The sequence below is a fragment of the Variovorax sp. GW823-FHT04F07 genome, from assembly GCF_058795995.1.
The window spans coordinates 665,773-722,598 of the sequence record NZ_JBXAIG010000002.1; the positions used below are offsets into that span (position 1 = coordinate 665,773).

The window sequence follows — 56,826 nt, forward strand, 5'->3', positions numbered from 1 at the left end:
GCATCCAGATCAAGCGCGTGCTCAAGGGCAAGCTGAACCTGGCCATCGCCGACGGCTCGGTGAGCGTCGACGGCCGCCAGATCTACACCGCCGAGGGCCTGCGGGTCGGCGTGTTCACTTCCACCGACAACTTCTGAGGGTTTCGCCATGCGCCGCGTCGTCATCACCGGTCTGGGCATCGTTTCGTGCCTGGGCAACGACAAGGAGACCGTCTCCGCCAACCTGCGCGCCAGCCGCCCCGGCATCCGGTTCCAGCCGGCCTACGCCGACATGGGCCTGCGCAGCCAGGTGGCCGGCTCCATCGACCTTCCCCTCGAAGACCTCATCGACCGCAAGCTCTATCGCTTCGTCGGCCACGCGGCGGCCTACGCCTACCTGGCCATGAAGGACGCCGTTGCCGATGCCGGCCTGACCGACGAGCAGGTGTCGAACCCGCGCACCGGCCTCATCGCCGGCTCGGGCGGCGCCTCCACGCTGAACCAGATGGAAGCGCTCGACCTGCTGCGCGAAAAGGGCGTCAAGCGCGTCGGCCCCTACCGCGTGACGCGCACCATGAGCAGCACCGTGTCGGCCTGCCTGGCCACGCCCTTCAAGATCAAGGGCCTGAACTACTCCATCGCCTCGGCCTGCGCCACCAGCGCGCACTGCATCGGCAACGCCATGGAGCAGATCCAGATGGGCAAGCAGGACATCGTGTTCGCCGGCGGCGGCGAGGAAGAACACTGGACCCAGTCGTTCCTGTTCGACGCCATGGGCGCGCTATCCACCAAGTACAACGACAGCCCCGAGAAGGCCTCGCGTGCCTATGACGCCGAGCGCGACGGCTTCGTCATCGCGGGCGGCGGCGGCATGGTGGTGGTCGAGGCGCTCGACCACGCACTGGCACGCGGCGCCAAGATCTACGCCGAGATCGTCGGCTACGGCGCCACCTCCGACGGCTACGACATGGTCGCGCCCAGCGGCGAAGGCGCCGTGCGCTGCATGCAGATGGCGCTGTCCACCGTCGACACGCCCATCGACTACCTGAACACCCACGGCACCTCGACGCCCGTCGGCGACGTCATGGAAATGAAGGGCGTGCGCGAAGTCTTCGGCGACAAGGCGCCGGCCATCAGCTCCACCAAGAGCCTGTCGGGCCACTCGCTGGGCGCCGCCGGCGTGCACGAGGCGATCTACTGCCTGCTGATGATGGAAGGCCACTTCATGGCCGGCTCGGCCAACATCGAGGCGCTCGACCCCGAAGTGGCCGACATGCCGATCCTCACCGCGACGCGCGAGAACGCCACCGTCGACACCGTGATGAGCAACAGCTTCGGCTTCGGCGGCACCAACGCCACGCTGGTGCTCAAGCGCTGGCAGGGCGCGTAGCCCGGCCACCTGCCGGCCCCGTCGCGCCCGCGACGACGGGCCCGCAGGCGCTTCGCTAGACTGGGTTTTCCGTTCTTCATCCATCCACCGCGCGAGGAGACCCATGGCGATCGACACCCTTTCCACCTGGCACCGGCTCGTCAAGACACGCGACGTGGCGGGGCTCGACGCCCTGCTGGCCGACGACGCCGTCTTCCTCTCGCCCGTGGTGCACCGGCCTCAGGTCGGCAAGGCGATCACGAAGCAGTACCTCGCCGCGGCCTTCCAGGTCTTCTTCAACGAGAGCTTTCGCTACGTGCGCGAACTCCAGGGTCCGACCGACGCCGTGCTCGAGTTCGAACTCGAACTGGACGGCATCGCCATCAACGGCGTGGACATGATGAAGTGGAACGCCGAAGGCCGGATCACCGAGTTCAAGGTGATGCTGCGGCCGCTGAAGGCGGTGAACCTGATCCACCAGAAGATGGCGGCGCAGCTGCAGGCGGCTGCGCAGCAGTAAACGCGCTCAGGGGCAGGCCAGTTCCGTCCTGGCCACGGCGCACAGCCGGGCCTTCTCGGCTGCGGGCAACGTGAGCCCCGGCATCAGCCCGTCCAGCCGCAGCACCGCCGGGTAGAGGCGCGTGTCCTGCGGGTTCTTGCGGTAGGCGCGCAGCACCAGCTGCTGGCCTTCCTTGCCGCAGTGCTGGCGCTGCTGGCGCGCCACTTCCTTGTCGTGCGCCGAACCGTCGCCGTTGAATTCGCCGGCGAAGTGAAAGCACATTTCCGCGTCGTCCACGGCCTTGCGCAGGCGCTGCTCTTCCTTCGAGAACGTCGGCGGTGCGGCGAACGACATCGACACGGCCAGCAGTGCCGCGCCTGCCGCCATGACCCTCTGCAGCTTCATGGTGTGAATCCTTTTCCTGAATGAAAAAAGGGCCGTCCGCAGACGACCCTTCTCGTGGCAATCGCCGAAGCGATCGATCAATGATTACTTCTTGTCGCCGCCCGGCACCTTGCCTTCCACGCCCTTGACGTAGAAGTTCACGCCCGACAGGAACTTGTCGTCGGCGACCGCGTCCTTGGCGATCAGCTCCTTGCCGTCCTGGCCGACGATCGGGCCCTTCCAGATCGAGAAGCTGCCGTCCTTCAGGCCCTTCTTGATTTCCTCGACCTTGGCCTTGGCTTCGGCGGGCACGTCTTCGGCGATCGAGACGATGTCGATCGCGCCTTCCTTCACGCCCCACCAGGTCTGGCCGGTGGCCCACTTGCCGTCCAGCGCGTCCTGCGTGGTCTTGATGTAGTACGGCGCCCAGTTGATGATGGCCGAGCCCAGGTGGGCCTTCGGGCCGTAGGCGGTCATGTCGGAGTCCCAGCCGAAGGCGCGCTTGCCCTTCTCTTGGGCGGTCTTGAGCACGGCCGGCGAGTCGGTGTTCTGGAACAGCACGTCGGCGCCGCCGTTGATGAGGGCGGTGGCGGCTTCGGTTTCCTTGGGCGGGCTGAACCACTCGTTCACCCACACGACCTTGGTCGTGATCTTCGGGTTGACCGACTGCGCGCCCAGCGTGAAGCTGTTGATGTTGCGCAGCACTTCGGGGATCGGCACCGAGCCGACCACGCCCAGCGTGTTGCTCTTGGTCATCGAACCGGCGATCACGCCGGCCATGTACGCGCCTTCGTAGGTGCGGCTGTCGTAGGTGCGCATGTTCTCGGCGGTCTTGTAGCCGGTGGCATGCTCGAACTTCACGTCCTTGCTGTCGTTGGCGACCTTGAGCATGGGCTCCATGTAGCCGAAGGTGGTGCCGAAGATCAGCTTGTTGCCCTGGCCCACGAAGTCGCGGAACACGCGCTCGGCGTCGGCCGACTCGGGCACGCTTTCGACGAAGGTGGTCTTGATCTTGTCGCCGAATTCCTTCTCGAGCGCCTTGCGGGCGTTGTCGTGCGCGAAGGACCAGCCGCCGTCGCCCACGGGACCGACATAGGCGAATGCGATGTTCAGCGGGGCCGCCGGTGCGGGGGCCGGGGCGGCCGCGGGGGCCGGCGCCGGCGATGCTGCGGGGGCGGCCGCCTCTTCCTTCTTGCCGCAGCCGATGAGGGCCGCCGAAGCCACCGCGGTGAGGGCGGCGAGCTTGAGAAGGGAACGCTTGTTCAGATCATTCATTGTCGAAATCCTCGGAAGAAAAGGACGGGTTGGCAAAAAAACGAGAACGCGATTATGAGCCGGGGTAGAACGGTTTCCCCATCGATGCCGGCATGTTGATGCGGATGAAGGCGGGGTTGCGCGAGATCAGCGCCAGCACCACGATCGGCGCGATGTACTGGGCCATGCTGAGGAACTGCGAGGGCACGTCGACGCCGCTGCTTTGCAGGTGGAAACCGAGCATCGAGACGCCGCCGAACAGGTAGGCACCGAGCAGCACGCGGATCGGGCGCCAGGTGGCGAAGGTGGTCAACGCCAGCGCGATCCAGCCGCGGCCGGCGACCATGCCCTCGACCCACAGCGGTGTGTACACGGTCGACAGGTACGCACCCGCCAGGCCGCACAGCGCGCCGCCCGCGATCACCGCCAGGAAGCGGATGCGCCGCACCGGGTAGCCCAGCGCATGCGCCGACTCGGGCGACTCGCCCACCGAGCGCAGCACGAGGCCGGCGCGGGTGCGGTACAAAAACCAGATGAGCCCGATGGTCAGCAGCACGGCCACGTACACCATCGGGTGGTGCCGGAACAGCGCCGGGCCGGCCAGCGGAATGTCGGCCAGCACGGGAATGGCGAAGGGCGTGCTCTCGGGCAGCTTGGCCTGCACGAAGCTGATGCCCGCGAAGGCCGAGAAGCCGACGCCGAACAGGCTCAGCGCCAGCCCCGTCGCGTACTGGTTGGTGTTGAGCCAGATCACCAGCACGCCGAAGAAGGCCGCGAGCAGCGCACCGGCCGCCATGCCGGCCAGAAAGCCGAGCCAGGGGTTGTGCGTGATGACCACCGTCGCGAAGCCCGCGATGGCGGCGCACAGCATCATGCCCTCGGCGCCGAGGTTGACGACGCCGGCCTTCTCATTGATCAACAGGCCCAGCGCCGCGATGGCGAGCACGGTGCCCGCGCTCAGGGTCGAGCCCAAGAGGAGTGCGTAGCTTTCCATGGTTCAGAGCCCTCCTTCGGTGGCACGCGCGGTCGGCGCAACGGGCGCAGTCGGCGCGGTGATCGGCGTGCTGACCTGCAGCGAGCTCGTGGTCAACGTGGCGGCCTTGGCGCCGGCCTTGCGGCGGATGCGGTAGGCGATGAGCGTGTCGCAGGCCAGCAGCGTGAACAGCAGCAGGCCCTGGAACACGCCGGTGAGCGACTTGGGCAGGCCCAGGCGCGACTGCGCGAGCTCGCCGCCGATGTAGAACATGCTCATCAGGATGGCCGAGAAGATCATGCCCACCGGATGCAGCCGCCCGACGAAGGCCACGATGATGGCCGCGAAGCCGTAGCCTGCGGGCACGTACGGCGTGAGCTGGCCGATGGGGCCCGCCACTTCGAGTGCACCGGCCAGGCCGGCCGCGCCGCCCGAGGTGAGCAGCGCGATCCACACCGCGCGGCGTGCCGAGAAGCCGGCATAGCGCGCCGCCGCGGGCGCCAGCCCGCCGACCTGCTGCGCGAAGCCCGCGCGCGTGCGGAACAAAAACACCCACAGCGCGCCCGCGCCGACCAGCGCGATGATCAGCCCGATCGACACGCGCGAACCCTTCATGAGCCGCGGGATCTGCGTCACCGCCTCGAAGGTCTTGGTCTGCGGGAAGTTGTAGCCCTGCGGATCTTTCCAGGGGCCGAAGACCAGGTAGCTCAGCATCAGCGTGGCCACGTAGACCAGCATCAGGCTCACGAGGATTTCGTTGGCGTTGAACTTGTCGCGCAGGAACGCGACGATGCCCGCCCACACCATGCCCCCCGCGATGCCCGCCAGCAGGATGGCCACGACGATCCAGCTGCCGGTGCTCTTGTCGGCCAAGAGCGCCACGCCGCCCGCCGCGATGGCGCCGCAGACAAACTGCCCTTCGGCGCCGATGTTCCAGACGTTGGAGCGAAAGCACACGGCCAGGCCGAGCGCAATGATGAGCAGCGGCGTGGCCTTGACCATCAGCTCGCCGATGGCGTAGCCGCTCTTGATCGGTTCGTAGAAGAACACCTGCAAGCCCTTGACCGGGTCCTTGCCGAGCGCGGCAAACAGCGCCACGCCGATGAGCACGGTGATCAGCAGCGCCAGGATCGGCGAGCCATAGCTCCAGAAGCGCGACAGCTCCGGGCGGGGTTCAAGCTTGAGCATGCGCGCCCTCCTTCTTGTTGTTGTTCTGGTGGGGCTGCGCCTGCGGCCACAGGCCGCTCATCCACTCGCCGATCTGCGGCAGCGTGGCCGCCGCGCGGTCGATCGAGGGCGACAGCCGCCCCTTGGCGATCACGTGCAGCCGGTCGCAGATGTTGAACAGCTCGTCCAGCTCCTCGCTGATCACGAGCACGGCGCAGCCGGCATCGCGCAGCGCCAGGATCTCGGCATGGATGAGCGCCGCCGCGCCCACGTCCACGCCCCAGGTGGGCTGCGAGACGATGAAGAGCTTGGGGTTGGCGTCGATCTCGCGACCGACGATGAATTTCTGCAGGTTGCCGCCCGACAGCGAGCGCGCCGCCGCGCCCGGGCCGCCGGCCTTCACCTTGAAGCGATCGATGATGGAACGCGCCTGCTTGTCGAGCTCGGCGGTGCGAATCCAGCCGCCCTTGCCCACCGCATTGCTGCGCGTGAGCAGCAGGTTGTGCGCCAGGCCCAGCGTGGGCACGGCGCCGCGCCCCAGCCGTTCCTCGGGCACGAAATGCAGGCCCAGCGCACGCCGCGCGCGCGGGCGCAGCCGGCCGGCCGGCTGGTCGAACACGCGCACCATGGCGGGCTCGGCGCGCACGTCCTCGCCCGAGAGCGTGTACAGCAGTTCCTTCTGGCCGTTGCCCGAGACACCGGCGATGCCGACGACCTCGCCCGCGCGCACGTCGAACGAGATGCCGTCCAGGTCGACGCCGAACTGGTCTTCGCGCGCCAGCTTCAGGCCCTGCACGCGCAGCGCCACCGCGCCGGCATGCAGCGGGCGGTGCTGCAGCGGCGGCGGCTCGCTGCCGATCATCAGGCGCGAGAGCGATTCGGTGCTCTCGTTGCGCGGGTTGCACACGCCCGTGACCTTGCCGCCGCGCAGCACGGTGCAGGCGGTGCACAGCTCCTGGATCTCGTGCAGCTTGTGGCTGATGTACAGGATGCTGCAGCCTTCCGAGGCCAGCTTGTTCAGCACGCCGAACAGGCGGATCACGGCCTGCGGCGTGAGCACCGAGGTCGGCTCGTCCAGGATCAGCAGCTTGGGGTTGGTGAGCAGCGCGCGGATGATCTCCACCCGCTGCATCTCGCCCACCGACAGCGTGTGCACGGGGCGCGAGGGGTCGATGTCCAGCCCGTACTCGCTCGCCTTGGCCGTGATGCTGCGGGCCACCTCGGCCAGCGCGAGCGACTTGTCCAGGCCCAGCCAGACGTTCTCGGCCACGGTGAGCGTGTCGAACAGGCTGAAGTGCTGGAACACCATGCTGATGCCCAGCGCCCGCGCCTGCTGCGGGTTGCGCAGGTTCACCGCCTGGCCGTCGAAGGTGACGGTGCCTTCGTCGGGCTTGACCGAGCCGTAGATGATCTTCATCAGGGTCGATTTGCCCGCGCCGTTCTCTCCGAGCACGGCATGGATTTCGCCGGGCTGCACGGCCAGGGAGATGTCGCTGTTGGCCACCACCGCGGGGTACCGCTTGGTGATGTGCGCCAGCTGGAGTCTGGGGGTTGTCATGCCGGGTTTCGTGGGTTTGTCTCGTTCAACATCAACAAGCGGGGACAGCTATAAGTTTAATAGCGTCCCCGCGACCATCGGCGCCCGACGGCGCGTCCTTCAGTGTCCGCCGATGTAGGCGAACTTGAACAGGAAGATCGCCGCGATCACCCACACCATCGCATGCACTTCCCGTGCCCGACCGGTGCACAGCTTGAGCACGGCGTAGGTGATGAAGCCGAAGGCCAGGCCGTTGGCGATCGAGTAGGTGAAGGGCATGGCCAGCGCCGTGACGGCCGCCGGGATCACCTCGGTGGTGTCTTCCCAGTCGAGCTCGACCAGGTCGCGCAGCATCAGGCAGCCCACGAAGAGCAGCGCCGGTGCGGTGGCGTAGGCCGGCACCGAGCCCGCCAGCGGCGAGATCATCAGGCAGGCCAGGAACAGCACCGCCACCACCACGGCCGTGAGGCCGGTGCGGCCACCGGCTTGCACGCCGGCCGCGCTTTCCACGTAGGCCGTGGTGCTCGAGGTGCCCAGCAGCGAGCCCGCGAAGATCGCGCCGCTGTCGGCCAGCAGCGCCTTGTTCATGCGCTCCATCTTGCCGGGCACCAGCAGGCCGGCGCGCTTGGCCACGCCCATCAGCGTGCCGGTGGCGTCGAACATCTCGACCAGGAAGAACACCAGCACCACATTCAGGATGCCGCCCTTGAGCGCGCTCAGGATGTCCAGTTGCATGAAGGTGGGCGCGATGGACGGCGGTGCGTCGAACACGCCGTGGAACTTGTTGCCGCCGAAGAAGAACGACAGCACCGTCACCGTGAGGATGCCGATCAGGATGGCGCCGCGCACCTTGAGCCGGTCGAGCGCCACGATCATTAGGAAGCCGATGGTCGCCAGGATCACGGGGGCCGAGTGCAGGTCGCCCAGCGTGACGAAGGTGGCCGGCGAAGCCGCGACCACGCCCGCGCTCTTGAGCGCGATGAGCGCCAGGAACATGCCGATGCCCACGGTGATCGCCGTTCGCAAGGACTGCGGTATGCCCGCGATGAACAGCTCCCGCAACCCGGTGACCGTCACGATCAGGAACAGACAGCCCGAGATGAACACCGCGCCCAGCGCGGTCTGCCACGTGTAGCCCATGCCGAGCACGACCACGTAGGCGAAGTAGGCGTTCAGGCCCATGCCCGGCGCCATGGCTATCGGGTAGTTGGCGTACAGGCCCATGATCAGCGTGCCGATGGCCGCGATCAGGCAGGTGGCGACGAAGACCGCGCCCTTGGGCATGCCCGCGTCCCCGAGGATCGAAGGGTTCACGAAGATGATGTAGGCCATCGTCAGGAAGGTGGTCAGCCCTGCGATGACTTCGGTGCGCACGGTGGTGTTGTGCTCGGTCAGCTTGAAAAAGCGTTCCAGCAGACCGGCGTTGGCCGGTGCGGTGGCCGCACGCAACGGCGCCGCCTCGGTGGCCCCGGCGGCCCGGGGAGTGGTGGCCTTGGGCACCTCTTCATACCTGTTCATTTCGCTTGTCTCCAGCTGTTGTATGTGGCGGTTCGTTCATCGTTGCCTCGGTCGCGACGCCGGCGCGACGGAGGGCTCAGGGAGGATCGGAAAGCGGCTCAGCCGGCAGGGTTCGGGCAGTGGCGGCAGGCGCGGCATCGAAGCCGGGCCGCAGCGACGCCGCCACGCCCTTGATGCATTCGCGCAGCCAGCGCGCGGAGCTCGACGAATGCGTGCGTTCGTGCCAGAGCTGGTAGTACATGAGGCGCGGCAAGGCAGCCGGGCACTCGAGGATCTTCACGGGCAGCCGTGCGGCAAAACGCTCGCAGTACTGGCGCCCGGTGGTGAGCACCAGCAGGCTCGAGGCCACCATGTCCGGGATGAGGCTGAAGTGCGCGCAGCGCGCCGTGATGTTGCGCTGCCGGCCCAGCTCGTCGAGCATCTGGTCGATGATGCCGCGCCCGCCCGGGTGCATGGGCGTGGGCGCGATGTGCTCGGCCGCCAGCCAGGTTTCCAGGTCCCAGCCGCGGCGCACCGCCGGATGGTCCTGGTTGACCAGCGACACCACCTCGTCGCCAAAGAGGCGCGCCATGTGCAGGTCTTCCGGCGGCTTGAGCCAGTTGCCGATCACCAGGTCGACCTGCCCGAGCGCCAGGTGCCCGTGGTAGTCCGAGTCGGGCGAGAGCGCATGGATCTCGATCTGGCACAGCGGCGCCTCGCGCTTGACCTGCGCCACCAGCATCGGCAGGAACAGCGGGTCCATGTAGTCGCTGGCCGCGATGCGGAACGTGGTGGCCGCCGACTGCGGCTCGAAGCCGCGCGCATCCGAGAACAGCATCTCGGCCGCCCGCAGGATGCTGGCCGCGGGCTCGATCATGCGCAGCCCCGCGTCGGTGGGCACCATGCCCGAGCCCGAGCGCACCAGCAGCGGGTCGCCCGACAGCTCGCGCAGGCGCTTCAGCGCGGCCGAGACGGCCGGCTGGTACATGCCCAGGCGGATGGCGGCGCGCGAGACGCTGCGGTCGGTCAGCACGGTATGAAGCACCCGAATCAGATGAAGGTCGATCTTGTCGAAAAGCGCCTGGTCTCTCATGGCTGTTCACACCTTTCTTGTCTGTGCGAACAGTTATACAGCGCAGCATTTGGAGAACGGAAGGACGCTCGGACCGTGCGAGCACGGCCGGTGCTCATTCGCCAGAGGCTGCCTGCACCGCGGTCAGGGCGCGGAGGATGGATTCGCTCGTGGCCGGCGCCTTCAGCGGCGGATCGACCCGGTGCCCGCCCGCGGCCGACACGGCATCGCGGATGGCGAAGAACACCGAGAACGGCAGCAACAGCGGCGGTTCGCCCACGGCCTTGCTGCGGTGAATCGAGTCTTCGAAGTTCTGGCCCTCGAACAGGCGCACGTTGAACACCGGCGGGCAGTCGTTGGCCGTCGGGATCTTGTAGGTGCTGGGCGCGTGCGTGGTGAGCTTGCCGCTTTGCGGATGCCACACCAGCTCCTCGGTGGTGAGCCAGCCCATGCCCTGGATGAAGGCGCCCTCGACCTGGCCGATGTCCACGGCCGGGTTCAGCGACTTGCCCGCGTCGTGCAGGATGTCGGCGCGCAGCAGCTTCCATTCGCCGGTGAGGGTGTCGACCACCACCTCGCTCACCGCCGCGCCGTAGGCGTAGTAGTAGAACGGGCGGCCCTGCATCTTGTCCTTGTCCCAGCTCAGGCCGGGCGTGGCGTAGAAGCCGTCGGACCACAGCTGCTTGCGGTCGAGGTACGCCTCGCCCACCACGGTGCTGAAGGCCAGCGTGCGGCCGTTCACCTCGACCTGGTCGTTGGCAAAGCGCACGTCGGCGGCGTTGCCGCCATGGCGCTCGGCGGCGCAGGCGGCCAGGCGTTCGCGGATCTGGCGCGCGGCATCCTGCGCGGCCTTGCCGTTCAGGTCGGCACCGGTCGAGGCGGCCGTGGCCGAAGTGTTGGCCACCTTGGTCGTGTCGGTCGCGGTGACGCGCACGCGCTCGAAGCTCACGCCCAGTTCGTGCGCCACCACCTGCGCCACCTTGGTGTTCAGGCCCTGGCCCATCTCGGTGCCGCCGTGGTTCACGAGGATCGAGCCGTCGGTGTACACATGGACCAGCGCGCCGGCCTGGTTGAAGTGCTTCACGTTGAACGAGATGCCGAACTTCAGCGGCGCCAGCGCCAGGCCGCGCTTGAGCACCGGGCTCTTGGCGTTGAAGGCGGCGATCTCTTCGCGGCGCAGGCGGTAGTCGCTGGTTTCCTCCAGCTCGGCCACGAGTTCGTGGACGATGTTGTCGGTCACGGTCTGGCGGTACGGCGTGACGTTGTTCTCGCCCTTGCCGTAGAAGTTGACGCGCCGCACGTCGAGCGGGTCGCGCTTCAATTCGCGCGCCACCGAGTCCATGATGTTCTCGATGGCGATGGCGCCCTGCGGGCCGCCGAAGCCGCGGAACGCGGTGTTGCTCTGCGTGTTGGTCTTGCCCGAGAAGCCGTGCATGCTCACGTTGGGCAGCCAGTAGGCGTTGTCGAAGTGGCACAGCGCGCGCGTCATCACCGGGCCCGACAGGTCGGCCGAATGGCCGGCGCGCGACACCATGGTGATCTCGGCGCCGAGGATGCGACCCTCGTCGTCGTAGCCCACGTCGTACTCGTACCAGAAGCAGTGGCGCCGGCCGGTGATCATGAAGTCGTCGTCGCGGTCCAGGCGCAGCTTCACGGGGCGCTGGAGCTGGCGCGCCGCGATGGCCGCCACGCAGGCGAACAGCGCCGACTGCGACTCCTTGCCGCCGAAGCCGCCGCCCATGCGCCGGCATTCCACGTGCACCTCGTTCGAGGACAGGTGCAGCGCGTGCGCCACCAGGTGCTGCATCTCGCTGGGGTGCTGCGTCGAGCAGTGGATGTGCAGCGTGCCGCCCTCCTTCGGGATGGCGTAGCTGATCTGGCCTTCGAGGTAGAACTGTTCCTGCCCGCCCACGTCGAGCGTGGCGGTGTGGCGGTGCGGCGCCTTCGCGATGGCGGCGCGCACTGCGGCCTCGTCGCCTCCGTTGGCGGCCCCGCCGCTGCGCACGATGTGCATCGGCGGCACCACGTACTGGCCGCGCGCATGCGCGTCCTGCGGCGTGATGACGGGCGGCTGCGCCTCGAGGGTGATCGCGTCCTTGGCCTTGGCGGCGGCGCGGCGCGCGGCATCGCGGGTTTCGGCGATCACGGCGAACACGGGCTGGCCGAGGTAGCGGATCTCGCCGCCGTCGTTCACGGGCAGCAGGATCGGGTCGTCGTGAATGATCGAGCCGCAGTCGTTGGTGCCGGGGATGTCGTCGGCGGTGAGCACCGTGACCACGCCGGGCATGGCGCGGATGGCGTCGAGCGACAGCGCCGTCACGCGGCCGTTGGCGGCCGGCGACAGGCCCAGCGCGCAGTGCAGCGTGCCGGCGAGTTCGGGAATGTCGTCGATGTAGGTGGCCTCGCCGGCCACGTGCAGGTGCGCCGACTCGTGCGGGCGGCTGATGCCCACGCGCATGCCGCGCCCGTGCGCCAGCGCTTCGGCGCCCACGTCGATGCGGGCGGCGGTGTTCTTCAGGTAGTCGGCAAAGGCCTCGGCGGGCTGCAGCAGGCGGGCGTCGATGGGTTTGTTCATGGTCAGAGTCCTTCCGCCGCAACCTTGGCAACGACATGGGGCATCACGCTCCAGACGCTGGTTTCTTCGATGGACAGCGCGTCCTGCGTGCGGGTTTCGAGCCACAGGCGCTGGATCAGGTTCTGCGCCACCTGCAGGCGGTAGTCGGCCGAGGCCCGCATGTCGGAGAGCGGCTTGAAGTCTTGCACCAGCGCCAGCTTGGCGGTGGCCACGCTGGCCTGCGTCCAGGGCTTGCCCACGAGCGCAGCTTCGGCGTTGGCGGCACGCTTGACGGTGGCGGCCATGCCGCCGAAGGCCAGGCGCACAGCTTTCACCGTGTCGCTGCCGGCTTCCAGTTCGATGGCGAAACCCGCGCACAGCGCGGAGATGTCGCAGTCGAAGCGCTTGCTGATCTTGTAGGCGCGCACCTGACGACGCATGGCGGCCAGCGGCACGGCCAGGCCCTGCACGAACTCGCCGGGCTGCAGCTCGTTCTTCATGTAGTCGAGATAGAACGCGGGCAGCGGCATGCGGCGCACGACGTCGCCGCGGCGCAGCTCGATCTCGGCATCCAGCGACATCAGCACCGGCGGCGAATCGCCGATGGGCGAGCCGTTGGCGACGTTGCCGCCCATGGTGCCGGCGTGGCGGATCGGCGGCGAGGCAAAGCGCAGCCACACGTCGGCCAGGCTGGGCACGCGCTCGACCAGCGCGCCGAAGGCGGCTTCGAGCGAGGCGCCGGCGCCGATGTAGAGCTCGTCGGCGCGCTCTTCCACGGTCTTCATCTCGGCCACGTCGCCGACATAGATGATGTCGCCGAGGTCGCGGAACTGCTTGTTGACCCACAGGCCGACGTCGGTCGAGCCGGCCAGCAGCTGGGCGCGCGGCTTCTGCACGCGCAGCGCGGCGAGCTGGGCCAGGGTCTTGGGGGCGTGGAAGTGGTCGATGCGGGCGCCGAGCGGGGCCGCGTAGTCCAGGCCGTCGTTCTTCAGCGCGGTGAGCGCGGCCACCACGGGCGCGGTGTCCAGGCGCACGGCCGGCAGATCGAACATGCGCTGGCCGGCGTCGAGGATGGGGCGGTAGCCGGTGCAGCGGCACAGGTTGCCCGACAGGTCGTCGGCCAGCTGCTGGCGCGTGGGCTGCGTGCCCTCGGCCTGGTGGTGTTCGTAGGTGGCCCACAGCGACATCACGAAGCCCGGCGTGCAGAAACCGCACTGCGAGCCGTGGCAGTCGACCATGGCCTGCTGCACGGGGTGCAGCGGGTGAACGGCGTGCTTGGCGGGGGCGTCGGCCTTGGGCTTGCACTGCGATGCGCACTGTCCCTTGAGGTCTTCGACCGTGAACAGCGCCTTGCCGTGCAGCGTGGGCAGAAACTGGATGCAGGCGTTGACGGTCTGCAGCTGCAGGCCGTCGATTGCGCCGGGTGCGTGGGCGTCGGTGGCCAGCTCGCCGATGACGACGGTGCAGGCGCCGCAGTCGCCTTCGTTGCAACCTTCCTTGGTGCCGGTGCAGCGCGCGTCCTCGCGCAGCCAGTCGAGCACCGAGCGGGTCGGATGGACCCCGCTGACGTCGACGATCTTTCCGCGATGGAAGAAGCGGATCGGTTGAATCGGATTGCTGCTGCTCTCGGTGCTCATGCTTTTTCAGGCTCGTGGGCGGCCCGTCGTGGGCCAGTCATGGACGTTAGCGGCTTGCGTGGGGTCTTGCATACGGGCACGCCCATAACGCGTATGTGAGGGTCGGTATGCCACGTCCGGGGAAACCCTTGGATTGACGTTGCAATTCCCGGGCCACGCCGGAAACCGAGGGTTTTCAGCCGTTTTTCAGCCGTGTGCGATGGCGGTCCAGGCGGTGGCCAGCAGCGTCACGCCGGCCACGAAAAGCAGCCCGGCGACCAGCCATTGCAAGGTGCGCGGTTGCAGCTTGTTGGGCAGGCGGTGGTGCAGCCGCGTCGCGGCGTAGACGACGGGCATGGCGCAGCCGGCCAGCAGCGCCGAGTGCCACGAGAAGTGGCCCGTGGGCACCACGATGACGAGCCGCACGAGCGAGTTGAAGGCGAACATCAGCAGCAGCGCGCGGCGCACGAGTTCGCGGTCCAGCGGCTGGCGGTACATGTGAAAGACGATGGGCGGGCCCGAGGCCGAGAACAGCCCGCCCAGCACGCCCGAGAGCCCGCCGATGAGGGCGAAGCTGGTGCGGCCCGACACGGCCGGCAGCGGCTTGCCCTGCAGCAACAGCAGCACGGCGCAGATCAGGATCGACACGCCCAGCAGGCCCCGCAGCCACGACACGGCGCTGCCGCTGAGCCACACGAGCAGCATGAGCCCGACGATGACGCCGACAGTGCTGCCGTTGAGCGCGGGCTTCATGAGCTGCCAGGGCACGGGGCCGGGGCGCGCGCGGAAGTAGGTCCAGGCGTTGATGAGGCTCAGCACGGTCGCGGCATTGGCCGCGTCGTTCACGCTGGCGATGTCGAACACCGACACGAGGCCCAGCAGGATGAGGCTGAACGCAAAGCCCGTGAGGTTCTGCGCGTAGGTGGCCAGGCCCACGCAGGCCATGAAGATCAGGACCGGGACGGCCCCGGAAAGAATCGCTTGCACCGGGGGTTTCGTCAGCGCGCGCCGAAGCTTGCGGGACGGTGAAGGGAGACGGGGGAAAGGGGATGCGGGACGGACATTCGGACGGGGATCGGGGGATGGGGGCGCGAGGCGGGAACGCTTGAGAATAACGCGTGTGTCCGGGGGCGTGCCCAGGCCACCGGGTACTTCCCTCCGCGAATGTCCCCCGGGCTTCGCCCTCCTCCTTGATTTCGCTGCGGGAAGCACCCAGTGCCCTGGGCACGAGGGGCGCTGCGGGTGTTCGCTGATCGCTGTCAGCCGCGCTCCGAGAACAACGCCACGATCACCTGCCGGAGCCACCGGTTGCCCGGGTCGGCCTCGAAGCGCTTGCTCCAGTGCAGCGACACGGTGAAGTCGCGCAGCGGAAACGGCGGCTCGACGATGGCGTAGCCGCCCTCGGCCGCGAAGCCGCGCGCGATGTTGCGCGGCATCACCACCGCCAGGTCGGTGGCGCGCACGATGGCCGGCAGCACCATGAAGTGCTCGGTCGTCAGGCGCAGCCGGTCTTCGAGGTTCAGCAGTTGCAGGATGCGCAGCGTGTCGGCGTGGGTGCGCACGGCCACGTAGTCGAGCTCGTGCAGCGCGGCGAGCAGCGCCTGGCCGCTGCGTCGGCGCTTCACGAAGGGGTGGTCGTGGCGCAGCAGCACGATGTAGCGGTCTTTCAGCAGCTGGGTGCGCTGGGTGTCCTCCACGTGCGGCAGGAAGCCGAAGGCGAAGTCGACCCTGCCGCTGTCCAGCGCGGTGGCGATCTCGCCCGGCGCGAGCGGCATGGTCTCCACGCGCACGCCGGGCGCCAGCTCGCGCAGCCGCGCCATCAGCGCAGGCAAAAAGCGCCCCTCGCCGATGTCGCTCATGTGGATGCGAAAGAGCTTGCGCGAGGCGGCCGGGTCGAAGCGCTCGGGCTCGCTCAGTGCCTGCTGCAGCATGGCCAGCGCCGACTGCACGGGCACCGCCAGCCGCTCGGCGCGCGGCGTGGGCGCCACGCCGCCGAGGCTGCGCGTGAACAGCGCGTCGCCCAGCAGCAGGCGCAGCCGCGTGAGGCCGTGGCTGGCCGCCGGCTGCGTGAGGCCCAGCGCCTCGGCGGCGCGGCTCACGTTGCGGGTGCGGTAGACGGCGTCGAACAACCGGAGCAGGTTGAGGTCGACCGAATCAATATGCACCCCATTCATATTCGATAGCTGGCTCATTGCATTGAAGTATGACGCAGGCCCGCCCACACTCCCGCGTTCTCCCCACGACAAGAAGCACGAGACACGATGGAAGTTTCATTCAGCAAGGAAGTGGAAATGCTGCGCCTGGGCGCGGGCGACACCTTCCACGGCGAGGGCATCCTCGCGATCACCAAGGGCCTGCTGCAATCGGGCGTGGCCTACGTCGGCGGCTACCAGGGCGCGCCGGTGTCGCACCTGCTGGACGTGATGGTGCAGGGCAAGGCCTACATGGACGAGCTGGGCGTGCACGTCGAGGCCTGCTCCAACGAGGCCTCGGCGGCGGCGATGCTCGGCGCCTCCATCCACTACCCGCTGCGCGGCGCCGTGACCTGGAAGTCGATCGTCGGCACCAACGTGGCGGCCGATGCGCTGTCCAACCTGTCGTCGCCGGGCGTGACCGGCGGCGTGCTGATCGTGGTGGGCGAAGACTACGGCGAAGGCGCCAGCGTGATCCAGGAGCGCACGCACGCCTACGCGCTCAAGTCGAGCATGTGCCTGCTCGATCCGCGGCCCGACCTGGGCGTGATGGTGCGCATGGTCGAGCAGGGCTTCCAGCTGTCGGAGGCCTCGAACATGCCCTGTCTGATGGAGCTGCGCATCCGCACCTGCCACGTGCGCGGCAGCTTCGACTGCAAGGACAACATCGCGCCCGCCGTGTCCACGCGCGCGCTGATGGACGAGCCCGCCGGCTTCGACTACATGCGCCTGGCGCACCCGCCCGTCACCTTCCGCCACGAAAAACTCAAGGGCGACGAGCGCATGCCGGCGGCGCGCCGCCACATCGTGGCGAACGGCCTCAACGAACTGATGCCCGGCCGGCGCCACCCCGACCTGGGCATCGTGGTGCAGGGCGGCCTGTACAACGCACTGATCCGCAGCCTGCAGCAGCAGGGCCTGGCCGATGCCTTCGGCGACACCGACATCCCGATCCTGGTGCTCAACGTGACGTATCCGCTGGTGCCCGAGCAGGTGGCCGACTTCTGCGTGGGCAAGCGCGCGGTGCTGGTGGTGGAAGAAGGCCAACCCGAGTACATCGAGCAGGACATCGCCACGCTGCTGCGCCGGCGCGACATCCAGACGCCGCTGCACGGCAAGGACCTGCTGCCGCAGGCCGGCGAGTACGGCGTGGAGGTGCTGTCGGGCGGCCTCGCGGCCTTTGCCGAACGCTACCTCGGCGCGAGCGAGGCCGCCACTTCGGCGCAGGCCTGGCTGGCCGGCAACCGCGAACGCCGCGAGGCGGTGGCGCGCCGGCTCGATACGCCGCTGCCCAACCGCCCGCCGAGCTTCTGCGTCGGCTGCCCCGAGCGGCCGGTGTTCTCGGCCCTCAAACTCGCGCAACAGGAGACCGGGCCGGTGCACATCGCGGCCGACATCGGCTGCCATGCCTTCGGCACCTTCGAGCCCTTCTCGATGGGCCACTCGATCCTCGGCTACGGCATGAGCCTGGCCAGCCGCGCGGGCGTGGCGCCGATGATGAACCGACGCACGCTGTCGATCATGGGCGACGGCGGCTTCTGGCACAACGGCCTGCTCACGGGCGTGCAGAGCGCGCTGTTCAACGACGACGACGCGGTGCTGCTGATCTTCAAGAACGGCTACACCTCGGCCACCGGCACGCAGGACATCATCTCCACGCCCGACGACGAGATCAAGGAACGCGCCGTCGACAAGCAGCAGAGCCTGGTCGACAAGAACCAGACCATCGAGGCCACGCTGAAAGGCCTGGGCGTGCAATGGATGCGCACCGTGACCACCTACGACGTGGAGCGCATGCGCAAGACGCTCACCGAGGCGCTCACGAGCGACTTCAACGGCCTGAAGGTCGTGATCGCCGAGGGCGAGTGCCAGCTCGAGCGGCAGCGCCGCATCAAGCCGTGGATCGCCGGCCTGCTCAAAAAGGGCCAGCGCGTGGTGCGCATGAAGTACGGCGTCGACGAGGACGTGTGCAACGGCGACCACGCCTGCATCCGCCTGTCGGGCTGCCCCACGCTCACGCTCAAGGACAACCCCGATCCGCTGAAGGTCGACCCGGTGGCCGTCGTCATCGACGGCTGCGTGGGCTGCGGCCTGTGCGGCGCCAACGCGCATGCGGCCACGCTGTGCCCGAGCTTCTACCGCGCCGAGGTGGTGCAGAACCCGAAATGGCACGAACGCCTGCTGCACGGCCTGCGCAGCGCGATCGTCGGCGCCCTGCGCCCGGCATGAGAAGAAAGAACCGAGACATGGAACAGAACCGTCCCACCACCCTGCTCGTGTGCGCCCTCGGCGGCGAAGGCGGCGGCGTGCTCACCGAATGGCTGGTCGACGCCGCACGGCACGCGGGCTACGCGGCGCAGAGCACGTCGATCCCCGGCGTGGCGCAGCGCACCGGCGCCACCACCTACTACCTCGAAGTGTTCCCGGTGCCGATGGCGCAGCTGGGCGGCCGGCGCCCGGTGTTCAGCCTGGGCCCGGTGCCGGGCGCGCTCGACGCGATCGTCTCGTCGGAGCTGCTGGAGACCACGCGCCAGATCGGCAACGGCATGAGCGCGCCGCTGCGCACGCTGGTCATCAGCTCGTCGGCGCGCGTGCTCACCACGGCCGAGCGCATGGTGCCCGGCGACGGCCGCGCCGACGCGCAGCGCCTGCTGGACGTGGTCAAGGCCTTCAGCCGCGAGCACCACGTGCTCGACATGGGCGCCATGGCGCGCGAGGCCGGCACGGTGGTCAGCGCCGTGATGCTGGGCGCGATCGCGGGCAGCGGCCTGTTCCCGTTTCCGCGCGAGGCCTACGAACGTGCGGTGCGCGGCGGCGACGAGGCCGCACCCGACAAGCTCGGCAAGATGGCCGCCGCCAGCCTGCGCGGCTTTGCCGCCGCCTTCGAGGCCGTGCGCGCACCGCGCGCCCAGGCCGCCTTCGTGCAGGGCGTGCTGGCCGGCGACGACACGCGCGACGCGCCCCCGCCGCCGCAGGCCCTGCCCGACGACGTGGCGCGCCGCTTTCCGCCGGCCGTGCACGACATGCTCACGCTGGGCCACGCGCGGGTGCGCGACTACCAGGACAACGCCTACGCCGCGCTGTACGCCGAGCGCCTCGCGCGGGTGCTCGAGGCCGAGCGCGCCGCCGATCCGTCGGGTGCGCAGGGCTTCGCGGTCACGCGCGAAATGGCGCGCTGGCTGGCGCTGTGGATGGCCTTCGACGACATCGTGCGCGTGGCCGCGCTGAAGGGCCGCGCCAGCCGCGCGCAGCGCGTGCGGCAGGAAGTGCGCGCCGGTGACGACGACCTCGTGAAGGTCTACGACCACTTCAAGCCCGGCGCGCCCGAGTTCGCGGCGCTGCTGCCGCCGTCGCTCGCACGCCGCGTGACCGCCTGGGACCGTGGCCGCCAGTCGCGCGGACTTGCGCCCTGGGCGCTGCCGCTGCAGGTGGGCAGCCATTCGGTGCTCGGCATGGCCTCGCTGCGCGTGCTGGCCTCGCTCACCTGGCTGCGCCGGCGCGGCAGTCGCTTTGCCGAAGAGCAGGCGCTGATCGAGCGCTGGCTCGCCGCCGTCGAGACCGGCACGCGCGCGCACTGGGCGCTGGGCCGCGAGCTGGCGCTGTGCGGCCGGCTCATCAAGGGCTACGGCAGCACCAACGAACGCGGCAAGCACAACCTGCTGCACGTGATCGACGAGCTCGCGGGCCGCGCCACGCTGCAGCCCGCCGCGCGCGCCGAGGCGATCGCCGCGGCGCGCGAGGCCGCGCTCGCCGACGAAGGCGGCAAGGCGCTGGACGCCGCGCTCACGCGCCACGGCGCCGCGCCGCGCCCGGTGCAGGCGCAACCCATCCGCTGGATGAAGCGGCCCAAGACAACGACCACGATCTGAGGAGACAAAGAACCATGACCCCATCCACCCTCGTTTCATCGCGCCGCCTGCTGCTGGCGCTCGCCCTGGCCAGCACCGCCTTGTGCGCGCCCGCCGTGCATGCCGACACCTGGCCGTCCAAGCCCATCAAGGTGATCGTCAACTTCCCGGCCGGCGGCGCGGCCGACCAGCTCGCGCGCGCCGTCTCGCAACCGCTGCAGGAAGCGCTGAAGCAGCCCGTGGTGATCGAGAACCGCGGCGGCGCCAACGGCAACGTCGGCGGCGAGGCCGTGGCGCGCGCGGCAGCCGACGGCTACACGCTGCTCATGAGCTCGGGCGGCATGGTGTCGGTGAACCCGCACCTGTATGCGCGCATGAGCTTCGACCCCGCCAAGGACCTGGTGCCCGTGGCCGCGGCCGCGCGCGTGCTGGTGTTCCTGGTCACGCGGCCTTCCCTGCCGCCGACCGACGTGAAGTCGTTCATGGCCTACCTCAAGGCCAACCCCGGCAAGCTGTCGTACGGCTCGCCGGGCAACGGCAGTTCGCCGCACCTGGCGGGCGAGATGTTCAAGAGCCAGGCCGGCCTGTTCGCGCTGCACGTGCCCTACCGCGGTGCGGCGCCCGCCTTGCAGGACCTGCTGGCCGGCCAGATCGACTACGCCTTCGACCCCGGCATTGCCCTGAACCAGGTGCGCGCCGGCAAGCTCAAGCTGCTGGCCGTGGGCAGCCCGCACCGCTCGTCGCAGTTCCCCGACGTGCCCACGCTCGACGAGGCCGGCCTGCGCGGCTTCGACGCCGACACGGTGTTCGGCTTCTACGCCCCGGCCGGCACGCCGCCCGAGGTGGTGGCGCAGCTCAACACGCAGGTCAACCGCGCGCTCGCGCTGCCGGCGGTGAAGGAGCGCATCGCGGCCATTGGCGGCGAGCCGGCGCCGGGCACGCCGGCCGATTTTCAGCGTCGCGCGGCAGCCGATTCGCAACGCTTCGGCGCGCTCATCCGCGAGCGCGGCATCAAGGCCGACTGAGCAGCCGGGACAATCGACGGATGAGCAGCACTCCATCTCCCCACGACGCTTCCGGCAAGGAAGTCGTCTACACCGCACGCGTCGAGTTCGGCGACTGCGACCCGGCCGGCATCGTCTGGTTTCCCAATTTCTTCCGCTGGATCGACGCGGCCTCGCGCCATTTCTTCGCCGAGTGCGGCGTGCCGCGCTGGGAAGACACCGCCCGCACGCTCGGCGTGATCGGCACGCCGCTGGTCGACACGCACACGCGCTTCGTCAAGGCAGCCAGCTACGGCGACACGCTGCACATCGCGGTGCGCATCACCGAATGGCGCGACAAGAGCTTCGTGCAGACCTACCGCGTGACGCGTGGCGACGACCTGATCCTCGAATGCGAAGAGGTGCGGATCTTTGCGGCGAAGCGCGAAGGCGGTGGCATCCGCGCGGTGCCGATTCCGCCGACGATCCGCGCGCTCTGCACGGGCTGAGCCCCACCGCCTGCCCGCTCAGGCCGCGTCGCGACGCAGCTGCGCGAGCAGGCCTTCCACACCGAGGTCGATCAGGTCGAAGGCCTCGATGAAGGCCTGGTGGCCGCCGTACCACGGGTCGGGCACGTCACCGCCGATGGCTTCGGCGAACTCCGAGAGCAGGCGCACCTTGCGCGCCGCCTCGGCGGGCGCGCGCCGGCGCAGCGCGGCGCAGTGCTGCTGGGTCATGCCGATGAGCCAGTCGAAGCGCTCGAAGTCGGCCGCATGCACCTGGCGTGCGCGGTGCGCGGGCATCGCGATGCCGCGCCGCAGCGCCTCGGCCACCGAGCGCGGATCGGGCGGATTGCCGCGCTCCTCGTCGGAGATGGCGGCGCTGTCGACCTCCACCGCGAAGCCTGCGCGCTGCGCCTTGTGGAGCAGCAATGCGTGCGCGGTCGGCGAACGGCAGATGTTGCCGGTGCACACGAACAAGATGGCGGGGGTGCTTGGTTTCATGCGCGTCGACTATAGGCACAGGGACAGGCATTCGGCATAGGCCACCCTACCCCTGGCATCCCCCGGTCGGGGGATGCCACGAGGGAGCGAGGGCGAATCGCACCCCCTCTGTCCAATGGACAGCTCCCATATCTTCGGTATCGCCTGACACAACTCCTTGCGCTTCACTACGGCCCATGGTCAGTGCAAAGGAGGTCACGATGCCCCGACCCAGTCTTCACAGCGCGAGCATCACGCTGAAACTTCCCTTCGACATGAGCGCCGCGCAAGAGGTCGAGGCCCTGCGCGCCGCGGGCATTCCGGTGGACGACCTGGGCAATGCGCTGTCGGGCTTTCTGTTCGTGCGCTTCAGCAACGGCTGGCGCAGCGACTCGAACATCTTCCGCTGGTTTCCGGCCCCTATCGAACGCAGCGCGAACGAGGCCCGGCTCCACGCCACGCAGCCCCGACGCAGCCTGTTGCTTCATGCCAAGGGTTGACGCTGCCAATGATGCGGTGCAACAATCCGGAAATCATCATTTCGGAGCCCCGTGCGTGGACAGTGCCAGTTGGATCAGTGACAAGACGCGTGCCTCGGCAGGCGTGACACCCCCGGCCCTCTAGCGCAGGCAGCTCCCGCGCTTGCGGCCGCCGTGTCCGCAGCGCGAACCCCTTGCCCCTCGGGCAAGCGGCTCCCCCTACCGATTCCCGTTGTTCTTCGTCGCTGACTTTGTCAGTCAGCTTGCGTGCGTCCGTGCGCGAGGCCCTTCAGCGTGAAGGAGCCTTGTCATGCGCCAGTTTCAGATTCGTCCGTTGCATCCGCAGGTGCGACCGTTGCACGGTCGTCCGTCGGCGCACGCCGGTGCACCTGCGCGCGTGAACCCGGCCCCGCACGTCGACGACGAGCAGGCCCTGGACCGCGCCGCCGCGCTGTGGACCACGCGCCGCATCCGCAGCTTCTTCCTGCTGCTCGACCCGCCCGGCCACGGCACCACGCGCCGCTGAAGCCCGCCCCTGCCACCCCCACAGAACAGGAGGCCCTCATGGACCCGGACCCTTGCTTGCGCCGCTGTGCGCCGCCTTCACTGCCCGATCGATCCCCCACTCACCTCGCAGCCTGCCGCGCTGCGGAGGAGCGCCGCCGGCTGACTGCTGAGTAATTAAGCAAGTCGTCACGGGCGTTTCCTTCCTTCGCGGCGCGCCGCACCCGAAGGAGAAACGCCCATGACCCGCGAACGCCTGCGGCGTGTCGTGCGGACGGCCACGGCCGCCCGTTCCAACGCCCGCCCCTTTGCCTCCCGCCGCCCTGCGCCAAGCCGCGCCTGGCTGGCCACCCTCTGCGGCCTGGCCGCCACGCAGACCCACGCCGCCGGCGGACACCACTCGGTGGACGACGCCGCCATCCTCGATCCGGGCCAGTGCCAGATCGAGACCTGGGGCGGCCAGCGCCTCGTGCACCTCGGCCCGGCCTGCCGTGTCGGCCCGGTCGAGCTCGGCCTGAACCTCGAGCGTGAGCGCAGCGCCGAAGGCCGCACGCTGCGCGCCGGCCCGCAGATCAAGTGGGCCTTCGCGCTCACCGACACGCTGAGCGCCGGCGTGCTGGCCTCTGCCTCGTGGCAACGCAGCAACGTCGGTAACGCCTCGCTGCGTCTCACCGACGGCAGCGTGGTGATCCCCGTCACCTGGCAGTTCGACGACGCCTGGCGCGCCCACCTGAACCTGGGGCGCGACTTCCATCGTGCGCAGCCGAGCACCAGCCACTCGGGCGCGGCGCTCGAATGGGTCGCCCTGCCGGCGCTGTCGCTCGTGGCCGAGCGCTTCCGCGAAGGCGGGCGCAGCGCCTGGCGCGCCGGCCTGCGCTGGACGGCCACGCCGGCCCTGAACGTCGATCTCAGCCATGCCCGCGACCTGCGCCACGACGGCCCGCGCGGCTGGACGCTGGGCCTCACCTGGGCGTTCGCTCGCTGAGCGCCCTCACACAGGAGAAGAACAATGAAGAACGTCCTGAAGTCCTTTTTCGAAAGCTTCCTGCGCAGCCGCCACATGCGGCACCACTTCGAGCGCTGGCAGACGCTGCTGAGCGCCAAGCCCAGCAGCCTCGGCTCGGCCGCGATACCGCCCGAGATCGCCAAGGCGCTGGCCGCCGCCTCGCACACCGACGCGGGCGAGGTGCTGGTGCGCCTGAACAGCTCGTCGCAAGGCCTGACCGAAGCCCACGCGCTGGCGCTGCGCAAGCGGCTGGGCAGCAACGAGGTGCGCCACGAGCAGCCGCTGCCGTGGTGGAACCACCTGTGGCAGTGCTACCGCAACCCCTTCAACCTGCTGCTGACCGTGCTCGCGCTGGTCTCGTACGTCACCGAGGACACGAAGGCCACGGTGGTGATCGGCAGCATGGTGCTGCTGTCGACCGTGCTGCGCTTCCTGCAGGAGTCGCGCTCCAACAAGGCCGCCGACCGGCTCAAGGCGATGGTCAGCAACACCTCGACGGTGCTGCGCCCCGCGCCCGGAGAGAAGGCCGGCCGCGCCGGTGACGAGGGCTTCGACCTCGCGCACGCGGGCACGCAACGCATCGAAGTGCCGATGCGCGACCTCGTGCCCGGCGATGTGATCGCGTTGTCGGCCGGCGACATGATCCCGGCCGACGCGCGCTTGCTCTCGGCGAAAGACCTGTTCATCAGCCAGTCGGCGCTCACCGGCGAATCGATGCCGGTGGAGAAGTTCGCAGCCACCGCCGCCGACCACCAGGCCGGCGTGCTCGAGCGCGACAACCTGCTGTTCATGGGCACCAACGTGATCAGCGGCACCGCCACCGCGGTGATCGTGCACACGGGCGAGCGCACCTTCTTCGGCGCGCTGGCCCAGCGCGTGAGCGCGACCGACCGCGGCACCACCGCCTTCCAGGCCGGCATCAACCGCGTGAGCTGGCTGCTGATCCGCTTCATGCTAGTGATGGCGCCGCTGGTGCTGGTGATCAACGGCGTGACCAAGGGCGACTGGTGGGAGGCCGCGCTGTTCGCGCTGTCGATCGCGGTCGGCCTCACGCCCGAGATGCTGCCGATGATCGTCACTGCCACTCTGGCCAAGGGTGCGGTCGTGATGTCGCGCCGCAAGGTGATCGTGAAGCGCCTCGAAGCCATCCACAACTTCGGCGCGATGGACGTGCTGTGCACCGACAAGACCGGCACGCTGACGCAGGACCGCATCGTGCTCGAACGCCACACCAACGCCTGGGGCGAAGACTCCGACCACGTGCTGCAGCAGGCCTACCTCAACAGCTTTCACCAGACCGGGCTGAAGAACCTGCTCGACAAGGCCGTGCTCAGCCACGCCGAAGTGCAGCTCGACGCGCAGCTGCAGACCGGCTGGCGCAAGGTCGACGAAGTGCCCTTCGACTTCTCGCGCCGCCGCATGTCGGTGGTGGTGGCGCACGGCGAGGACGAGCACCTGCTGATCTGCAAGGGTGCGCTCGAAGAGATCCTGTCGGTGTGCACCTCGGTCGAACGCGGTGCCGAAGTGCTCGCGCTCGACGCCGACGTGATGGCGCGCATCCACCGCGTGGCCTCGGAACTCAATGCCCAGGGCCTGCGCGTGGTGGCCGTGGCCAGCCGCACGCTGCATGCCGACGCGCGCAAGCCAGCCTACAGCGTGGCCGACGAGGCGGGACTCACGCTGCTGGGCTACGTGGCCTTTCTCGATCCGCCGAAGGAATCGACCGCGCCCGCGCTGCAGGCGCTGGCCGCGCACGGCGTGGCGGTGAAGGTGCTGACGGGCGACAACGAGCTGGTCACGCGCAAGGTCTGCGGCGACGTCGGCATCGACGCCGGACGCATGGTGCTGGGCCACGAGGTCGAGCGCATGAACGAGGCCGAGCTGCGGCAGGTGGTCGAAATGCGCCAGGTGTTCGCCAAGCTCACGCCCGCGCACAAGGAACGCATCGTGCAGGCGCTGCATGCCAACGGCCACGTGGTCGGCTTCATGGGCGACGGCATCAACGACGCGCCCGCGCTGCGCGCTGCCGACATCGGCATCTCGGTGGACGGCGCGGTGGACGTGGCCAAGGAATCGGCCGACATCATCCTGCTCGAGAAGAGTCTGATGGTGCTGGAGCAAGGCGTGGTCGAAGGCCGCCGCACCTTCGCCAACATGCTCAAGTACATCAAGATCACGGCCAGCTCGAACTTCGGCAACGTGTTCTCGGTGCTGGTGGCCAGTGCCTTCCTGCCCTTTTTGCCAATGCTGCCGCTGCACCTGCTGGTGCAGAACCTGCTGTACGACGTGTCGCAGATCGCGATCCCGTTCGACAACGTGGACGAAGAGTTTTTGAAGACGCCGCAGCGCTGGAACCCGGCCGACCTGGGCCGCTTCATGGTGTTCTTCGGGCCGCTGAGCTCGGTGTTCGACATCCTGACCTACACCGTGATGTGGTTCGTGTTCGCGGCCAATTCGGTGGAGCACCAGACGCTGTTCCAGTCGGGCTGGTTCATCGAGGGCCTGCTGTCGCAGACGCTGATCGTGCACCTGATCCGCACCCGCAAGATTCCGTTCCTGCAAAGCCGCGCGGCCTGGCCGCTGCTGGCCATGGGCGCGGCGATTGCGGCCGTGGGCATCTGGCTGCCGATGGGGCCGCTGGCGCACTACTTCAAGCTGCAGGCGCTGCCGCTCGCGTACTTCCCCTGGCTGGTGCTGATGCTCGTCGGCTACGCGACGCTGACGCAGGCCGTGAAGGGCTGGTACGCGCGCAAGTACGGCTGGCAATGAGACACACACCACCCGGCGGACGCAGGGTCGCGGCTGTCACACAAGGCCGCTACCCTGCTTCGCACACAGAGGATCAGGAGGATCACTCATGGAAGCCATTCGCCACATCAACCTGCCTTCGCTGCTGGACACCCTGGTCAGCGTGGGCGCGGCCTTTCTGCTGGGCTCGCTGATCGGCTTCGAGCGCCAGGTGCGCCAGCGCACCGCGGGGCTGCGCACCAACACGCTGGTGGCCGTGGGCGCGGCCGTGTTCGTCGACATGGCGGCCCGCCTGGGCGGCCCCGACGGCGCGGTGCGCGTGGTCGCCTACGTGGTCTCGGGCATCGGCTTTCTCGGTGCTGGCGCGATCATGAAGGAAGGCGCCAACATCACCGGCCTGAACACGGCCGCCACGCTGTGGGGGTCGGCCGCGGTGGGCGCCTGCGCGGGCGCCGACCTGCTGGGCGAAGCATTGATCGCCGCGCTCTTCGTGCTGGCGAGCAACACGCTGCTGCGGCCGGTGGTGAACCGCATCAACCGCCGCCCGGTGCACGAGGAATCGAGCGAGGCGACCTACACGGTGCGCGTGATCTGCTCACGCGCGGCGCGGCCCGAGGTGATGGACCAGCTGCTGGTGCAGCTGGAGGCCGCGAACTACCCGGTGCGCGACATCGACCAGCACGCCTTCGGGCAGGCCGACACGGAGATTGCAGCGACGCTTTACGCCACCGCGGTCGAGCCCGAGGAGCTCGACCAGGTGATCGCGGAGCTGGAAACGCTGGAAGGCGTCCAGCAGGCGTTCTGGAACGCCTCCGCCGAAGACTAGTTAAACGCCGAGGATCGAAACGGCCTTGGTGTTCAGGTACGCCTCGATTGCCTCAGGGCCACCTTCCGAACCGTAGCCCGAATCCTTCACGCCGCCGAACGGCATTTCCGGCGAGGGCGTGGCGGGCTGGTTGATCCACAGCATGCCCAGCTCGAGCTTCTGGCTCAGCAGGTGCGCGCTCTTGATCGACTTGGTGAAGGCGTAGCCGGCCAGGCCGAACGGCAGGCGGTTGGCTTCGGTGATGGCTTCTTCGAGCGTGTCGAAGCCGCGGATGGCGGCGATGGGGCCGAAGGGTTCGTTGTTGAACACGTCGGCGTCCAGCGGCACGTCGGTGATGACGGTGGGCGCGAAGAAGTTGCCGGTGTCGCCGACACGTTCGCCGCCGGTCGCGACCGTGGCGCCCTTCTTGCGCGCGTCTTCCAGCACGTGGGCCATGGCCGTGAGGCGGCGGGCGTTGGCCAGCGGGCCGAGGTTGGTGCCTTCGACCAGGCCGTCGCCGAGCTTGAGGCCTTCGGCGTGCTTGACCAGCAGGCTCGCGAACTCATGGCGCAGGCTGTTGTGCACCAGGAAGCGGGTCGGCGAGATGCAGACCTGGCCCGCGTTGCGGAACTTGGCGGCACCGGCGGCCTTGACGGCCAGCGCCACGTCAGCGTCTTCGGCCACGATCACCGGGGCGTGGCCGCCCAGTTCCATCGTGACGCGCTTCATGTGCGAACCGGCCAGCGCGGCCAGCTGCTTGCCGACCGGGGTCGAGCCAGTGAAAGTGACCTTGCGGATGATCGGGTGCGCGATGAGGTAGCTCGAGATCTCGCCCGGGTTGCCGAACACCAGGCCCACCACGCCGCCCGGAATGCCGGCGTCGACAAAAGCCTTCAGCAGCGCGGCCGGCGAGGCCGGGGTCTCTTCGGGCGCCTTCACTAGGAAGGAGCAGCCGGTGGCGAGCGCGGCGCCGAGCTTGCGCACGATCTGGTTGACGGGGAAGTTCCACGGCGTGAAGGCCGCGACGGGGCCGACCGGCTCCTTGATGACCAGCTGCTGCGCGGCCAGGTTGCGCGAGGGCACGATGCGGCCGTACACGCGGCGGCCTTCGTCGGCGAACCATTCGATGATGTCGGCGGCGGCCATCATTTCGACCTTGGCTTCGCCCAGCGGCTTGCCTTGTTCCTGCGTCAGCAGCTTGGCGATGTCCAGGGCGCGTTCGCGGATCAGGCCGGCGGCGCGGCGCATCACGGCGGCGCGCTCGTTGGCGGGCGTGTCGCGCCAGGCTTCGAAGCCACGCTGGGCGGCGGCCAGGGCACGGTCGAGGTCGACGATGCTGGCGTGCGCCACCTTGCCGATGGCCTTGCCGGTGGCGGGGTTCAGCACGTCGAGCGTCTTGCCGTCGGCGGCGTCGACCCATTGGCCGTCGATCAGCAGGCGGGTGTCGGTGTAGGTGGCGGTCATGGCGAACTCTTTCCTTCGAGGACTGGATGGTGAAAACGAAACGGGAAATCGGGCGCGCGGCGCGGCACCCCGTGGGGGTGCGCATGCGACAACGGCGGCCAAGCGCCGCCGGGGCCGTAGATTAACCTGAGTTCACAAAGCTTGCCGGCGGCCCCCGCCAGGGGCCGGGGCGCGCCTACAGCACGAGGATCGCGCGGAAGTCGTTGACGTTGGTGTTCGTGGGGCCGGTCACGAACAGGTCGCCGATGGCGTCGAAATAGCCGTAGGCGTCGTTGCGGTCGAGATGATCGGACAGCTTCTTGCCCTGCGCCGTGGCGCGCGCCAGGGTATCGGGCGTGACGAAGGCGCCGGCGTTGTCTTCCACGCCGTCGATGCCGTCGGTGTCGGCGGCCAGCGCCCAGACCTGCGGCTGGCCCATGAGCGCGCCGGCCAGGCCCAGGCAGAACTCGCCGGCCCGCCCGCCGCGGCCCTTGGCCTGGCCGGGCTGGCGCGGACGGATGGTGACGGTGGTTTCGCCGCCCGACAGGATGACGCAGGGCCGGACGAAGGGCTCGCCGCGCAGGGCCACGGCGCGGGCGAGCGCCGCATGCACCTTGCCCACTTCGCGCGATTCGCCTTCCATTTCGTCGCTCAGCACGTGCACGCCGATGCCGGCGGCACGCGCGGCCGCGGCAGCGGCTTCGAGCGACTGCTGCGGCGTGGCGATGAGGTGGGTGCTGTGGCCGGCGAACACGGCGTCGTCGGGCTTGGGGGTTTCGAGCGCGCCGCTTTCGAGCTGCGCGCGCACGGGCGCCGGCACCTCGATGCCGTAGCGGTCGAGGATGGCCAGCGCGTCGGCGCAGGTGGTGGCGTCGGGCACGGTGGGGCCGCTGGCGATCACGGCCGGATCGTCACCGGGCACGTCGCTGATGGTGAGCGTGACCACGCGCGCCGGCGCGCAGGCCGCCGCGAGCCGGCCGCCCTTGATGCGCGACAGGTGCTTGCGCACGCAGTTCATCTCGCCGATGTGGGCGCCGCTGTCGAGCAGCTGCTTGTTGATGCGCTGCTTGTCGGCCAGCGTGAGGCCCTCGGCCGGCAGCACCAGCAGCGACGAGCCACCGCCGGAGATGAGGCACAGCACCAGGTCGTCGGCCGTGAGGCCTTGGGTGAGCGCCAGGATGCGCTCGGCCGCCTGCTGGCCGGCCGCGTCGGGCACGGGGTGCGCGGCCTCGACGAGCTCGATGCGCTGCGGCACGCCTGCGGGGCGCGGCGGAATGTGGTCATAGCGCGTGACGACCAGGCCTGACAGCGACGCGTCGGCCGGCCACAGCGCTTCGAGCGCCTGCACCATCGAGCCGCCGGCCTTGCCGGCGCCGAGCACCACGGTACGGCCCTTGGGCGGTTTCGGCAGATGCGCGCCCAGCGTGGACAGCGGCAGTGCGCGGTCCACCGCCACGCGGTACAGGTGTTCGAGGAAGGCGCGCGGGGCTTCGCGCGGATCGGGAGCTGTTGCTGAGGGCGAGGTCGATGCGGTCATGGCTTGCGTGTTGTCTCCATTCGGCGATTGTGCGACGACCGGTGGCCCGCCCTCGCAGGCCACGGTCTTCTAGTTCGTCTTGGCGCCGGCCTGGAACCAGCGGCTGATGAGCGCCCGCTCTTCGTCAGTGATGTTCGTCGCGTTGTTCATCGGCATGATCTTGGTCACCACGACCTGCTGGTAGATCGCCTGGGCGTGCGCCGTGACCTGGTCGGGCGTGTCGACGCGCACGTTCTTCATCTGCACGGCCGCGCCGTGGCACATGAAGCAGCGCTGCTCCAGCACCTTCTGCACGTCCTGGTAGGCCACGGCGGGCGCGGCCTGGGCGGCGGTGGCCGCCACGGGCGCGGCCGGCTCGGGCTTCATCCACACGATGGTCAGGCCCAACACCGCGATGCCGACCATGGCGTAGGGCAGCGGGTTGCCCGCGTTGCCCAGCTTGAAGCGGTGACGCACCACGAAGAACTGCCGGATGGCCGCGCCGCCGAGCATGATCAGCAGCAGCACGATCCAGTTGTACTTGTGCGTGTAGGTGAAGCTGTAGTGGTTGCTCAGCATCGCGAACAGCACCGGCAGCGTGAAGTAGGTGTTGTGCACGCTGCGCTGCTTGCCGCGCTGGCCGTGCACGGGGTCGACCGGCCGGCCCTCGCGCAGCGCCTTCACGTTCTTGCGCTGGCCCGGGATGATCCAGAAGAACACGTTGCCGCTCATGGTGGTGGCCATCATGGCGCCCACCAGCAGGAAGGCCGCGCGGCCCGCGAACCACTGGCAGGCCAGCCAGGTCGCGAAGACGATGAAGACCGCGATCAGCACGCCGACGATGGTGTCGCCGTTCTTGCGGCGTCCGAAGATCTGGCAGATGCCGTCGTAGACCATCCAGAACACGACGAAGAAGGCCAGCGCCACGGCAATGGCGGCGCCAGGCTGCCAGTCCATCTTGCTCTTGTCGATGAGGTACGTGCTTGCGTTCCACAGGTACGACATGGTGAACAGCGCAAAGCCTGTGAGCCAGGTCGAATAGCTCTCCCAGTACGACCAGTGCAGGTGGTCGGGCAGCTTCTTGGGCGCCAGCGCGTACTTCTGGCTGTTGTAGAAGCCGCCGCCGTGCACGGCCCATTGCTCGCCGCCCACGCCCTTGTCGAGCGACTCCTGGTCCTGCGGCTTCTCGAGGCTGTTGTCCAGCATCACGAAGTAGAAGGAGGCGCCGATCCAGGCGATGGCGGTGATGACGTGGACCCAGCGCAGCAGCAGGTTGGCCCAGTCGAGGTAGTAGCTTTCCATATAGCGCTCTCTCAACCCTGTTGGCGCGTGGGGGCGCCAAGGAGGGGTTTCAGCCTGCTCACCACCGCGGGCGCTGTAAGCAGAGAAAGTGCCGCGAACGCAGGTCCGTGGAAATGGACCTCGCTCCGCTGCGGCTTGTTGTGGACCGAAAGTGTATACAGTTTTGGCACGAGGCGGGATGCTATTTGCGGCGTCGCCGCCAAGGGAAAACCCTGTTCAGCCCAGCGATTGCAACAACTGTGCCGCCACGGCGACCGCGATCACCTCGGGTTCCTTGCCCGTGATGCCGGGCACGCCGATCGGGCAGGTGACGCGCGCCAGCTCGTCGGCCGTGAAGCCGCGCGCCTCCAGCCGGTGGCGGAAGGTGGCCCACTTGGTCTTGCTGCCGATGAGGCCGATGTAGGGCAGGTCGTTGCGCGCGCGCAGGCGCTTCAGGCAGGCGATGACGATGTCCAGGTCTTCGGCATGGCTGAAGCTCATGATCAGCACGCGGCTGCCGGGCGCGAGCGCGGCCACCGCGTCCTGCACGGGTTCGGAGTGCTCGGTGTCGATCTGCGCGGGCAATGCGTCGGGGAACACGCCGTCGCGGCTGTCGATCCAGCGCACCGAGAACGGCAGCACGGCCAGCAGGCGCGCCAGCGCGGCGCCCACGTGGCCGCCGCCGAACAGCGCCACGGGTTCGAGTTGCGCGACCAGTTCTTTTTGCAACGCGGGCGCGTCGGCCGCACCGATGCGCCGGTAGGTCAGGAACATCACGCCGCCGCAGCACTGGCCCAGGCTCGGGCCCAGCGGGTAGCGCTGCACGCCGTCGAGGCTGCGCGTGCCGGCCAGGATCTCGCGCGCTTCCTGCGTGGCCTGGAACTCCAGCTGCCCGCCGCCGATGGTGGCCGTGAGGCCGTCGGCCCAGACGGCCATCCAGGTGCCGGCCTCGCGCGGGGCCGAGCCCTGCGTCGATTCGACGCGCACCAGCACGGCGTCTTCATCTCGAAGACGCGCCAGCAATTGATCGACCGCACCGTTCATGCCCGAAACCTTCGGTTGCCGAGGCGGCAACAACTCACGGTATAACCCCGGCGATGATGACGAACCGCCAGCTTACGCCGCGCCGCCTCGCCTGGGCCGCCACTGTTCTTTCCGCCTTGTGGCTCGCCGGCTGCGGCTCGACGGGCTCGGTGCCCGGCCAGCTGAGCGGCGCCAGCAGCGCACAGGGCAGCGGCCCCGCGCCGCATGCCTCCAACGCGACCACCGCGCGCGAGTACCGCCGCGACGCGGCACGCCACATCTACAACGCCAACGCCTCGCGCATCTACAAGGGCCAGATGCCGCCACTGCTGTACGCGGTCGGCACCCTGCAGGTGAACCTGGACACCGGCGGCAAGGTGATCTCGATGCACTGGCTGCGCGCGCCCAAGCACGCGCCCGAGGTGATCGCCGAGATCGAGCGCGCCGTACTGCAGGCCGCACCCTTCCCGCCCGCCCAGCGCCTGGGCGCAGTCACGTGGACCGACACCTGGCTGTGGGACAAGAGCGGGCGCTTCCAGCTCGACACCCTGACCGAAGGGCAGCAACAAGGCGACTGACCTCAGGAGCCGCGGTACGTGGAGTAGCTCCACGGGCTGACCAGAAGCGGCACGTGGTAGTGCTGATCGGTGTGCGCCACGCCGAAGTCCAGCGCCACCTTGTTCAGGAAGTTCGGCTCCGGCAGCGTCACGCCGCGGGCCTTGAAGTAACCCGCCACGTCGAACACCAAGCGGTAGGTGCCGACCTTGATCGAGTTGTTGTCGTAGAGCGGGCCGTCGCTGCGGCCGTCCGAATTCAGCGTGAAGCGCTTCACCAGCGTCGCGGCGTCGCCGTCGGTGGTGTACAGCGCCACCTCCATGCCGGCCGCGGGGCCGCCGTGCATCGTGTCCAGTACGTGAGTGCTCAAGCCCATGGGGCCTCCTTCAAAGGGTGTCGGATCGGTGAGATCAGAGTGCGGGAAATTCCGGTGGACAAAAGTGTATACAGTTACCGGCTTTGGGTCTATCATGAAAAACATGGAGTCCTCCACCACCCGTTCGATCGTCGATGCCCTCACGAAGGCCATCGTCGAGCACCGCCTTCAGCCCGGCACCAAGCTCGCCGAGCAGAAGCTGGCCGATCACTTCGGCGTGTCGCGCACTTTGGTGCGCCAGGCGCTGTTCCAGCTCTCGCAGAACAAGCTGATCCGGCTCGAGCCGGCGCGCGGCGCCTTCGTGGCCGCGCCCGCCGTCGACGAGGCCAAGCAGGTGTTCGCCGTGCGCCGCATGCTCGAGGCCGAGATGACCCGCGCCTTCGTGCGCAGCGTCACGCCCGCCAAGATCAAGGCGCTCAAGGAGCACGTGGCGCTCGAGAAATCGGCCGTCGGCGGCGAAGACGTGTCGGGCCGCACCGAGCTCTTGGGCGACTTCCACGTGCGCATGGCCGAGCTCATGGGCAACCAAGTGCTGGCGCAAATATTGGGCGAGCTGATCTCGCGCTGCGCCCTCATCACGCTCATGTACCAGAGCACCAGCGCCGCCGAGCACTCCAACGACGAGCACGCCGACATCGTGAAGGCGCTGGCCGCGCGCGACGAAGAACTCGCCGTGCGCCTCATGACCGAGCACCTGGAACACGTCGAGGCCAACCTCACCTTCGACCGCAAGGTCCCGACCAACGACATTTCCCTCGCGCTGTCCTGATCCACACCATGACCGTCTACGACACCACCCTGCCCTACCCGCGCGACCTGATCGGCTACGGCCGCAACCCGCCCCACGCCCGCTGGCCCGGCGGCGCGCGCGTGGCGGTGCAGTTCGTCCTCAACTACGAAGAAGGCGGCGAGAACGCCACGCTGCACGGCGACGCGGGCTCCGAGCAGTTCCTTTCCGAGATGTTCAACCCGGCGAGCTTCCCCGACCGGCACATCAGCATGGAAGGCATCTACGAGTACGGCTCGCGCGCCGGCGTGTGGCGCATCCTGCGCGAGTTCGAAAAGCGCGGCCTGCCACTCACCGTGTTCGGCGTGGGCATGGCGCTGCAGCGCTACCCCGAGCTCACGGCCGCCTTCAAGGAACTCGGCCACGAGATCGCCTGCCACGGCTGGCGCTGGATCCATTACCAGAACCTCGATGAAGCCACCGAGCGCGAGCACATGCGCCTGGGCATGGAAGCGATCGAAAAGCTCACCGGCGAGCGCGCGCTCGGCTGGTACACCGGCCGCGACAGCCCGCGCACGCGCCGCCTCGTGGCCGACTACGGCGGCTTCGAATACGACAGCGACTACTACGGCGACGACCTGCCCTTCTGGATGAAGGTGCAAAAGACCGACGGCAGCGTCGTGCCCCAGCTCATCGTGCCCTACACGCTGGACTGCAACGACATGCGCTTTGCGCTGCCGCAGGGCTACTCGCACGCCGACCCGTTCTTCCAGTACATGAAGGACACCTTCGACGCGCTGTACGCCGAAGGCGACCCGAACGGCGACGACAGCCCCAAGATGATGAGCATCGGCATGCACTGCCGCCTGCTCGGCCGCCCCGGCCGCATCACGGCGCTGCAGCGCTTCCTCGATCACATCGCCACGCACGACAAGGTCTGGGTCTGCCGCCGCGTCGACATCGCACGCCACTGGAAGCAGGCACACCCCTTCGAAGCCGGAGCCGCATCATGAGCACCCCTCTCCTCACCCTTGCCCAACTCAACGCCGCCGCGCCGGCCGCCGCCGTCGCCATGCTCGACGGCGTGTACGAGCACTCGCCCTGGATCGCGCAGCGCGCGCTGGTGCAGCGCCCCTTCCGCTCGCTCGCGCACCTCAAGCACGCGCTGGTGCAGGCGCTGGCCGCGTCGTCGGCCGACGAGCAGATCGGCCTGATCCGCGCCCACCCCGAGCTCGCCGGCAAGGCCATGGTCAGCAAGACGCTCACCGCCGAGTCGACCAACGAGCAGAACAAGGCCGGCCTGACCGACTGCACGCCCGAAGAGTTCGCGCAGATCCAGAAGCTCAACGCCGACTACAACGCCAAGTTCGGCTTCCCGTTCATCCTCGCGGTGCGCGGCCCGCGCGGCACGGGCCTGGCCAAGCGCGAGATCATCGAGACCTTCGCGCGCCGGCTGCACAACCACCCGAGCTTCGAGCTCGGCGAGGCGCTGCGCAACATCCACCGCATCGCCGAGATCCGCCTGAACGACAAGTTCGGCGCCGACATCACGCTCGGCAACGACGTGTGGGACTGGCAGGAGCAGCTGTCGGTGCACACCGACCCCGGCTATGCCGAGAAGGGCCAGCTGACCGTCACCTACCTGACCGACGCGCACCGCGCCTGCGCCGCGAACATCTCCGGCTGGATGCGCGACTGCGGCTTCGACTCCGTGCACATCGATGCCGTGGGCAACGTGGTCGGCCGCTACGAAGGCGCCACGCCCGACGCCAAGACCCTGCTCACCGGCTCGCACTACGACACCGTGCGCAACGGCGGCAAGTACGACGGCCGCCTGGGCATCTTCGTGCCCATGGCCTGCGTGCGTGAACTCAAGCGCCAGAACCGCCGCCTGCCCTTCGCCTTCGAGGTCGTCGGCTTTGCCGAAGAAGAAGGCCAGCGCTACAAGGCCACCTTCCTCGGCTCGGGCGCGCTCATCGGCCACTTCGACCCGCGCTGGCTCGACCAGAAGGATGCCGACGGCATCACCATGCGCGAGGCCATGCAGCACGCCGGCCTGAAGGAAGAAGACATTCCGAAGATCCAGCGCGACCCCGCGCGCTACCTCGGCTTCGTCGAGGTGCACATCGAGCAGGGCCCCGTGCTCACCGAGCTCGACCTGCCGCTGGGCATCGTCACCTCCATCAACGGCAGCGTGCGCTACGTGGGCGAAGTCATCGGCATGGCCAGCCACGCCGGCACCACGCCCATGGACCGCCGCCGCGACGCCGCCGCCGCCGTGGCCGAACTCATCCTCTACACCGAACAACGCGCAGCGAAAGACGGCGACTCGGTCGGCACCGTCGGCATGCTCGAAGTGCCCAGCGGCTCGATCAACGTCGTGCCCGGCCGCTGCAAGTTCAGCCTCGACCTGCGCGCGCCCAACAACGCGCAGCGCGACGCGCTGGCCAGCGACGTGGTCGCCGCGCTGAAGGACATCTGCGAACGCCGTGGCGTGCGCTACGAGCTCGAGGAAACCATGCGCGCCGCCGCCGCACCGAGCGAACCCGCCTGGCAGCAGCGCTGGGAACAGGCCGTCGACGCGCTGGGCATTCCCCTTTTCCGCATGCCCAGCGGCGCCGGCCACGACGCCATGAAGCTGCACGAGGTGATGCCGCAGGCCATGCTCTTCGTGCGCGGCATCAACTCGGGCATCAGCCACAACCCGCTCGAGTCGAGCACCAACGACGACATTCAATTGGCCGTGCAGGCCTTCCAGTTGCTGCTGGACAACCTCGCCGCCGAACAAGCCCACTGACCGACCCCACAAGAACAACCACCATGACCGACTACGCCAAACTCGACGCCTGGATCGACGCCCACTTCGACGAGGAAGTGCAATTCCTGCAGCAACTGGTGCAGGTGCCCACCGACACGCCGCCCGGCAACAACGCGCCGCACGCCGAGCGCACCGCCGAGCTGCTGAAAGACTTCGGCCTCGACGCCGAGAAGCACGCCGTGCCCGCGCAGGACGTGAAGGACTACGGCCTCGAATCGATCACCAACCTGATCGTGCGCCGCAAGTACGGCAACGGCGGGCGCACCGTGGCGCTCAACGCCCACGGCGACGTGGTGCCGCCCGGCGAAGGCTGGACGCACGACCCCTACGGCGGCGAGATCGTCGACGGCAGCCTGTACGGCCGCGCCGCCGCCGTCAGCAAGAGCGACTTCGCCAGCTTCACCTTCGCGCTGCGCGCACTCGAGGCCGTGGCCAAGCCCACCCAGGGCAGCATCGAGCTGCACTTCACCTACGACGAAGAGTTCGGCGGCATCCTCGGCCCGGGCTGGCTGCTCGAGAAGGGCCTGACCAAGCCCGACCTCATGATCGCGGCCGGCTTCAGCTACGAAGTGGTCACCGCGCACAACGGCTGCCTGCAGATGGAAGTGACCGTGCACGGCAAGATGGCGCACGCCGCCGTGCCCACCACCGGCATCGACGCGCTGCAGGGCGCCACCAAGATCCTGAACGCGCTGTACGCGCAGAACACGCTCTACCAGAAGGTCACGTCGAAGGTCGAGGGCATCACGCACCCGTACCTGAACGTGGGCCGCATCGAAGGCGGCACCAACACCAACGTCGTGCCCGGCAAGGTCGTGTTCAAGCTCGACCGCCGCATGATCCCCGAAGAGAACCCGGTCGAGGTCGAGGCCAACATCCGCCAGGTGATCGCCGATGCCGCCGCCGAAAGCGCGGGCATCACGGTCGAGATCAAGCGCATGCTGCTCGCCAACTCGATGAAGCCGCTGGCCGGCAACAAGCCGCTGGTCGACGCAATCCAGAAGCACGGCGGCGAGCTGTTCGGCGAGCCCATCAAGGCCATGGGCACGCCGCTGTACACCGACGTGCGGCTGTACGTCGAGGCCGGCATTCCCGGCGTGATCTACGGCGCCGGCCCGCGCACGGTGCTCGAGTCGCACGCCAAGCGCAGCGACGAGCGCGTGGTGCTCGAAGACCTGCGCCGCGCGACCAAGGTGGTGGCGCGCACGCTCAGCGACCTGCTGGCCTGAATGCGCGCAAGCTGTTGAAAGTACACGCCTTCGGGCGTGAACTTTCATCGCAGTTTCATCGAAGCGTCACGACAGGATTTCAGACTCCGGGGTTCTCCGGCGGATGCGCTTTCACGCCATCCGCCTCATTGAAATCCCGATGCGACGGCCAGCCATGCGCTGGCCGTTGCCGCTTGTGTCGCCATGAAAACCCTGTCTCCCGCACCCCGCTTTCGCACCACGCTTTTCTCTTCCCTCGCGCTCGGCGCGGCCCTGCTGACCGCGTGCGGCGGCGGCTCCGGCGGCGGTGCGCCGTTCGCCGGCCTGCCCATCGCACCGCCGGCCCCTGCACCGGCGCCCTCGCCCGCCACGCCACCACCGGCCGCGCCGGCCGGCCGCTGGACCGTGGGCGACCTGCATGTCCACACCATCCAGTCGGAAGACACGCAGCAGATTTCCACGCTCGACCAGGTGCTCGCCAAGGCCTTCGACACCTTCGGCCTCGACTGGGTCGCGCTGTCGGACCACCTGCGCATGTCTTCCTATGACAACGACGGCCGCAAGCTGGACCCGGCGATCCCGTTCTCGCGAGGCATGGCCCTCTATCAGGTGCCGCGCATCAAGGCACTGCAGGCCGGCGGCAAGTACGCCGACAAGACGATCTTTGCGTCCTTCGAGTGGGACATGGCCACGCACGACCACGGCAACGTCGGCATCCTGACCGACAGCCCCATGTCCGACGCGGCACTCAAGGCCGTGAGCCAGTTCGAATACCTGTTCACCAACCGCGACCCCGCGCTGTTCCCCGCCGCCGACGTCGCGGCCTGGAACGCCAAGGACGCGCGCGCTTTCACCACGCACGACGACGTGCTCAAGGCCATTGCGTGGCTCAAGAAGAACTACCCCGACTCCAGCTACCTGCAGATCAACCACCCCTCGCGCAACCCCGGCAAGTACACAGCCGCCCAGCTGCGCGAGATGAACGATGCCGCGCCCGACATCGTGTTCTCGCTCGAAGGCATGGTCGGCAACCAGATGGAGCCTGACCGCGGCGGCTACAACAGCGCCTACACGCCAGCCAACCTGCCCTCGCGCACCTACGGCGGCGTCGACTACCTCGTCGCCAAACTCGGCGGCACCTGGGACGCGCTGCTGTCCGAAGGCCGCCGCATCTGGAACACGGCCGACTCCGACTACCACTTCACCACCTCGCAAGGCCTGTACAGCAGCGGCTACGCGCCCGGCGAGTACGCCAGGAACCACCTCTGGGGCGACATCAAGGACCCGAAGTCGCTGCTTACCGCGATGCGCTCGGGCAAGCTCTTCGCGGTCAACGGCGGCCTGATCGACGCGCTCGACTTCAAGGTGCAAAGCGCCAAGGGCGCGGGCGAGATGGGCACCGAAGTGAGCGCCAAACCCGGCGAAGACCTGAAGATCACCATTCGCTTCAAGAGCCCCGAGCGCAACAACTTCGAGTACCAGCTCGGCAGCGGCGTGTACGCCAACGTGAAGCCGGTGGTCGACCACATCGACCTCATCGCAGGCGACGTCACCGGCCGCGAACTCCCGGGCACGCCCGGCTACGCGCGCGACATCAACCCGACGACCCGCGTGGTCAAGCGCTTCACCCGCGCCGACTGGACGCTCGATGCCGAAGGCTACTTCGCGGTGAGCTACATCGTGAAGGCCGGCAACAACCAGTACTTCCGCCTGCGAGGCACCAACCTGGGCACCGACGTGCCGAACGAAACGGCAGGCGGCGAGCCGCTGTTCGATGCACGCACGCCCACGCCGGCCGGCGACGACCCGGTCACGCGCTTCAACGCGATCAATGCGCGCAACTACAACGACCTGTGGTTCTATTCGAATCCGGTGTTTGTGAAGGTGGCGGCGCAGTAGGCGGCGCCCTCGCCCCCGGCCTCCAAGGCGCCATGTCCCTCGCGGGGCATGGCGCTTTTTCTTTGCCCCGACCCGCCTCGCATCAGGGAATCTACGGATATATGATTCCCCGCATGGTCTTGATTGGGTTCAATTTTTGTATACAAATAACGAACCCATAAAGACGGCGCGAAATTTGCGTCAAAAAGTCCCTCATCCCAACCAAGTACGAGGAAAGACCATGAGCACAGTCGCCAGCCATGCCCCCGCCGGGGCCAGCGAAGCCGGCATCGCGCCGCACGCGGAATCGAACGCCCTCATCAAGCCGGGCTACGACCCGCGCCTGACCAACGAGGACCTCGCCCCGCTCAAGAAGCAGACCTGGGGGCAATACAACATCTTTGCGTTCTGGATGTCCGACGTGCACAGCGTGGGCGGCTACATCACGGCCGGCAGCCTGTTCGCGCTGGGCCTGTCGAGCTGGCAGGTGCTGGTGGCGCTGCTGGTGGGCATCGTCATCGTGCAGATCTTCTGCAACCTGGTGGCCAAGCCCAGCCAGGTGACGGGCGTGCCCTACCCCGTGGTGTGCCGCGCCTCCTTCGGCGTGCTGGGCGCCAACATCCCGGCCATCATCCGCGGGCTGATCGCGGTGGCCTGGTACGGCGTGCAGACCTACCTGGCGTCGGCCGCCTTCATGGTGCTGGCGCTGCACATGGCGCCGGGCCTGGCGCCGTATGCCGACGTGGCGCAGTACGGCTTCGTCGGCCTCTCGGCCCTGGGCTGGGTGGCGTTCATGGTCATGTGGGTGCTGCAGGCCTTCGTGTTCTGGCACGGTATGGAAGCGATTCGCAAGTTCATCGACTGGGCCGGCCCGGCGGTGTACGTGGTGATGGCCGTGCTGTGCGGCTGGCTGGTGTGGAAGGCCGGCTGGAGCAACATCGACCTGAACCTGGGCGGCATCAAGTTCCAGGGCTGGGACGCGCTGCCGGTGATGCTCTCGGCCATCGCGCTGGTGGTGAGCTACTTCAGCGGCCCGATGCTCAACTTCGGCGACTTCTCGCGCTACGGCAAGAGCTTCGACGCAGTGAAGAAGGGCAACTTCTGGGGCCTGCCCATCAACTTCGTGTTCTTCTCGCTGCTCACCGTGATCACCACGGCGGCCACGCTGCCCGTTTTTGGTGAACTGATCACCGACCCGGTGCACACCGTGGGCAAGATCGACAGCACCACGGCCGTGGTGCTGGGCGCGCTGACCTTCATGATCGCGACCATCGGCATCAACATCGTGGCCAACTTCGTGTCACCGGCCTTCGACTTCTCGAACGTGGCGCCGCAGCACATCAGCTGGCGCACGGGCGGCATGATCGCCGCGGTGGGTTCGGTGTTTCTCACGCCCTGGAACCTTTACAACAGCCCCGAGGTCATTCACTACACGCTGGACGTGCTGGGCTCGTTCATCGGGCCGCTGTTCGGCATCCTGATTGCCGACTACTACATCGTGCGCAAGCAGCGCATCGACGTCGACGCGCTCTACACGATGAGCCCGAAGGGCGAGTACTGGTACAGCGGCGGCTACAACCCGAAGGCGATCCAGGCGCTGGTGCCCTCGGCCCTCGTGCCCATCCTGTGCGTGATGGTGCCGACGCTGCGCGGCGCCGCCAACTACGCGTGGTTCATCGGCATGGGCCTGGGCTTCATCCTGTACGTACTGCTGAACCGCAACAACAAGACTTGAAACTGTAGAGAGTAAGAAAGGGACCGCGCCGTGCGCATCAAGATCATCAACCCCAACACCACCTGGAGCATGACCGAGAAGATCGGTGCCTGCGCCCGCGCGGTGGCGCACGCCGGCACCGAAATCGTGGCCGTGAGCCCGGCCATGGGGCCGGTCTCCATCGAGAGCCACTACGACGAGGCGCTGGCCGTGCCGGGGTTGCTGCAGGAGATCGCCGCGGGCGAGCGCGACGGCATCGACGGCTACGTGATCGCCTGCTTCGGCGACCCGGGCCTGAAGGCGGCGCGCGAGCTGGCGCGCGGCCCGGTGGTCGGCATCGCCGAAGCGGCGATGCACCTGGCCAGCATGATCGGCAGCCGCTTCAGCGTGGTGACCACGCTGGGACGCACCATGGGCCAGGCCTGGCACCTGGCCGAGATCTACGGCATGGAGCGCTTCTGCGCCAACGTGCGCGCCTGCGAGCTGCCGGTGCTCGAACTGGAAGAGCCGGGCTCCAACGCCCGCGAGCGCATCGTCGACGAATGCCGGCGCGCGCTGGAAGAAGACGGCGCCGACTGCATCGTGCTCGGCTGCGCCGGCATGACCGACCTGTGCGCGCACATCGAGCAGGTGCTCGGCGTGCCGGTGATCGACGGCGTGGCCGCGGGCACCAAACTCATCGAATCGCTGGTGGCGCTGAAGCTGCGCACCAGCAAGCGCGGCGAGCTGGCAAGGCCCTTGCCCAAGCCCATGATCGGCGCGCTCGAAGGCTTCACCCTCACGCGCTGAGCCACAATCGACGGATGCCCCGCGCCAGTTCCAAAACCTCCGTCCCTTCCGCCGCCCCCGTTGCCGCACCGGCCGAGAACGGCGCGGCGCCGGCCGACAAGAACAGTTCCATCGAAAGCATCGCCAACGACATCGCCACCGCGATCGTCGAGAAGCGCCTGCCGCCGGGCACCTGGCTGCGCGAAGAGGCGCTGGGCCGCGTCTACTCGGTGAGCCGCACCAAGGTGCGCGCGGCCCTCTTGATGCTGTCGAAGGACAAGCTCATCGAGATGATTCCCGACAAGGGCGCCTTTGTCTGCCAGCCCACGGTGGACGAGGCGCGCGAGGTGTTCGCGGTGCGCCGCATCCTCGAGCGCGAGGTGGTGCGCCTGTTCATCGCCAACGCCCGGCCACGCGACTACCAGACGCTCGAGCAGCACATCAAGTTCGAACGCACCGCGCTGCGCCAGAGCACCACCATGGGCACGGTGCGCGAGAAATTGCTGGGCGACTTTCACGTGGCGCTGGCCGAAGCCACCGGCAACCACACGCTGGCCGAGATGGTGCGCGAACTGGTGGCACGCAGCTCGCTGATCGCGATGCTGTACCACTCGTCGAACGACCCGCACTGCTCGTCCGACGAGCACTCCGACTTCCTGCGCCTGTGCCGCAAGGGCGACGTGGAAGCGGCCGTGACCTGCATGATCGAGCACCTCGAACGCATCGAGGCCAGCCTCGAACTGGGCACCGAGAAGCCCGACCGCCAGCTCGATCTGGTGAAGGCGCTGCTGGCCTGAACCTGCGTCGCTGACGCACCCCACTCCCAACACCTGAGAGCCGGCCGAGCCGCCGGATGCCCCGGCGCGCGCCTCCCACAGCGCTTCTTCGCCGGATTCGGGTTTACCTGAATCCGGATTGCCGCATAAATTGTATACAGTTTCGCGTACACAACTGGTGTGCGCGACGGCTCTGCGACGCGCATCACTGCTCCGTTCCCCTCGCCGCGCCAGGAGACAACGATGACGGCAGATTCCCTTTCCAGCAATGTCCATCCCGTGGACCAGCGCCTGCCTTCGGGCAAGCTCGCGGCCCTCGGCCTGCAGCACGTGCTCGTGATGTATGCGGGCGCCGTCGCGGTGCCGCTCATCGTGGGCCGTGCGCTCAAGCTCTCGCCCGACGAGGTCGCGCTGCTGATCTCGGCCGACCTGTTCTGCTGCGGCATCGCCACGCTGATCCAGGCACTGGGCGCCACGCAGTGGTTCGGCATCAAGCTGCCCGTGATGATGGGCGTGACCTTCGCCTCGGTGGCGCCCATGGTCGCCATCGCCAACGCCAACCCCGGGCAGAACGGAGCGCAGCTGCTGTTCGGCGCCATCATCGGCGCGGGGGTGATATCGATACTGATCGCGCCGCTGGTGAGCCGCATGCTGCGGTTCTTTCCGCCCGTGGTGACGGGCACGATCATCGCGGTCATCGGCATCAGCCTGATGCGCGTGGGCATCAACTGGATCTTCGGCAACCCTGTGGGCCCGACGGCGCCCGCGCTGGTCGACCCGGTGTACGCCAAGTGGCTGGCCGAGGTCACCTCGCCGGGCAGCTCGATTCCTGCGGTGCCCAAGGGCTTCGCGATCATGCCGACCGTGCCCAACCCCAAGTACGCCGATCTGTCGGGCTTCGGCGTGGCCGCACTGGTGCTGGTGTCGATCCTCCTGATCGTGAAGTACGCCAAGGGCTTCATCGCCAACATCTCGGTGCTGCTGGGCATCGTGATCGGCGCGGTGGTGGCCTCGCTCACCGGCCTCATGACCTACGAGAAGGTCGGCAAGGCCGCCTGGGTCGACGTCGTGCTGCCCTTCCACTTCGGCATGCCGCTGTTCGACCCCATCCTGATCCTCACGATGACGCTCATCATGATCGTCGTGATGATCGAATCGACCGGCATGTTCCTCGCGCTCGGCGAAATGACCGACCGCAAGATCAGCCAGCAGGACCTGGCCAAGGGCCTGCGCACCGACGGCCTGGGCACGCTCATCGGCGGCATCTTCAACACCTTCCCGTACACCAGCTTCTCGCAGAACGTGGGCCTGGTGGCCGTCACCGGCATCAAGAGCCGTTATGTGTGCGTGGCCGGCGGCGTGATCCTGATCGTGCTGGGCCTGCTGCCGAAGATGGCCGCGCTGGTCGAGTCGCTGCCCACCGTGGTGCTCGGCGGCGCGGGCCTCGTGATGTTCGGCATGGTGGCCGCCACCGGCATCCGCATCCTGTCGGGCGTGGACTTCAAGACCAACCGCCACAACGCGATGATCGTCGCCGTGGCCATCGGCGTCGGCATGATTCCGCTGATCGCCCCCAACTTCAAGCAGTGGATGCCGCACTCGATCCACTCGCTGATCGAGTCGGGCATCCTGCTGGCGTCGATCACCGCCGTGCTGCTGAACCTGTTCCTCAACGGTGCGAAGCACGACGAAGAAGCGGTGATCGCGGCGGCCAAGCACGCCGACGCGCACTGATGAACTAGATCATCGCCAACGGCGTCTTGCGCTTCGGCACCGGATAGATCCGGTCCAGCGCCGCCAGGGTCGTCGCATCGAGCTGCAGCTCGGCGGCGGCCCTGTTTTCTTTCAGGTGCGCGCTGCGCACCGCCTTCGGAATCGCCGCCACGCCGGGGCGCGCGATGACCGCGGCCAGCGCCAGTTGCGCGGCGCTCACGCCGAGGTCGGCCGCCAACGTGCCCAATGCCTCGTCGCCCGCCAGCGCACCCTGGTCGATCGGGCTGTAGGCCATCAGCGGCACGCCGCGTTTGCGCTGCCAAGGCAGCAGGTCGAACTCGGGGCCGCGCTCGCCGAGCGACAGGTACACCTGGTTGGCCGCACAGGCCGGGCCGGTGCCCACGACCTGCGCCAGCTCCTGCATGTCGTCGGTGTCGAAGTTGCTCACGCCCCAATGGGCGATGCGACCGGCCGCGACCAGTTCGTGCATCGCCTCGACCGTGTGCGCCAGCGGGTGGTTGCCGCGCCAGTGCAGCAGGTACAGGTCGATGCGCTCCAGCCCGAGCCGCGCCAGGCTGCGCTCGCAAGCCTGGCCCGTGCCGCGGCGGCTGGCGTTGTGCGGGTAGACCTTGCTGACGATGAAGAGCGCGTCGCGTTGCACGTCGCCCGCGCGCAGCGCCTCGGCCACGGCCTGGCCGACCACGGTCTCGGCGCCGCCTTCGCCGTACATCTCGGCCGTGTCGATCAGGCGGTAGCCCAGGCCGATGGCCTCGCGCACCGCGGCCACCTCGGCCGCGCGGCGGGTGGCGTCTTCGCCCATGCGCCAGGTGCCGAGACCGAGAACCGGCATCTCGCCGCCGGTGGGGAGTGGAAATGTTCGCATGGGCACGATGGTACGCAGGCCCTTTGGGCGGGTGCCCGGATGCGGGTTTTCCGCCCCCGGTGCCTTCTAATTTTTCGAAGCTCAAGTCAGTTCGATGACCATCAATTGCTTATCTTCCGCCGTGTTCTGGCGTTTTGGCCTTCGCTTTTTGTCAATGCCTGGTGGGTGCCAACCCCCATCGCGCGCGCCCCACCCGCTCCTAGAATTTTTTGACGGCCCGGTGTCACAAGCGTCGGCGCTCTTATCGAAACGGTTCAGGAACAGGTTGAGTCAATGCAGCAGAAGCAAAAGCACAGGATTGCCGTCATTCCCGGAGACGGCATCGGCGTCGAAGTCATGCCCGAGGGCCTTCGCGTGCTCGACGCGGTCAGTCGGCGCTTCGGCATCGATTTCGCGTACGACCATTTCGACTGGGGTTCCGACCACTACGTGCGCACCGGCCTGATGATGCCGGCCGACTGGGCCGACAAGATCCAGGGCCACGACGCCATCTACTTCGGTGCCGTGGGCGATCCCGCCAAGGTGCCCGACCACATCGCCGTGTGGGGCCTGCTCATCAAGATCCGCCGCGACTTCGACCAGTACGTCAACCTGCGCCCCGTGCGCCTGATGCCCGGTGTGCCCGGCCCGCTGGCGCACCGCAAGCCGGGCGACATCGACTTCCTCGTCGTGCGCGAGAACACCGAGGGCGAATACACCTCGGTGGGCGGGCGCCTGTTCGAAGGCACGCCGCGCGAGATGGCGATCCAGGAAGCCGTGTTCACCCGCGTGGGCGTGGACCGCATCATCGACTACGCGTTCCAGCTCGCCAACCGCCGCAAGCGCAAGAACCTGGTGGCCGCCACCAAGTCGAACGGCATCTCCATCACCATGCCCTACTGGGACGAGCGCCTGGCCGAGATCGCCACGCGCTACCCCGACGTGGCCACCAGCAAGTACCACATCGACATCCTGTGCGCGCACTTCGTGCAGCACCCCGACTGGTTCGACGTGGTCGTGGCTTCCAACCTGTTCGGCGACATCCTTTCCGACCTGGGCCCGGCCTGCACCGGCACCATCGGCATCGCGCCCAGCGCCAACCTGAACCCGGAGCGCAAGTTCCCCTCGCTGTTCGAACCCGTGCACGGCTCGGCGCCCGACATCGCGGGCAAGGGCATCGCCAACCCCATCGGCCAGATCTGGTCGGCCGCGCTCATGCTCGACCACCTGGGCGACAACGACCCCGTGTACGCACAGGCCTCGGCGGCCGTGCTCTCGGCGATCGAGACGGTGCTGAGCGAAGGTCCGCGCACGCGCGACATGGGCGGCACCGCCAACACGGTGGACGTGGGCCGCGCGATTGCCGAGTGCATCGCTTCGGCATGACGCCGCCCGGCCTTCCTTGTCGCGTTGGACAAAACGCGCTGCGCCCCGGTGCCCAGGGCACTGGGTGCTTCCCGCAGCGAAACCAAGGAGGAGGCCGAAGGCCGGGGGACATTCGCGGAGGGAAGTACCCGGTGGCCTGGGCACACGCCCTGAACAGCGACAAAAAACGGAGCCACTGAACCATGGGCCTGTTCCTGCTCAAGCGCACCTTGACGCTCATCGGCACGCTGATCGGCGCGTCCGTCATCGTGTTCCTGGTGCTCGAAATTCTCCCCGGCAATGCCGCGCAGATGCTCATGGGCCCCGACGCCTCGCCCGACGCCGTCGCCGCCCTGGCCACCAAGCTCGGCCTGGACCAACCCGCGTGGACGCGCTACTGGCACTGGATCGGCGGCCTGCTCACCGGCAACCTCGGAGACAGCTACGCCTACAGCTCGCCCGTCGTCGACCTGATCCTCGAGCGCCTGGCCCTCACCGTGCCGCTGGCCGTGATGGCGATGGCCTTCACCGTCGTCATTGCATTGCTGGTCGGCGTGACGGCTGCGGCGCGCCACAACAAGCTCGGCGACGTCGGCCTCATGGGCATGGCCCAGGTCGGCATCGCCATCCCCAACTTCTGGTTCGCGATCCTGCTGATCCTGGTGTTCTCGGTGCAGCTGCAGTGGTTCTCCGCCGGGGGTTTTGAAGGCTGGGGTGAAGGCATCCTGGCTGGATTGAAGTCGCTGCTGCTGCCGGCACTGTCGCTGGCCGTGGTGCAGGCCGCGATCCTCGCGCGCATTACGCGCTCGGCCGTGCTCGAGGTGATGCGCGAAGACTTCGTTCGCACCGCACGCGCCAAGGGCGTGTCCCAGCGCATGGTGCTGTGGACCCACGTGCTGCGCAACGCGATGATCCCCGTGATCACCGTCATGGGCATGCAGTTCTCCGAGTTGCTGGCCGGCACCATCGTGGTGGAGAACGTGTTCTACCTGCCCGGGCTGGGGCGCCTGATCTTCCAGGCCATCAGCAACCGCGACCTGATCGTGGTGCGCAACTGCGTGATGCTGCTCGCGGCGATGGTCGTCATCGTGAACTTCGTGGTCGACGTGCTCTATGCCGTCATCGACCCGCGCATCAAGGCGAGCGACATATGAGCGCCATCCTCTCCCCTTCCGTGCCCGCATCCGCCGCGCCCCTCGCGCCGGGCTTCTGGCGCCGCGCGGTCAAGCACCGCAGCTTCGTCATCGGCGGCGTGTTCGCGTTGCTGCTGTTGCTGGCGGCTCTGATCTCTTTCGTCTGGACGCCCTGGTCGCCCTATGCGATGGACATGGCCAACAAGATGCAGGGCCCCTCGGCCACGCACTGGCTCGGCACCGATGCCTTCGGGCGCGACGTGGCCTCGCTGCTGCTGGTGGGTGCGCGTGCGTCCATCCTCGTCGGGGTGATCGCCGTGGGCATCGGCCTCGTGGTCGGCACGGCGCTGGGCCTGCTGGCTGCCGCAAGACGCGGCTGGGTCGAAGAGGCGGTGATGCGCCTGTCGGACTTCACGCTCGCCTTCCCCGCGATCCTGTCGGCCATCATGATGACGGCCGTGTTCGGCGCCGGCATCGTCAACGCGATCATCGCGATCGGCATCTACAACATCCCGACGTTTGCGCGCATCACGCGCGCCTCGGCCAACGCGATCTGGTCGCGCGAGTACGTGGCTGCTGCACGCGCCTGCGGCAAGGGATCGTTCGCGATCACGATGCAGCACGTGCTGCCGAACATCTCGGCCGTGCTGATCGTGCAGATCACCATCCGCTTCGCCATCGCGATCCTGGCCGAGGCCGCCCTCTCCTACCTCGGCCTCGGCACGCAGCCGCCGCAGCCTTCGTGGGGCCGTATGCTCAGCGAAGCCCAGACCCTCATGTTCCAGCAACCGCTGCTGGCCGTCTTCCCCGGCATGGCCATCGCCTTCGCGGTGCTCGGCCTGAACCTGCTGGGCGACGGTCTGCGCGACCTGCTCGATCCGCGCCTGGCCCGCGCAAGGTAGACCGCCATGCCCCTCCTCGAAGTCAACGACCTCCACATCGGCCTGCAGACACAGCGCGGCCCCGCCGAAGCCGTGCGCGGTATTTCCTTCTCGCTGGAGCGCGGCGAAACGCTGGGCATCGTCGGCGAGTCGGGCTGCGGCAAGTCGATCACCGTCATGTCGCTCATGGGCCTGCTGCCGTCCACCGCCAAGGTCACGGGCAGCATCAAGCTCGACGGCCAGGAACTCGTCGGCCTGCCCGAAAAGCAGATGTGCCAGCTGCGCGGCAACCGCATCGGCATGATCTTCCAGGAGCCGATGACGGCGCTGAACCCCGTGCACACCATCGCGCGCCAGGTCGGCGAGCCGCTGATGCTGCACCGCGGCCTCACCAAGGCGCAGGCGCGCAAGGAAGCGCTCGACCTGCTCGACCGCGTCGGCATTCCCGATGCCGCCTCGCGCCTCGACGCCTACCCGCACCAGTTCTCCGGCGGCCAACGCCAGCGCATCGGCATCGCGATGGCGCTGGCCTGCGGCCCCGACCTGCTGATCGCCGACGAGCCCACCACCGCGCTCGACGTGACGATCCAGAAGCAGGTGCTGGACCTGATCCAGGGCCTGGTCGCCGAAATGGGCATGGCGTTGATCCTCATCTCGCACGACCTCGGCGTGATCGCCAGCAGCGTGCAGCGCATGCTCGTGATGTACGGCGGCAGCGCGGTGGAAAGCGGCCCGACCGAGACGGTCTTTGCCGACCGCGCCCACCCCTACACGCGCGGCCTGTTCGCCGCGCGCCCCGCGCTCGGCGCCGTGCGCGCGGGCCGGCTGCCCACCATCCGCGGCAGCGTGCCCGAGCTGGTCGACATTCCGCGCGGCTGCGGCTTCGCGGGCCGCTGCGACTTCACGACCGACGCTTGCCACACCACGAAACCGCCGGTGGCGCGCCAACCCAACGGCCATGCGGTGAGCTGCCTGCACCTCGACGCCGTCGCCGCGCACGCCACGCTGGCCGCCGCATGAGCACCCTGATGACTTCAACGTCTTCTGCCCCCACCCCGCTGCTGCAGGTGACCGACCTCGTCCGGCACTACGCATTGCCGCGCGAAAAGCTTTTCGGCCCGCCGCCCACCGTGAAGGCGCTCAACGGCGTGAGCTTCGACGTGCAAGCCGGCAAGAGCGTGGGCATCGTCGGCGAATCGGGCTCGGGCAAGTCCACCATCGCGCGCCTCGTGATGGCGCTGGACACGCCCACCTCGGGCAGCGTCGCACTCGGAGGCCGTAACCTGCACACGCTCTCGAAGGCCGAGCTGCGCACCGCGCGGCGCGACTTCCAGATGGTGTTCCAGGACCCGTATGGCTCGCTCGATCCGCGCCAGACCGTCGCGCGCATCGTCGCCGAGCCGCTCGAAGCGCTGGCCGAAACGCGCCGCGCCGAGCAGCGCGAACGCGCCGCCGAAGCCCTCGCCGCCGTCGGCCTGCGCACCACCGACCTCGACAAGTACCCGCACGAGTTCTCCGGCGGCCAGCGCCAGCGCATCGCGATCGCGCGCGCGCTCATCACGCGCCCCAAGCTCATCGTGGCCGACGAGCCCGTGAGCGCACTCGACGTGTCCGTGCAGGCCCAGGTGCTCAACCTCATGCAGGACCTGCAGCAGCAGTTCGGCATCAGCTACCTGCTCATCAGCCACGACCTCGCGGTGGTCAACCACCTGTGCGACGAGGTGTGCGTGGTGTTCAAGGGCCAGATCGTGGAACGCGGCCAGCCCGCCGAACTTTTTGCCCACGCGCAACACCCATACACACGCACCTTGCTGTCGGCCGTGCTGCACACGCCATCGCGGTAGGCCCGAACGGGTCGAACCGGCAGCCTCTTTTTTCTTCCAGGAGAACCCCCGAATGTTGAAGCGACGCACCCTCATGGGCACCGCCATCGCCGCCGCGATCCCCGGCGCCTTCCCGCTGTTCGCGCAGGCCCAGACCGGCAAGAACATGCTGACCATCGGCATGCCGCTGGAACCGCCGGGCCTGGACCCGACCACCGCCGCCGCCTCGGCCATTGCCGAGATCGCGCACTACAACATCTTCGAGACGCTGACCAAGATCAACGCCGACGGCAGCGCCACGCCGCTCCTGGCCGAGAGCTGGACCGTGTCGCCCGACCTGAAGACCCACACCTTCAAGCTGCGCAAGGGCGTGAAGTTCGAGAACGGCGAGGCCTTCGATGCCGCCGCCGTCAAGTTCAGCTTCGAGCGCGCGGCCGGCGAGAAGAGCACCAACAAGGACAAGCGCTTCTTCAGCGAGATCAGCCTGAAGACGCCCGACGCCGACACGGTGGTCATCACCACCGCGCAGCCCAACCCCGACCTGCTGTTCATGCTCGGCCAGGCCACCGCCTGCATCGTCGAGCCCAAGAGCGCCGACACCAACGCCACCAAGCCCGTGGGCACCGGCCCCTACAAGCTGGACAGCTGGCAGCGCGGCTCGGCCTGTTCGCTGGTGAAGTCACCGACGTACCGCAACCCGGCGCTGGCCAAGGTCAACAAGTTCGTCTTCAAGTTCATGTCCGACTCGGCCGCGCAGACCGCGGCGCTGATGGCCGGCGACATCGACATCTTCCCGCGCGCCGGCACGCGCAGCGTGGGCCAGTTCCGCGCCAACCCGCGCTTCCGCGTGCTCGAAGTGGGCACGCGCAGCAAGGTGATCCTGGCCATCAACAACAAGCGCAAGCCGCTGGACGACGTGCGCGTGCGCCGCGCCATCCTGGCGGCGGTGGACCGCAACGTGGTGATCCAGGGCGCGGCCGACGGCTTCGGCAAGGCCATCGGCAGCCACTACCCGATCGGCGCGCCGGGCTATGTCGACACCACCGGCATCAACCCCTTCGACATCGCCAAGGCGAAGAAGCTGCTGGCCGACGCGGGCGTGAAGACGCCGCTGGAGCTGCGCATGACGCTGCCGCCGCCTTCGTACGCACGCCAGGGCGGCGAGGTGATCGCGGCCCAGCTCGCGGCCATCGGCATCCACGTGAAGATCCAGAACGTCGAGTGGGCCCAGTGGCTCAGCGGCACCTTCGGCGGCGGGCACGACTTCGACCTGAGCATCGTGGCGCACGTCGAACCCTTCGACCTCGTGAAGTACACCGAGCCCGACTACTACTGGGGCTACGACTCGAAGAAGTTCCGCGACCTGTACGCCTCGGTGCAGAGCGAGCCCGACGAGAAGAAGCGCAACGCGCTGCTCGGCGAAGCGCAGAAGATGCTCGCGAACGATGCCGTCAACGGCTTCCTGTTCCAGGCCGTGTTCCCCACGGTCGCGCGCAAGGAAGTGAAGGGCCTGTGGCCGAACATGCCGATCGTCGCGAACGACCTGGCTGCCATTTCGTGGGGTTGATGCGGCCATGACGAAACCTCTTTACGCCCTGGGCGTGCAGGAACTGCACGCCGCCTACGCCGCCAAGGAACTCTCGCCGGTCGAGGTGACGCGCGCGGTCAACGAACGCATCGCGGCCTGCGAGCCGCAGCTGCGCGCCACCTGGCTGTTCCGCCCCGAGGCCGCGCTCGAGCAGGCGCGCGCTTCCGAGGCGCGCTGGCGCGCCGGCACACCGCGCGGCACGCTCGACGGCGTGCCCGTGACCATCAAGGAAAACCTCGCGACCGAGGGCGACCCGATGCCGCTGGGCACCGCCGCCTACGAGCTCGTGCCGGTGACCTACGACTCGCCCCCCGCCGCGCGCCTGAAGGCCGACGGCACGGTGATGGTCGCCAAGACCACGATGCCCGACCTGGGCATGCTGTCGTCGGGCCTGTCGAGCTTTCATGACCTCTCGCGCAACCCGTGGGACACCTCGCGCACGCCGGGCGGTTCCAGCGCGGGGGCCGGCGCGGCCGCCGCCGCAGGCTACGGCCCGCTGCACGTGGGCACCGACATCGGCGGCTCGCTGCGCCTGCCGGCCAGCTGGTGCGGCATCTTCACGCTCAAGCCCAGCTTCGGCCGCATTCCGCTGAGCTCGCCCTACATGGGCCGCTGCGCCGGGCCGATGACGCGCACCGTGGCTGACGCGGCGCTGATGATGGCGTCGGTCGCGCAGCCCGACGACCGCGACTATTCGGAACTGCCGCCGCCCGTGATCGACTGGAACGCCTTCGAGGTCGATCCGTCGTTCCTCAAGGGCAAGCGCGTGGCGCTGCACATGGACGCAGGCTGCGGCCTGCCGCTCGATCCGCAGATCGCGCAGGCCGTGCGCGATGCCGCCAAACGCATCGAGGCGGCCGGCGCGCACGTCGAGGAAATCCCGGCCTTCATGACGCCGCAGATGCTGCAGGGCATGGACCACTTCTGGCGCATGCGCTCGTGCCTCGACATGCAGGCCATGAGCGCCGAACAGCGCGCGAAGATCCTGCCGTACATCCGCGAATGGGCCGAGAGCGCGGCCGGCTTCTCGGGCGCGCACGTCTTCGACGGCTACAGCCAATTCGTCGCCACGCGCGCGGCCACGGTCGCCGCCACCAAGGCCTACGACTTCGTGATCTCGCCGGTGTCGCCCAACATGCCCGCGCCCGCGGACCATGCCTCGCCCACCAACGACCCGATGCGGCCGCTGGAACACATCGGCTTCACGGTGCCCTACAACATGTCGGAGCAGCCGGCCGCGTCGGTCAACTGCGGCTACTCGACCGAAGGCCTGCCCATCGGCCTGCAGGTGGCCGGCCGCCGCTTCGACGACCTGGGCGTGCTGCAGTTCAGCCGCGCCTTCGAACAGATTCGCGACGCCCAGAAGCTCTGGCCTGAACCCATCTGATCCGACCTGATCCGCCACACGGAGACACACCTTCCATGAACGCCACCCACTACATCGACGGCCGCCGCGTGGCGTCCGAAGGCAACGCCACCATCGACGTGATCGACCCGAGCGACGGCCAGAAATTCGGCGAAATCGCGCGCGGCACCGCCGCCGACATCGATGCCGCCGTGCGCGCCGCGCGCCAGGCCATGGGCGAGCACTTCGACGGCCCCTGGGGCGCCACCACCGCGCTCGAGCGCGGCCGGCTGCTCGCCAAGCTCGGCGCCGCCGTGATGCAGCACCACGAAGAGCTGGCGCAACTCGAGGCACGCGACACCGGCAAGGCGCTGCGCGTGGCACGCAACGATGCGACCGCGCTGGCGCGCTACTTCGAGTACTACGCCGGCGCCTGCGACAAGCTGCACGGCGACACCCTGCCCTACGAGCGCGGCTACACCGTGCTCACCGTGCGCATTCCGCACGGCGTGACGGGCCACATCATTCCCTGGAACTACCCGATGCAGATCGCGGGCCGCAGCGTGGGCGCCTCGCTCGCCGCGGGCAACGCCTGCGTGGTCAAGCCGGCGGAAGACGCGAGCCTCTCGCTGCTGCGCCTGGCCGAGATCGCGACCGAGGTCGGCTTTCCGGCCGGTGCGCTCAACGTGGTCACGGGCTACGGCAAGGAAGCCGGCGCCGCGCTGTGCGCGCACCCGGGCATCGACCACATCTCGTTCACCGGCTCGACCATGACCGGCCGCAGCGTGGGCCTGGCCGCGGCCGAGCGCCACTGCCCGGTGACGCTGGAGCTGGGCGGCAAGTCGCCGCAGATCGTGTTCGCCGACGCCGATCTCGACGCGGCCGAGCCCGTGCTGCTCAACGCCATCATCCAGAACGCCGGCCAGACCTGCTCGGCGGGCAGCCGCGTGCTGGTGGAGCAGTCGATCTACGAAGAAGTCGTGCAGCGCCTCGCGAAGCGCTTCACGGCCGTGCGCGCGGGCACGCCCGCCGAAGACCTCGACATGGGCCCGCTCATCAACGAGAAGCAGTTTCGCCAGGTGCGCGACATGGTCGCGACCGCCGAGGCGAGCGGTATGAAGGTGGCGGCGCGCGGCACCGTGTCGCCGCAGGCACCGTCCACCGGCTACTACCAGGAAGCCGTGCTGTTCCGCGACGTGCCGCACGACAGCGACCTGGCCCAGCGCGAGGTCTTCGGCCCGGTGCTGGCCGTGATGCCCTTCGCCGACGAGGCCGAGGCGGTGCGCCTGGCCAACGGCACGGACTTCGGCCTGGTGGCCGGCGTGTGGACGCGCGACGGCGCGCGCCAGCTGCGCATGGCGCACAAGCTGCATTGCGGCCAGGTGTTCGTGAACAATTACGGGGCGGCGGGTGGTGTAGAACTGCCTTTCGGCGGCGTGAAATCGAGCGGCTTCGGCCGCGAGAAGGGCTTCGAGGCCCTGCTCGGCTTCACGACCCTCAAGACCATCGCCATCAAGCACGGATGAATTCATGACCACCACTGAACAGCAACCACAAACCTCGCGCAAAGTCGGCCTCGTCGGCGTCGGCCTCATGGGCCATGGCATCGCCAGCAACATCGTCAAGCACGGCCACCAGCTCACCGTGCTGGAGCACGCAGGCAACCAGCCGATCGACGACCTGCTGAAGGCCGGCGCCACCTCGGTGAAAGACGTGGCCACGCTGGCCGCGCAGGTCGATGTGCTGATCCTGTGCGTGACCGGCACGCCGCAGGTCGAGGCCGTGATGCTGGGCGACAACGGCGCGCTGAGCACGCTGCGCCCCGGCACCGTGGTGATCGACTGCTCCACCGCCGTGCCCGCCTCCACCGCCAAGGTCGCGCAGGCCGTGCTCGCCAAGGGCGGCCGCTTCCTCGACACCCCGATGACCCGCACCGCCAAGGAGGCCGCCGAAGGTCGCCTGAACCTGCTGGTGGGCGGCGACGCCGAGGTGCTGGCCTCGTGCCTGCCGCTGCTGCGCTGCTTTGCAGAGAACGTCACGCACGTCGGCGATGTGGGCGCGGGCCATGCGATGAAGCTGCTGCACAACTTCGTGTCGCTGGGCACCGTGGCACTGCTGTGCGAGGCCGCGGCCTGCGCGCAACGCGCCGGCGTGAAGCCCGAGGTGTTCGTGGACGTGCTCGCCAAAGGCGGCGGCAACGGCGTGGCGCTGGAACGCCTCAAGCCCAAGCTGCTGACGGGCAGCACCGATTCGCTGAAGTTCTCGATGGCGAATGCGAAGAAGGACCTGGGCTACTACAACGACATGGCGGAACAGTCGTCTTCGAGCCATGGCATTGCGCAGGCTGTCGATGCCTTGCTGGCGCACGGGGTCGAAGTGTTCGGGCCGGATCGAATGGTCCTGGATCTGGTCGAAGCGCTGCGCTGAAACTCTTCAGGGCGCGTGCACAGGCCACCGGGTACTTCCCTCCGCGAATCTCCCCCGGCCTGCGGCCTCCTCCTTGATTTCGCTGCGGGAAGCACCCGGTGTCCTGCGCACGATGAGCATGGCTGTGGTGCTGGCCGTTCAGGCGCTGCGGCGAAGTG

49 protein-coding genes (1 of these 49 only partly in view) are annotated in these 56,826 nt (G+C 68.5%); 31 read left to right on the top strand and 18 right to left on the bottom strand.

All coding sequences use genetic code 11. The features are described from left to right. The 3 genes from fabA to AC1RAA_RS12300 all read left to right on the top strand — a co-directional run. On the top strand, nt 1-137 hold the final stretch of the coding sequence (fabA, locus tag AC1RAA_RS12290) for a 3-hydroxyacyl-[acyl-carrier-protein] dehydratase FabA (RefSeq protein ID WP_056574156.1). 379 nt of this gene lie to the left of the window's left edge; 137 of the gene's 516 nt are visible here — the last part of the coding sequence; its start codon lies off the left edge, out of view; it ends in the stop codon at nt 135-137. Between the two features lie 10 nt (nt 138-147). Continuing rightward, nucleotides 148-1,368, top strand: coding sequence for a beta-ketoacyl-ACP synthase I (gene fabB, locus AC1RAA_RS12295; RefSeq protein WP_492729065.1), 1,221 nt, complete (start codon nt 148-150; stop codon nt 1,366-1,368). A 103-nt stretch (nt 1,369-1,471) separates the two neighbouring features. Continuing rightward, nucleotides 1,472-1,867, top strand: a complete 396-nt coding sequence (locus AC1RAA_RS12300) for a nuclear transport factor 2 family protein (RefSeq protein WP_492729063.1) — start codon at nt 1,472-1,474, stop codon at nt 1,865-1,867. Between the two features lie 6 nt (nt 1,868-1,873). Here the strand turns inward: AC1RAA_RS12300 and AC1RAA_RS12305 are convergent, their stop codons facing one another. The 11 genes from AC1RAA_RS12305 to AC1RAA_RS12355 form a co-directional block, all read right to left on the bottom strand. Beyond that, nucleotides 1,874-2,251, bottom strand: a complete 378-nt coding sequence (locus AC1RAA_RS12305; protein ID WP_492729061.1) for a hypothetical protein — start codon at nt 2,249-2,251, stop codon at nt 1,874-1,876. Between the two features lie 84 nt (nt 2,252-2,335). After that, nucleotides 2,336-3,505, bottom strand: coding sequence for a BMP family ABC transporter substrate-binding protein (locus tag AC1RAA_RS12310; RefSeq protein WP_062477516.1), 1,170 nt, complete (start codon nt 3,503-3,505; stop codon nt 2,336-2,338). Nucleotides 3,506-3,557: 52 nt separating this feature from the next. Further along, nucleotides 3,558-4,478 (bottom strand): ABC transporter permease, encoded by a 921-nt coding sequence (locus AC1RAA_RS12315; protein ID WP_070061710.1) that lies wholly within the window; start codon nt 4,476-4,478, stop codon nt 3,558-3,560. A gap of 3 nt (nt 4,479-4,481) precedes the next feature. Then, nucleotides 4,482-5,645 carry an ABC transporter permease gene (locus tag AC1RAA_RS12320; RefSeq protein WP_070061709.1) on the bottom strand — a complete coding sequence of 388 codons (1,164 nt, stop codon included), beginning with the start codon at nt 5,643-5,645 and terminating at the stop codon, nt 4,482-4,484. Next, entirely contained in the window at nt 5,632-7,182 is a 1,551-nt protein-coding gene (locus AC1RAA_RS12325; protein WP_095946760.1) for an ABC transporter ATP-binding protein, read from the bottom strand. Before AC1RAA_RS12325 ends, AC1RAA_RS12320 begins: the two co-directional genes overlap by 14 nt. 99 nt (nt 7,183-7,281) lie before the next feature. Further along, nucleotides 7,282-8,679: an NCS2 family permease gene (locus AC1RAA_RS12330; protein ID WP_062477503.1), complete on the bottom strand. Its 1,398-nt coding sequence runs from the start codon at nt 8,677-8,679 to the stop codon at nt 7,282-7,284. Between the two features lie 76 nt (nt 8,680-8,755). Further along, nucleotides 8,756-9,751 carry a LysR family transcriptional regulator gene (locus AC1RAA_RS12335; protein WP_062477499.1) on the bottom strand — a complete coding sequence of 332 codons (996 nt, stop codon included), beginning with the start codon at nt 9,749-9,751 and terminating at the stop codon, nt 8,756-8,758. Nucleotides 9,752-9,845: 94 nt separating this feature from the next. Further along, entirely contained in the window at nt 9,846-12,305 is a 2,460-nt protein-coding gene (xdhB, locus tag AC1RAA_RS12340) for a xanthine dehydrogenase molybdopterin binding subunit (protein WP_492729059.1), read from the bottom strand. Between the two features lie 2 nt (nt 12,306-12,307). Next, a complete protein-coding gene (xdhA, locus tag AC1RAA_RS12345; RefSeq protein ID WP_492729057.1) occupies nt 12,308-13,921 on the bottom strand; it encodes a xanthine dehydrogenase small subunit in 1,614 nt (537 codons plus the stop codon). A gap of 186 nt (nt 13,922-14,107) precedes the next feature. Beyond that, entirely contained in the window at nt 14,108-14,887 is a 780-nt protein-coding gene (locus AC1RAA_RS12350) for a sulfite exporter TauE/SafE family protein (protein ID WP_083259231.1), read from the bottom strand. A gap of 272 nt (nt 14,888-15,159) precedes the next feature. After that, a complete protein-coding gene (locus tag AC1RAA_RS12355) occupies nt 15,160-16,074 on the bottom strand; it encodes a LysR family transcriptional regulator (protein ID WP_492729055.1) in 915 nt (304 codons plus the stop codon). Nucleotides 16,075-16,161: 87 nt separating this feature from the next. On the opposite strand from AC1RAA_RS12355, the gene AC1RAA_RS12360 reads away from it, so the two are divergent. The 4 genes from AC1RAA_RS12360 to AC1RAA_RS12375 are packed head-to-tail and all read left to right on the top strand — an operon-like array spanning nt 16,162 to nt 21,432. Then, nucleotides 16,162-18,321, top strand: coding sequence for a thiamine pyrophosphate-dependent enzyme (locus tag AC1RAA_RS12360; RefSeq protein WP_492729053.1), 2,160 nt, complete (start codon nt 16,162-16,164; stop codon nt 18,319-18,321). Between the two features lie 17 nt (nt 18,322-18,338). Further along, nucleotides 18,339-19,961 (top strand): indolepyruvate oxidoreductase subunit beta family protein, encoded by a 1,623-nt coding sequence (locus AC1RAA_RS12365; protein WP_492729051.1) that lies wholly within the window; start codon nt 18,339-18,341, stop codon nt 19,959-19,961. Nucleotides 19,962-19,975: 14 nt separating this feature from the next. Further along, complete coding sequence (locus AC1RAA_RS12370) at nt 19,976-20,965, top strand: Bug family tripartite tricarboxylate transporter substrate binding protein (protein ID WP_492729049.1); 990 nt, start codon at nt 19,976-19,978, stop codon at nt 20,963-20,965. Between the two features lie 20 nt (nt 20,966-20,985). Next, complete coding sequence (locus tag AC1RAA_RS12375; protein WP_070061699.1) at nt 20,986-21,432, top strand: acyl-CoA thioesterase; 447 nt, start codon at nt 20,986-20,988, stop codon at nt 21,430-21,432. An 18-nt stretch (nt 21,433-21,450) separates the two neighbouring features. Here the strand turns inward: AC1RAA_RS12375 and AC1RAA_RS12380 are convergent, their stop codons facing one another. Further along, a complete protein-coding gene (locus tag AC1RAA_RS12380; RefSeq protein ID WP_492729046.1) occupies nt 21,451-21,927 on the bottom strand; it encodes a low molecular weight protein-tyrosine-phosphatase in 477 nt (158 codons plus the stop codon). A gap of 200 nt (nt 21,928-22,127) precedes the next feature. Between AC1RAA_RS12380 and AC1RAA_RS12385 the strand changes: the two genes are divergently transcribed. From AC1RAA_RS12385 to AC1RAA_RS12405, 5 genes are all read left to right on the top strand, one after another. After that, on the top strand, nt 22,128-22,406 hold the full coding sequence (locus tag AC1RAA_RS12385; protein WP_307694539.1) for a hypothetical protein: 279 nt from the start codon (nt 22,128-22,130) through the stop codon (nt 22,404-22,406). Nucleotides 22,407-22,695: 289 nt separating this feature from the next. Continuing rightward, nucleotides 22,696-22,911 (top strand): hypothetical protein, encoded by a 216-nt coding sequence (locus tag AC1RAA_RS12390; protein WP_492729044.1) that lies wholly within the window; start codon nt 22,696-22,698, stop codon nt 22,909-22,911. A 219-nt stretch (nt 22,912-23,130) separates the two neighbouring features. Continuing rightward, on the top strand, nt 23,131-23,874 hold the full coding sequence (locus AC1RAA_RS12395) for a PA4824 family protein (protein ID WP_492729042.1): 744 nt from the start codon (nt 23,131-23,133) through the stop codon (nt 23,872-23,874). Nucleotides 23,875-23,898: 24 nt separating this feature from the next. Then, the gene (gene mgtA, locus AC1RAA_RS12400) at nt 23,899-26,664 is read left to right on the top strand and encodes a magnesium-translocating P-type ATPase (protein WP_492729040.1); all 2,766 of its coding nucleotides are present in this window, start codon (nt 23,899-23,901) and stop codon (nt 26,662-26,664) included. Between the two features lie 88 nt (nt 26,665-26,752). Beyond that, nucleotides 26,753-27,469 carry an MgtC/SapB family protein gene (locus AC1RAA_RS12405; protein WP_062480849.1) on the top strand — a complete coding sequence of 239 codons (717 nt, stop codon included), beginning with the start codon at nt 26,753-26,755 and terminating at the stop codon, nt 27,467-27,469. Here AC1RAA_RS12405 and AC1RAA_RS12410 read toward each other — a convergent pair whose 3' ends face one another. The 4 genes from AC1RAA_RS12410 to xdhC form a co-directional block, all read right to left on the bottom strand. Further along, a complete protein-coding gene (locus AC1RAA_RS12410) occupies nt 27,470-28,912 on the bottom strand; it encodes an NAD-dependent succinate-semialdehyde dehydrogenase (RefSeq protein ID WP_095946746.1) in 1,443 nt (480 codons plus the stop codon). Nucleotides 28,913-29,087: 175 nt separating this feature from the next. Beyond that, nucleotides 29,088-30,428: a glycerate kinase type-2 family protein gene (locus AC1RAA_RS12415; RefSeq protein WP_492729038.1), complete on the bottom strand. Its 1,341-nt coding sequence runs from the start codon at nt 30,426-30,428 to the stop codon at nt 29,088-29,090. A 69-nt stretch (nt 30,429-30,497) separates the two neighbouring features. After that, nucleotides 30,498-31,709 (bottom strand): urate hydroxylase PuuD, encoded by a 1,212-nt coding sequence (locus tag AC1RAA_RS12420; RefSeq protein ID WP_062480843.1) that lies wholly within the window; start codon nt 31,707-31,709, stop codon nt 30,498-30,500. A gap of 216 nt (nt 31,710-31,925) precedes the next feature. Next, nucleotides 31,926-32,732, bottom strand: a complete 807-nt coding sequence (xdhC, locus tag AC1RAA_RS12425; protein ID WP_369644301.1) for a xanthine dehydrogenase accessory protein XdhC — start codon at nt 32,730-32,732, stop codon at nt 31,926-31,928. Nucleotides 32,733-32,785: 53 nt separating this feature from the next. Between xdhC and AC1RAA_RS12430 the strand changes: the two genes are divergently transcribed. Then, entirely contained in the window at nt 32,786-33,289 is a 504-nt protein-coding gene (locus tag AC1RAA_RS12430) for a hypothetical protein (protein ID WP_492729035.1), read from the top strand. Between the two features lie 2 nt (nt 33,290-33,291). Here the strand turns inward: AC1RAA_RS12430 and uraH are convergent, their stop codons facing one another. Then, the gene (gene uraH, locus AC1RAA_RS12435; RefSeq protein ID WP_070061690.1) at nt 33,292-33,642 is read right to left on the bottom strand and encodes a hydroxyisourate hydrolase; all 351 of its coding nucleotides are present in this window, start codon (nt 33,640-33,642) and stop codon (nt 33,292-33,294) included. A gap of 94 nt (nt 33,643-33,736) precedes the next feature. Between uraH and AC1RAA_RS12440 the strand changes: the two genes are divergently transcribed. From AC1RAA_RS12440 to AC1RAA_RS12480, 9 genes are all read left to right on the top strand, one after another. Then, complete coding sequence (locus AC1RAA_RS12440; RefSeq protein ID WP_056574067.1) at nt 33,737-34,411, top strand: GntR family transcriptional regulator; 675 nt, start codon at nt 33,737-33,739, stop codon at nt 34,409-34,411. A gap of 8 nt (nt 34,412-34,419) precedes the next feature. Beyond that, complete coding sequence (gene puuE / locus AC1RAA_RS12445; protein ID WP_062480836.1) at nt 34,420-35,382, top strand: allantoinase PuuE; 963 nt, start codon at nt 34,420-34,422, stop codon at nt 35,380-35,382. Further along, entirely contained in the window at nt 35,379-37,166 is a 1,788-nt protein-coding gene (gene uraD, locus AC1RAA_RS12450; protein WP_492729033.1) for a 2-oxo-4-hydroxy-4-carboxy-5-ureidoimidazoline decarboxylase, read from the top strand. The genes puuE and uraD overlap by 4 nt, the downstream gene beginning before the upstream one ends. A 23-nt stretch (nt 37,167-37,189) precedes the next feature. Next, nucleotides 37,190-38,416: a M20 family metallopeptidase gene (locus AC1RAA_RS12455; RefSeq protein WP_487850066.1), complete on the top strand. Its 1,227-nt coding sequence runs from the start codon at nt 37,190-37,192 to the stop codon at nt 38,414-38,416. A 183-nt stretch (nt 38,417-38,599) separates the two neighbouring features. Beyond that, entirely contained in the window at nt 38,600-40,294 is a 1,695-nt protein-coding gene (locus AC1RAA_RS12460; protein ID WP_492729031.1) for a CehA/McbA family metallohydrolase domain-containing protein, read from the top strand. A 220-nt stretch (nt 40,295-40,514) separates the two neighbouring features. Next, nucleotides 40,515-42,008, top strand: a complete 1,494-nt coding sequence (locus tag AC1RAA_RS12465; RefSeq protein WP_492729029.1) for an NCS1 family nucleobase:cation symporter-1 — start codon at nt 40,515-40,517, stop codon at nt 42,006-42,008. Between the two features lie 30 nt (nt 42,009-42,038). Continuing rightward, nucleotides 42,039-42,776, top strand: a complete 738-nt coding sequence (locus AC1RAA_RS12470; protein WP_159274479.1) for an aspartate/glutamate racemase family protein — start codon at nt 42,039-42,041, stop codon at nt 42,774-42,776. A gap of 14 nt (nt 42,777-42,790) precedes the next feature. After that, nucleotides 42,791-43,552: a GntR family transcriptional regulator gene (locus AC1RAA_RS12475; RefSeq protein WP_095744177.1), complete on the top strand. Its 762-nt coding sequence runs from the start codon at nt 42,791-42,793 to the stop codon at nt 43,550-43,552. Between the two features lie 222 nt (nt 43,553-43,774). Continuing rightward, a complete protein-coding gene (locus tag AC1RAA_RS12480; protein ID WP_070061682.1) occupies nt 43,775-45,265 on the top strand; it encodes a nucleobase:cation symporter-2 family protein in 1,491 nt (496 codons plus the stop codon). Between the two features lie 4 nt (nt 45,266-45,269). On the opposite strand, the gene AC1RAA_RS12485 is transcribed toward AC1RAA_RS12480, so the two are convergent. Further along, the gene (locus AC1RAA_RS12485) at nt 45,270-46,127 is read right to left on the bottom strand and encodes an aldo/keto reductase (RefSeq protein ID WP_492729026.1); all 858 of its coding nucleotides are present in this window, start codon (nt 46,125-46,127) and stop codon (nt 45,270-45,272) included. Nucleotides 46,128-46,400: 273 nt separating this feature from the next. On the opposite strand from AC1RAA_RS12485, the gene AC1RAA_RS12490 reads away from it, so the two are divergent. The 9 genes from AC1RAA_RS12490 to AC1RAA_RS12530 all read left to right on the top strand — a co-directional run bounded on the left by AC1RAA_RS12490 (nt 46,401) and on the right by AC1RAA_RS12530 (nt 56,668). After that, a complete protein-coding gene (locus AC1RAA_RS12490) occupies nt 46,401-47,492 on the top strand; it encodes a tartrate dehydrogenase (RefSeq protein WP_070061680.1) in 1,092 nt (363 codons plus the stop codon). A 182-nt stretch (nt 47,493-47,674) separates the two neighbouring features. Continuing rightward, the gene (locus tag AC1RAA_RS12495) at nt 47,675-48,625 is read left to right on the top strand and encodes an ABC transporter permease (protein ID WP_492729024.1); all 951 of its coding nucleotides are present in this window, start codon (nt 47,675-47,677) and stop codon (nt 48,623-48,625) included. Then, a complete protein-coding gene (locus tag AC1RAA_RS12500; protein ID WP_159274476.1) occupies nt 48,622-49,506 on the top strand; it encodes an ABC transporter permease in 885 nt (294 codons plus the stop codon). The genes AC1RAA_RS12495 and AC1RAA_RS12500 overlap by 4 nt, the downstream gene beginning before the upstream one ends. Before the next feature lie 6 nt (nt 49,507-49,512). Then, on the top strand, nt 49,513-50,505 hold the full coding sequence (locus AC1RAA_RS12505) for an ABC transporter ATP-binding protein (RefSeq protein ID WP_070061677.1): 993 nt from the start codon (nt 49,513-49,515) through the stop codon (nt 50,503-50,505). Next, nucleotides 50,502-51,329: an ATP-binding cassette domain-containing protein gene (locus AC1RAA_RS12510; RefSeq protein WP_492729022.1), complete on the top strand. Its 828-nt coding sequence runs from the start codon at nt 50,502-50,504 to the stop codon at nt 51,327-51,329. Before AC1RAA_RS12505 ends, AC1RAA_RS12510 begins: the two co-directional genes overlap by 4 nt. A gap of 52 nt (nt 51,330-51,381) precedes the next feature. Continuing rightward, the gene (locus AC1RAA_RS12515; RefSeq protein WP_492729020.1) at nt 51,382-52,875 is read left to right on the top strand and encodes an ABC transporter substrate-binding protein; all 1,494 of its coding nucleotides are present in this window, start codon (nt 51,382-51,384) and stop codon (nt 52,873-52,875) included. Nucleotides 52,876-52,882: 7 nt separating this feature from the next. Then, entirely contained in the window at nt 52,883-54,283 is a 1,401-nt protein-coding gene (locus tag AC1RAA_RS12520; protein ID WP_492729018.1) for an amidase, read from the top strand. Between the two features lie 35 nt (nt 54,284-54,318). After that, nucleotides 54,319-55,767, top strand: a complete 1,449-nt coding sequence (locus AC1RAA_RS12525; RefSeq protein WP_095946731.1) for an aldehyde dehydrogenase family protein — start codon at nt 54,319-54,321, stop codon at nt 55,765-55,767. 4 nt (nt 55,768-55,771) lie between these two features. Continuing rightward, on the top strand, nt 55,772-56,668 hold the full coding sequence (locus tag AC1RAA_RS12530; RefSeq protein ID WP_447741999.1) for an NAD(P)-dependent oxidoreductase: 897 nt from the start codon (nt 55,772-55,774) through the stop codon (nt 56,666-56,668). Nucleotides 56,669-56,826: the final 158 nt, after the last annotated feature.

Coding starts and splice junctions, on each gene's coding strand:
- fabB (WP_492729065.1), top strand. CDS start 148: ATGCGCCGCGTCGTCATCACCGGTCTGGGCATCGTTTCGTGCCTGGGC.
- AC1RAA_RS12300 (WP_492729063.1), top strand. CDS start 1,472: ATGGCGATCGACACCCTTTCCACCTGGCACCGGCTCGTCAAGACACGC.
- AC1RAA_RS12305 (WP_492729061.1), bottom strand. CDS start 2,251: ATGAAGCTGCAGAGGGTCATGGCGGCAGGCGCGGCACTGCTGGCCGTG.
- AC1RAA_RS12310 (WP_062477516.1), bottom strand. CDS start 3,505: ATGAATGATCTGAACAAGCGTTCCCTTCTCAAGCTCGCCGCCCTCACC.
- AC1RAA_RS12315 (WP_070061710.1), bottom strand. CDS start 4,478: ATGGAAAGCTACGCACTCCTCTTGGGCTCGACCCTGAGCGCGGGCACC.
- AC1RAA_RS12320 (WP_070061709.1), bottom strand. CDS start 5,645: ATGCTCAAGCTTGAACCCCGCCCGGAGCTGTCGCGCTTCTGGAGCTAT.
- AC1RAA_RS12325 (WP_095946760.1), bottom strand. CDS start 7,182: ATGACAACCCCCAGACTCCAGCTGGCGCACATCACCAAGCGGTACCCC.
- AC1RAA_RS12330 (WP_062477503.1), bottom strand. CDS start 8,679: ATGAACAGGTATGAAGAGGTGCCCAAGGCCACCACTCCCCGGGCCGCC.
- AC1RAA_RS12335 (WP_062477499.1), bottom strand. CDS start 9,751: ATGAGAGACCAGGCGCTTTTCGACAAGATCGACCTTCATCTGATTCGG.
- xdhB (WP_492729059.1), bottom strand. CDS start 12,305: ATGAACAAACCCATCGACGCCCGCCTGCTGCAGCCCGCCGAGGCCTTT.
- xdhA (WP_492729057.1), bottom strand. CDS start 13,921: ATGAGCACCGAGAGCAGCAGCAATCCGATTCAACCGATCCGCTTCTTC.
- AC1RAA_RS12355 (WP_492729055.1), bottom strand. CDS start 16,074: ATGAATGGGGTGCATATTGATTCGGTCGACCTCAACCTGCTCCGGTTG.
- AC1RAA_RS12360 (WP_492729053.1), top strand. CDS start 16,162: ATGGAAGTTTCATTCAGCAAGGAAGTGGAAATGCTGCGCCTGGGCGCG.
- AC1RAA_RS12365 (WP_492729051.1), top strand. CDS start 18,339: ATGGAACAGAACCGTCCCACCACCCTGCTCGTGTGCGCCCTCGGCGGC.
- AC1RAA_RS12370 (WP_492729049.1), top strand. CDS start 19,976: ATGACCCCATCCACCCTCGTTTCATCGCGCCGCCTGCTGCTGGCGCTC.
- AC1RAA_RS12375 (WP_070061699.1), top strand. CDS start 20,986: ATGAGCAGCACTCCATCTCCCCACGACGCTTCCGGCAAGGAAGTCGTC.
- AC1RAA_RS12380 (WP_492729046.1), bottom strand. CDS start 21,927: ATGAAACCAAGCACCCCCGCCATCTTGTTCGTGTGCACCGGCAACATC.
- AC1RAA_RS12385 (WP_307694539.1), top strand. CDS start 22,128: ATGCCCCGACCCAGTCTTCACAGCGCGAGCATCACGCTGAAACTTCCC.
- AC1RAA_RS12390 (WP_492729044.1), top strand. CDS start 22,696: ATGCGCCAGTTTCAGATTCGTCCGTTGCATCCGCAGGTGCGACCGTTG.
- AC1RAA_RS12395 (WP_492729042.1), top strand. CDS start 23,131: ATGACCCGCGAACGCCTGCGGCGTGTCGTGCGGACGGCCACGGCCGCC.
- mgtA (WP_492729040.1), top strand. CDS start 23,899: ATGAAGAACGTCCTGAAGTCCTTTTTCGAAAGCTTCCTGCGCAGCCGC.
- AC1RAA_RS12405 (WP_062480849.1), top strand. CDS start 26,753: ATGGAAGCCATTCGCCACATCAACCTGCCTTCGCTGCTGGACACCCTG.
- AC1RAA_RS12410 (WP_095946746.1), bottom strand. CDS start 28,912: ATGACCGCCACCTACACCGACACCCGCCTGCTGATCGACGGCCAATGG.
- AC1RAA_RS12415 (WP_492729038.1), bottom strand. CDS start 30,428: ATGACCGCATCGACCTCGCCCTCAGCAACAGCTCCCGATCCGCGCGAA.
- AC1RAA_RS12420 (WP_062480843.1), bottom strand. CDS start 31,709: ATGGAAAGCTACTACCTCGACTGGGCCAACCTGCTGCTGCGCTGGGTC.
- xdhC (WP_369644301.1), bottom strand. CDS start 32,732: ATGAACGGTGCGGTCGATCAATTGCTGGCGCGTCTTCGAGATGAAGAC.
- AC1RAA_RS12430 (WP_492729035.1), top strand. CDS start 32,786: ATGATGACGAACCGCCAGCTTACGCCGCGCCGCCTCGCCTGGGCCGCC.
- uraH (WP_070061690.1), bottom strand. CDS start 33,642: ATGGGCTTGAGCACTCACGTACTGGACACGATGCACGGCGGCCCCGCG.
- AC1RAA_RS12440 (WP_056574067.1), top strand. CDS start 33,737: ATGAAAAACATGGAGTCCTCCACCACCCGTTCGATCGTCGATGCCCTC.
- puuE (WP_062480836.1), top strand. CDS start 34,420: ATGACCGTCTACGACACCACCCTGCCCTACCCGCGCGACCTGATCGGC.
- uraD (WP_492729033.1), top strand. CDS start 35,379: ATGAGCACCCCTCTCCTCACCCTTGCCCAACTCAACGCCGCCGCGCCG.
- AC1RAA_RS12455 (WP_487850066.1), top strand. CDS start 37,190: ATGACCGACTACGCCAAACTCGACGCCTGGATCGACGCCCACTTCGAC.
- AC1RAA_RS12460 (WP_492729031.1), top strand. CDS start 38,600: ATGAAAACCCTGTCTCCCGCACCCCGCTTTCGCACCACGCTTTTCTCT.
- AC1RAA_RS12465 (WP_492729029.1), top strand. CDS start 40,515: ATGAGCACAGTCGCCAGCCATGCCCCCGCCGGGGCCAGCGAAGCCGGC.
- AC1RAA_RS12475 (WP_095744177.1), top strand. CDS start 42,791: ATGCCCCGCGCCAGTTCCAAAACCTCCGTCCCTTCCGCCGCCCCCGTT.
- AC1RAA_RS12480 (WP_070061682.1), top strand. CDS start 43,775: ATGACGGCAGATTCCCTTTCCAGCAATGTCCATCCCGTGGACCAGCGC.
- AC1RAA_RS12485 (WP_492729026.1), bottom strand. CDS start 46,127: ATGCGAACATTTCCACTCCCCACCGGCGGCGAGATGCCGGTTCTCGGT.
- AC1RAA_RS12490 (WP_070061680.1), top strand. CDS start 46,401: ATGCAGCAGAAGCAAAAGCACAGGATTGCCGTCATTCCCGGAGACGGC.
- AC1RAA_RS12495 (WP_492729024.1), top strand. CDS start 47,675: ATGGGCCTGTTCCTGCTCAAGCGCACCTTGACGCTCATCGGCACGCTG.
- AC1RAA_RS12500 (WP_159274476.1), top strand. CDS start 48,622: ATGAGCGCCATCCTCTCCCCTTCCGTGCCCGCATCCGCCGCGCCCCTC.
- AC1RAA_RS12505 (WP_070061677.1), top strand. CDS start 49,513: ATGCCCCTCCTCGAAGTCAACGACCTCCACATCGGCCTGCAGACACAG.
- AC1RAA_RS12510 (WP_492729022.1), top strand. CDS start 50,502: ATGAGCACCCTGATGACTTCAACGTCTTCTGCCCCCACCCCGCTGCTG.
- AC1RAA_RS12515 (WP_492729020.1), top strand. CDS start 51,382: ATGTTGAAGCGACGCACCCTCATGGGCACCGCCATCGCCGCCGCGATC.
- AC1RAA_RS12520 (WP_492729018.1), top strand. CDS start 52,883: ATGACGAAACCTCTTTACGCCCTGGGCGTGCAGGAACTGCACGCCGCC.
- AC1RAA_RS12525 (WP_095946731.1), top strand. CDS start 54,319: ATGAACGCCACCCACTACATCGACGGCCGCCGCGTGGCGTCCGAAGGC.
- AC1RAA_RS12530 (WP_447741999.1), top strand. CDS start 55,772: ATGACCACCACTGAACAGCAACCACAAACCTCGCGCAAAGTCGGCCTC.